We start from the raw sequence: 57,671 nt of genomic DNA on the forward strand, positions 1-57,671 counted from the left end.
CTCCAACGACGACCGAGCCGCTGCCTTGACGACCTGGCTCGACCACTACAACCTAGACAGGCACCACCTCGGCATCGGAGGCAAGACCCCCATCGACCGAATCAACAACGGTCGAGGTCAGTACAGCTAGGCGCTGCGGTTGATTGCTGCTTCGGCAAGTTGAGCGAGATCGTCGAGTGCGCTCTCAAGCAGGGGGGCGGACGCAAGCTCGTCCAAGGCGGCCGTCGCGTTTTCGCTGATCAGCGCTTCAACGCGGGCCAGTGCGCCTGACGTCGTCATCTCGTTCTGCATGTGACGGACCTCGTCTGTCGACAGGTCACGATCACCGAGGGCTTCGTCGAACCGATCCTTCGCGTCGGGGGAGAGCTGCTCACGCGTGTAGGCAACAAGCAGCGTACGCTTGCCTTCGCGAATGTCATCGCCCGCGGGCTTACCGGTCTGAGCTGTGTCGCCGAAAACGCCAAGCACGTCGTCGCGCAGCTGGAAGGCGATGCCGATGTGGTGACCAAAAGTGCGCAGGCTGGCACGCTGGGCGTCGGTGGCACCGGCCAGCGCCGCCCCGATAATAAGCGGCTGTTCGACGCTGTATCGCGCCGACTTCAGTGAGGCGATTTCCAACGCACGGTCGGCATGCTCACCATCGGGCTGCGTGACCCACGCCGACTCCTGGGCGACGTCAAGAAACTGGCCCAGCGTCACATCGCGACGCATCCGCGCGTATTCGGCACGGACGAGGCGTGCGTGGGGGTGAGTGACGATCGCCTCTTCGAGGAGATCGTCACTCCAAGCAACCAACAGGTCACCGAGCAGGATGGCGCCGGAGACGCCAAAGTCTGCGCTGTTGCCGCTCCAGCCTGCGTCGCGGTGTGCGGTCTCCAGACCGCGGTGAGCCGCCGGGCGCCCACGGCGGGTGTCGGAATGATCGATGAGGTCATCGTGCACGAGCGCTGCGGCTTGGAAAATCTCCAGCGACGTGGCAACCGCGATGGCTTCATCAGCAAGCGGAGCGCCGCCGGCAGCGACCCAGCCGGTGTGGCAGAACTGGGCGCGCAGGCGCTTTCCGCCGGTCAGCGTCATCGCGGCAGCGTCAAAAAGCTGGCGGGAAATCGGGCCGGTGCTGGCCGCAGCATCGCGTTGTTCGGCGACGAATCTACCGAGTCGCTGAGAAACTTGGCTTACAAGGTGCATCGGGTCACTCACGAGGCCTAGCCTAGTGTTGATCCTCCGGGATAAACTGGGGCGAACTCGATATCGAACAAGGGGGGCCGCATGCCACTCTCAGAACAAGAGCAGCGAATGCTCGATGAGATGGAGCGCAATCTTCTGCGCACTGACGCCGATGTGGTGAGTGCGACACCCACAGGTGCACCGCTCAACTACCGCAACCTCGTGCTTGGCGCCGTGTTCGTCATCGTTGGCCTCGGTGCCATGGTTGCGGGCGTTGCGATGTTCCAGAGCCTCGGTTCTTCGCAGTTCATCGGCATCATCGTGGGTCTCGTCGGCTTCGGGCTGATGTTCTTTGGCGTCGTTTATGCCGTACGCCCCTCCAAGAAGACAGAGATTCCGAGCCACCTCGAAGACTCGTTTGCCAGCTCCGCAAGCGCACCTCGTGGTTCCACGCAGCGCACGACGAACAAGCAGAGCGGTTTCATGGATCGCATCAACGACCGCTGGGATCGCCGCCAGAACCCCGAAGACTAAGCATTCTTAAAATGAACCCCGCATCAGGTGCGCCGATGCGGGGTTATTTTTGTGTCTGCGTTTGCTATGAGGACGAGCTTCCGAGCGTGTGTGCGGCCTGAAGGAGCAACCCGGCACCGAAACCGGAATGTCTCCGTCATGCCGTTCATGATGGCGCTCACCGCATGCCGGGAAAGACGTGGGTTCCGATGAGCGGTGAGCGAGGCGGAACCACGACTTCAGTGACGCCGCGGAGCGGCTCCAAAAGTGCATCCGCATCGAGGTCGACGGTGTATTGCTGATGGAGCTCGGTTGCTAGCCATGGCAAGTCCGGCGGCATGGGGGAGCCGGACCGATCGGGGAGAACGCGGCAGCCGATAAGCAACATGAGGGGGAGTAGCGCGGCGACCGCGCCGTTCACACTGATGAGCGCTGTCAGCACCGCGACTAGTAGCGAGATCAGCACGATCAGTGCTGTGTGTCTGCTCCCGGCTTGAGCGATCATTTTCTGCCCGGCCCACGCGGTGACACCGGTGGCGTCGAGCGATTCGCTGACCACGAAGAGTGACGCGATAAACAACACGGTCGGATCTCCGAAGCCGGCGAGGGCTTCGGGCAGGGACAGGACGCCCGTGAAGAACAATGCGAGGGCAACTCCCGTGGCGACCAGAGCGATAGGAATGCGATTGCTCAAAAAACCCAGCACGGCGAAACCGAGGATGCCAAGCGCCGCGGCAATCGGGTCAATGGGGTGCCCTTCTGTCATCAACCCGCGGTGACCATTCGGCTCTCAAACTAGCGTCACGCCCGTCGCGAGCACCAGGGGGTGTGGCTGCGATCGTGGATTCTCCATTTCCCTCCCCACCCAGCATTTGGCTCCATCTTTCCCCATGTTGGCCGCCAATTCTCCGGCTTCGGACGCGTTGATGCGTGTCTCATCGGCATTCCGGAGGGAGTGGGCGCCAATTCCCTCCACCGGCACCTGCCGCGTAATCACGCGGGACTTTCGCTACTCACCGGGAATATTGTGATGTTTTCGTAGACGAAGTGGGGAGAAGTGGAGTAAAGTGGGGCGCATACCGAACCGAGGCCGACGGGAAGGGGGGTGAGAGGCCGATGTTGCTGGGTACCCACTCACCGAAGCTCGACGACAAAGGTCGCGTCATCCTTCCCGCTAAGTTCCGTGAAGACCTCGCTGGGGGCGTCGTCATCACTCGCGGGCAAGAGCGTTGTCTCTACGTGTTTTCGAATGCTGAGTTCGAGTCGGTGCACGAGCGCATCCGCCAGGCCCCCCTGAGCAACAAGCAGGCTCGTGACTTTCTCCGCATGTTCCTCTCCGGAGCGAGCGCAGAAATGCCCGACAGCCAGAACCGCATCACTATTCCGCCGGCGCTTCGCCAGTACGCCGGACTGGAAAAGGAACTCATCGTTACCGGTGTCGGCGCCCACGCCGAAATCTGGAACGCGGAGGCCTGGAACAACTACCTGGCAGGCAACGAAGAATCCTACGCAGAGATGGAACAGGAGGTGATTCCCGGTCTGTTCTAGCCCTGCGCTGTGACTCCTTTCCGCGCGCCCTGACTTCACTTCCCCGATGGCAGGTCTCGCGGAGGGGCATCAGAGCACAGGGAGACCCGAAATCTCATGAACCCGAACGAAATCCACACACCCGTCATGCTCGAGCGCTGCATCGAGCTACTGGAGCCGGCAATCGCCCGCCCCGGCGCTGTCTTTGTCGACGCGACGCTCGGCATGGGAGGCCACTCCGAAGCGATCCTTGACCGCTTCGACAACCTGACGCTCATTGGTCTTGACCGCGACACCGACGCTCTGCGCATCGCGGGGGAGCGGCTCGCACGATTCGGCGACAGGTTCCGTCCGGTGCACACCGTCTATGACGGCATCGCTGACGCTGTCCACGGCGAAGGCTTCGACCACATTGACGGCGTGCTGTTCGACCTGGGTGTCTCCTCGCTCCAGCTCGACATGGCCGAGCGCGGCTTCGCCTACGCGAAGGATGCACCGCTGGACATGCGCATGGACCAGACCCAGGGCATCACCGCCGCTGACATTCTGGCAACGTACTCCGAGGGCCAGCTGCGCCGCATCTTCGAGGTCTACGGCGAAGAAAAGCTTGCCGGTCGCTACGCTCGCGCCATCCTGAGCGCGCGTGAGTCGGAGCCGATCGCAACGTCGACGCAGCTCGTGTCGATCCTGACGGATGCCACCCCCGGTGCACTGCTGAGCGCCGGCCACCCCGCCAAGCGCGTCTTCCAGGCGCTCCGCATCGAGGTCAACGCTGAGCTCGCGGCTGTCGAGGCCGCAATCCCGGCCGCGATGGACCTGCTGAACGTCGGTGGCCGCATTGTCGTGATGGCGTACCAGTCGCTGGAAGACCGCTTTGTGAAGCGCGCCTTCGCGGCGGCCAGCTCATCCACCGGCCCGAAGGGCCTCCCGGTGGAACTCGAGGAGTTTGCTCCGAGGTTCCGCCTCATTACCAAGGGTGCTGAACTCGCCGACGAGGCCGAACGTCAGCGCAACCCACGATCTATTCCGGTCCGTACCCGTGCGGCTGAGCGTGTGAGGGAGGCACGATGAGCCTGGCAGAGGCGATTACCGTCCCGATTCCCCGTCCCGAGCGTGAGGCCCCGGTCGCGCCGCAGCGCGAACGCCACCTGCGCCCGGTCGCCACGCCGGCGAAGGTACGCAAGCCTCGCGTCGCGTACGCGATGACCGCCCTCATAGGCGCCGTCCTGATCGGCGCCGCGCAGATGGGCCTGTCACTGGCGACGACGGCGACGACGTACGAAATCCGTGAGCTGCAGACGCAGCAACGCGACTTGACCGTGCAGTCACAGCTTCTCAGCGAAGAGCTTGCTGGGCTGTCGTCGCCCCAGTATTTGGCCGCCAACGCAGCGTCCGTTGGCATGGTCATCGGCGCATCGCCCACGTACCTGCGACTCAGCGACGGTGCCGTAATCGGTACCGGTGAGGTTGCCGGTAAGTCAACGGTCGATGTTCTTCGCACACCGGCTGTTTCAAACGCACTGATTGCCAACACGCCGCTCGCGACCGCACCCGGGAGCACAATCGGTGGTGCAATTCCAGTAGCGGCACCGTCTGAGACGGCAGATAACTTGTCCGCGACCGCTCCGGTTGTGGAGACTCCACAGTTGCCTCCGGTGATCTCAGACGGAATTCCCACACCAGAAACGCGCTAACGAATCGGAGCCTCGATGACCACGCGGGCCACACGCACGCCACGCCGGCGCACCTCGGTGGCTCTGCTGCTGATCTTTGGAGTCCTGATCGCTTTCACCGTCCGCCTGATCGATATTCAGGTCGTGAAGGCTGAGGAGTACACCGATGCATTCAAGGCTGCCCGCCTCGCTGATGGTGACGTTCTGTATGGCACGCGCGGCGAGATCGTCGACAAAGATGGCACCGTGCTCGCGTCGACCTCGGTCGAATACGCGTTGCAGCTCGACCCCGAGATTATCAAGGACTACGACGTCTATTACGACGGGTTCGACAAAGACCCGACGGTCGTGACGTGGGAAATGGCTCGCGCCAAGATCGCGGCCGCAACAGCCATGACTGAAGACGAGGTTCAGGCAGCTCTGGACAACGCGCCGAGCCCGCGCTGGGCTCCAGTGAAGAGTGGCCTCACGACGCAGCAGTACCTCGACCTCCGCGCGATCGGCGTGCCCTACATCGCGTCCACACCAACCGAGAAGCGCATCTACGAGAACGGTGCTGTCGCGGGAAACATCGTCGGTTTCACCGGATCGGACGGGGCACCGCTCGCCGGCATCGAGTTGATGGAAGACGCGTGCCTCTCGGCGACGAACGGTGCCACGACGTATGAAGTGGGCGGCAACGGCGAGATCATTCCGGGTTCGCAAGAGACAGAGCCCGCGGTCGATGGCGGCACCGTCACGCTCACGCTTGACGCTGATCTGCAGTGGTACATGCAGCAGATGATCACCGAAGAGGTCGGCATTCAGGGCGCAAAGTACGGCTCGGTGCTCGTCGTCGAGTCAAAGACGGGCAAGATTCGTGCGGCCGCAGAGTACGACACCGTCGATTCCAACTCGCCCGGTGGCTCGTCAGGTAGCTCGCGTCTGTTTGTGGACAGCTTCGAGCCCGGGTCGACGTTCAAGGCTATTACCGCGGCCATGATCATGCAGGAGCGCGTCGCAACCCCCATGACCTCGGTTTGGGCCAGCGGCTATGAGACCTTTGACAATGGCGCCGCGGTCGGCGACGCCTTTCGCCACGACAGCTACCATTACACGCTTGCCGGTGCCCTGATCGACTCTTCGAACGTGGCCCTGAGTAAGTTCGGAACCATGCTGCCGCCGCAGAAGCGATACGAATGGTTGCAGAAGTTTGGTGTTGGCGAGATCACCGATGTCGCATTCTCCGGCGAAGAAGATGGCGTGCTGCACCCGGTCGAAGACTGGGACTACCAAACCATCTATGCGTCGACATTCGGACAATCATTCCAGGTCACGGCCCCGCAGGTTGCCAGTGCCTACCAAGTCATCGCCAATGACGGCGTGAAGCAGCCGCTCCAGCTCATCGAATCGTGCACCAACGCGGACGGCACCGTCGATAAGCCGACTGTGGCTGAGCCGGAGCGCATTCTCGATGTCGACGTCGCGAGCGACCTTTCACTCATGATCGAGAATGTGGCCGAGCAGGGTGGTATCGCCGACATGATTCGTGTTCCGGGCTTCCGCATCGCTGCCAAGACCGGTACCGCACAGACCTACGACGACGCCACCGGCGGCTACAAGGCCAACGTTTATGACACCTCGATCGTCGGCTACGCCCCCGCAGACGACCCCGAGTACGTCGTCATGATCACCCTCAAAGAGCCGACTAGGGTAACCTCGTCTACGGCAACCGCACCCGCCTTTCAAAAGGCCATGACTCAAGTTTTGAAGAACTACCGCGTTATGCCATCCGAGACGCCCATCCCCGCACTTCTTCCGAAGTTCGCTGAATAACGGGCGCACCTGCACGGAGAATTTCACATGATTGCCCTCACTCTCGCCGAGGTTGAAACCATCGTCGGCGGAACCATCCACGCGCGTCGCGGAGACACCGCTGAGACCGTTGTTTCTGGCGTTGTCGACACCGACTCGCGCAACATGACTCCCGGTGGCATATTCGTCGCCAAGCCGGGGGAGACCACGGATGGTCACCGCTTCGTCGGCGCCGCCGTTGAAAACGGCGCCACCCTCGCGCTTGTCGAACACGTTGTTGACGAAGACATCACGCAGATCGTGGTTGCTGACGTCGTTCTCGCGATCGCAGACCTGGCCCGGGCCGTTGTCGCCCGCGTGCGCGCGCACGGTCACCTCAAGATCGTCGGCATCACCGGTTCCAACGGCAAGACCACCACGAAGAACATGCTCCTGCGCATTCTGCAGGAGGAGGGTGAGACCGTCGCTCCCATCGCTTCGTATAACAACGAAGTGGGCGCGCCTCTTACGATGCTGCGCGTCACCGACACCACCGAATATTTGGTCTCAGAGTTTGGTGCCTCCGGCCCCGGCGAGATCGCGCGCCTGGCGGGCCTCGTTACGCCCGACGTTAGCGTTGTGCTGATGGTCGGTATGGCACACGCGGGTGGCTTCGGTGGCATCGAATCCACTGTGAAGGCGAAGACCGAACTCGTACAGGCCCTCGCGCCCGGCGGAACCGCCGTGCTCAACGCCGATGACCCCCGTGTTGCCTCGATGGCACCGGTGGCCGAAACTCAGGGCAACGCCGTGGTGTGGTTCGGCCACGCCCCGACTGCTGATGTTCAGGCTGGCGAGATGGCCGTGTCGGCCGCCGGAACCACGTGCGACGTGCAGGTAGACGGCAAGACCCTGCCGATGAGCTTGAAGGTTCTCGGTGCCCACCACGTTATGAACGCCCTGGCCGCCATTACCGCCGCTCGGGTGCTGGGTGTCGCTCCGGAAACGTCTATCGCACGCCTCGAGACCGTGGATCTCGCCGAGCGCTGGCGTATGCAGGTGATGGGCAACGACAGCGTGCGCATCATTAACGACGCGTACAACGCGAGCCCCGACTCGATGGCTGCCGCTCTGCGTACGCTTGCTCAAATCACCGAACCGCACGAGCGCACCGTCGCCGTGCTCGGCGCCATGAGCGAACTGGGCGAGTTCGATGGCGAAGCGCACGACCGCATTGGTCTGCTCGCGGTGCGTCTGCGCATTCAGCGCATCGTCGTCGTTGGTGCCGCCGCGCGTCGACTGTTTATCTCCGCGATTGGCGAGGGCTCGTGGGATGGCGAACCCGTGTTCTTTGAAGACGCCGATGCCGCCTTCGACTACCTCAAGATAGAGTTGCGTGACGGCGACCGGGTGCTCGTGAAATCCTCGAACTCCGCGGGTCTGCGCTTTCTGGGCGATCGTCTGGGAGGATTGTTCTCGTGAGATCACTCCTTGCGGCTGCGGTCATTGCGTTTGCCTTTACGCTGTTCCTCACCCCGGTCTTTCTGAAGTTCTTCCGAAAGTGGGGCTGGGGGCAGGTCATTCGCACACCCGAAAGCGCGAACAACCCCAAGCACGGCGCGAAGCGCGGCACGCCCACGATGGGTGGCGTCATCTTCATCATCGCCACGCTTGTCGGCTACCTCATCGGTACCTACACCGGCAACAACCCGCCCACGATCTCGGGCTTGCTCGTGTTGTGGCTCATGGTCGGCTTCGGCGTCGTTGGCTTCATCGACGACTACATGAAGGTCAGCAGGCAGAACAGCCTCGGTCTCTCTGGCTGGCGCAAGATCATCGGCCAGCTCCTGGTGATGATTCCGTTCGGCATCGTTTCGCTCAACTTCCCGAACGAATACAACGTCACTCCCGCGAGTGACTCAATCTCGCTCTTCCGCGACATCGCCGTACTGAGCTTCATGCCGCTGGGCTTTGTGCTCGGGTGGCTGCTGTACCTCGCGTGGATCTCGCTCATGGGCGTGGCAACGTCCAACGCCACCAACCTGACCGATGGTCTTGACGGCCTTGCCGCTGGTTCCGGTGTCTTCGTCATCGGTACCTACAGCCTCATCGCCTTCTGGCAGTTCAACCAGCGTTGCGAAGTCGCGCCGGAAGAGCTCATCGCCGGGTGCTACGGCAACATCCGCGACCCCCTCGACCTCGCGATCGTGAGCGCTTCGTTCATCGGTGCCCTCGTGGGCTTCCTGTGGTGGAACGCACCGAAGGCCAAGGTCTTCATGGGCGACACCGGTTCGCTCGCCATCGGCGGCGTTCTCACCGCGATGGCGATCCTGACGCACACTGAGCTGCTGCTCATCGTCATCGGCTTCGTCTTCCTGATGGGCCCCGGCTCCGTCATCCTGCAGCGCTACTACTTCAAGCTGACGAAGGGTAAGCGTCTCTTCCTCAATAGCCCGTTCCACCACCACCTCGAAATGCGTGGCTGGCCAGAACCGACGATCGTCGTGCGCATGTGGATCATCGCCGGCGCGTGCGCGGTCACCGGTATGGGTCTCTTCTACGTTGAATGGCTTTCCCGCGTATGACGCTTGATCACCTCACCAGCTGGTACTCCGATTGGAAGGGCCTTCGCGTCGCTGTGCTCGGCCTCTCGTCAACGGGTTTCTCGGTTGCTGACACGCTTGCCGAACTGGGCTCAGACGTTCGCGTTTTCACCGAGTCTTCGTCGGAAGAGTACGCACGCCTGTTGCCCGTCATCGGCGTTGGTCTCGTTGAGAAGTCGCTGCAGGAGATTCCGGACGAGCTCGTGGAGTTTGCTCCCGAGGTCGTTATCGCGTCGCCCGGATTCGCGCCGCACCACCCGGTTATCCAGTGGGTGCAAGAGCAGGGCATCGCGCTGTGGGGCGATATTGAGCTTGCCTGGCGCGTGCGTGACAAGGTCACGCGTGCGGACGGCTCGCCTGCCGAGTGGATTCTGATCACCGGAACCAACGGCAAGACCACGACGACGCGGCTGACGGCATCGATGCTGGTTGCGGGTGGGCTCAAGGCCGCGCCCTGCGGCAACATCGGCGTGCCGATTCTTGACGCGGTGCGTGACCCTGAAGGCTTTGACGCGCTCGTTGTTGAACTCTCCAGCCACCAGCTTTGGTACTTGGGTCTGTCAACGCCCGCCGGTCAACCGGTTCCGGCCGCCAGCGTCTGCCTCAACCTCGCTGACGACCACCTGATCTGGCACGGCTCGTTTGAGGCCTATCGCGACGCGAAGGCGATTGTTTACCGCAACACGAAGTTCTCGTGCGTGTACAACAAGGCAGATCTCGCGACGCGCGACATGGTCGAAGATGCCGACGTTATCGAGGGTGCGCGTGCCATCGGGTTTGACCTCGGTGTGCCCGGGCCGAGCGATCTCGGTGTCGTCGACGGACTGCTCGTTGACCGTGCTTTCCTTGACGATCGCCGCAACGCCGCGCTCGAGATCATTGACGTTGACACGCTCGCGAACTTGAACCTCGCGGCCCCGCATATCGCGTCAAACATCTTGGCGGCAACGGCACTCAGCCGCACGCTCGGCATCACGACCGAAGACGTCAACGCGGCGCTTCAGACTTTCCGCCTCGACCCGCACCGCATCGAGCTTGTGGCTCGTGCTGCTGGCGTGACCTGGATCGACGACTCGAAGGCGACGAACCCGCACGCCGCGGCATCGTCACTGACCGCATTTCCTGGTGCGGTCTGGGTTGTCGGTGGCCAACTCAAGGGCGTCGACATTTCTGATCTGGTCGCCGCTCGTGGTGTGAAGGCCCGCGCTGCGATTGTGATTGGCGTCGAGCGCACCGCTGTTGTTGAAGCGTTCGCGCGACACGCGCCCAATGTGCCTCTTTTTGAGGCCGTCGCAACCGACACTGAAGAGATCATGGACGCGGTCGTGCGTATTGCGGCTGAGGTTGTGACAGACGGGGATGTGGTCTTGCTGGCGCCGGCAGCGGCGTCATTTGACCAGTTCACCGGTTACGACCAGCGCGGCGAGCTCTTCGCACAGGCAGTCCGCAAGTGGGCAGAGAAGGAGTCGGGCGATGACCAGCAACACGACATCGCCGACCCCGAGCACTGAAGACGACGGCGCGCGCGGTCAGGCCGCACGCGTTTTTCTGGGTCTGAAGATCAAGCCGGTTCCGGTTGAATTCATGCTCATCGCATCGGCGGCCCTGCTGCTGACGATCTTCGGACTCGTCATGGTGCTGTCGGCGACGAGCGCTTCGCCGACAGCACCGCTCGACACGTTCATGAAGCAGGGCGTTTTCGCGCTCATCGGTATTCCGCTGATGTTCGTGCTGAGCCGCTTTTCGATGTCGTTCTTCAAGAAGATGGCCTGGCCGATTCTGGGGCTTGCGCTCGTGTTGCAATCCTTGATTCTCACGCCCTTGGCTGTGCACGCCGATGGCAACACCGCCTGGGTCATGATCGCCGGGCAACAGTTTCAGCCGGCTGAGTTCTTGAAGGTGGCAACCGCGCTCTGGGTTGGTTATGTGCTGTACCGCAAGCAGGCCCTGCTGGGTCTGTGGCGGCACGTGTTCATTCCGTTGGTGCCGGTCTCGGCACTCATCCTGGGTTCTGTTCTTGTCGGTAAAGACCTCGGTACAGCCATGGTGCTGATGATGATCTTGCTGTCAGCGCTGTACTTCTCGGGGGTCAAGCTCCGCGTCTTCTTTCTGCCGCTCATCATCGGTGCCATCGGCGTCGCTGTACTGGCGCTCACAAACCTGAACCGCCTGGACCGCATCATGTCGGTCTTCAGCGACTGCACCGGCGACGCGTATGACAACGTTTGCTACCAACCGATGCACGGCATCTGGGGCCTCGCGAGCGGAGGCATTTTCGGCCTCGGCCTGGGTAACTCGAAGATGAAGTATGAGTGGCTACCCGCCGCGCAGAACGACTACATCTTTGCGATTGTCGGAGAAGAGCTGGGGCTGATCGGATGCCTCGTCGTGCTTGCGTTGTTTGCAACGTTTGCTGTCGGCGCATTCCGTATCGTGCGCCGCACACCCGACCCCTTCGTACGCATCGTTTCCGGTGCGATTGCCGTGTGGATCGTCGGCCAGGCACTCATCAACATCGGTGTCGTCCTGCGTCTGTTGCCACCGCTGGGTGTTCCGTTGCCGTTCATGTCGCAGGGCGGAACCTCGCTGCTGAGCGTGCTCATTGCGTGCGGCGTGCTGCTGTCGTTTACGCGCACCCTGCCCGAGATTCCGGCGTCTACGAACGTCGTGCCCATGGTTCCGCGCCGCCGCACCGCAGCCTCCTGAGAGCGCGCCCCAGCCACGTGTGGCAGGATTTCCAGGTGACAACGTACTTGCTTGCCGGTGGCGGAACCGCCGGCCACGTTAACCCTCTGCTCGCCGTCGCTGACGGACTCCGTGCGCGTGATGACTCCGCGAACGTGCTCGTTCTTGGCACCAAGGAGGGGCTCGAAGCTCGTCTTGTGCCGCAACGCGGCTACGAGCTCTTGATCGTTGACAAAGTGCCATTCCCGCGCCGACCCAACAAGGCGGCGCTGGCGTTTCCGACGCGCTTTCGCAAGGCGGTCGCGCAAGTGCGCGAGCACATTCGCGCGAACAATGTTGATGTTGTCATCGGCTTCGGTGGGTATGCGGCCGCTCCCGCCTACGTTGCCGCCCGCAAGGCCGGTGTTCCGTTCATCGTGCACGAAGCGAATGCGCGCCCGGGGCTGGCAAACGTGCTGGGTGCACGCCGCGCTGCGGGCGTTGGCGTCGCCTTCGCTGGCACGCCGCTCAAGGGTTCCGATGTCGTTGGCATGCCGCTGCGCCGCGAGGTCGTGGAACTCGACCGCGCCGCTCAGCGTGCTGAGGCCGCCGACTTCTTCGGGCTCGACCCGGCGAAGCCGACACTGCTCGTGTTCGGTGGCAGCCTCGGCGCTCAGCGTTTGAATGAGGCCCTTGAAGGTTCGTGGGAAGACATTCTCGATGCCGGCTGGCAGCTCATTCACATCACGGGGGAGAAGTCGGAGTACGTCGACCCCGAGGTCGAGGGTTACGTCGTGCGTCGCTATGTCGACCGCATGGATCTTGCCTTTGCCGTCGCTGACATGGTTGTTTCGCGCTCGGGGGCCGCGACCGTGAGTGAGATCAGTGCACTCGGACTCCCTGCGATCTACGTGCCGTATGCGGTTGGTAACGGCGAGCAGCGTCTCAATGCGGCGTCTGCCGTCGAGGCGGGTGCTGCGCTCATCATCGACAACGCTGACTTCACGGGCGATGCCGTGCGCGACGATGTCGTGCCGCTGCTGCGCGACGCCGAGCGCCGCCGCGGCATGGAACACGCCGCGGTTTCGGTTGGCATTCGCACCGGCACCGAAAACGTCATCACCATGATCGACGAGGCGCTTTCGGGTCGCTAACCTTTCGTTCCCGTTACATAACCGCTTTCTTGGGCGTGCGGAACCACGGGGCGCGGTCGCGCTCAGCGCTCGGGAATCGAGTGGAGGGCGCGGGTGATCAGCTCGAGGGCGACGTCATCTGAGACGTGAAGCGAGCGCACGACCTCAACAAACGCAGCGGCGGCGTGCTGCACGGCCTGCTCGGTGGCGTCGCCGTGTGCGGCGACGAACGTGCCATGGCGTCCGCGCGTGATGACCACCCCTGCTTCTTCCAACTCCCGATAGGCGCGAGCGATGGTTCCGGCAGCCGTTCCGAGGTCCGCGGCCAACGTACGCACCGGAGGCAATCGCGTGTCGACGGCTAGCGAGCCACTCGCGATGGCATCGATGATCTGCGAACGCAGCTGCTCGTACGGGGCCACCGCGCTGGACCGGTCAATCTGAAACATGGCGTCCTTTCACAACACTGTGGCGCCACCGTATCAGGGCAGGAGCCCCGGGCGTGCCGACGATCCCCTCGGCACGAAGCAACCTACACTTGAGAAGTCATGATTCGACCCGATTTAAGCCTCCCCATCCCTGAGACGATCGACGCTGCGCACTTTATCGGCATCGGTGGCTCGGGCATGAGCGGATTGGCGCGCATGTTCCTTGCCCGTGGCATCCGTGTCTCCGGATCAGACCGGGCCGACAGCCCGGGCCTGCGTGAGCTCGAAGCGCTCGGCGCGACCGTCTACGTCGGGCACGACGCCGCGAACCTCGCTGACGACGTTGACACCGTGATTCACACCGGTGCGATTTGGCCGGAGAACCCAGAGTTCGTGCTCGCGAAGGAGCGTCGCCTGCACGTGATCCACCGTTCGCAAGCCCTGCACTGGCTCATCGGTTCGCACCGCTTGGTGTCGGTCGCGGGCGCGCACGGCAAGACGACGTCGACCGGCATGATCGTCACGGGTCTCACGGCGATGGGGGAGAACCCCACGTTCGTCAACGGTGGCGTCATTGCCGCCCTCGGCGTCTCGAGCGCTCCCGGTAGCGACGACCTGTTCGTCATTGAGGCTGATGAGTCTGACGGCACGTTCTTGCTGTACGACACGTCGATCGCGCTCATCACGAACGTTGACCCCGATCACCTCGACCACTACGGCTCGCGCGATGCGTTCGACGCGGCCTTCGCGCAGTTCGCTAACGAGGCGCGCGAAGCGGTCGTCATCTCATCTGACGACCTCGGTGCCGTCGCCGTGCGCGAGCGCATCACGCATCCCAACGTCATCACGTTCGGCCAGGCTACTGACGCCAACGTGCGCCTGCACGATGTCGCGAGCAACGCCTCGGGCGTTTCGTTCACGATCACCGTCGGTGAGCAGAGTGTGAGCGCGCACATGCCGGTTGCCGGCGTGCACAATGCGCTGAACGCCGCCGGTGCAGCCGCGGTACTCGTTGCCCTCGGCCACGACCTTGAAGCGGCCGTGCGCTCACTTGAAGGCTTCGGCGGAACCGCCCGCCGCTTCGAACTGCACGACACCATCGGCGGCGTGAGCGTCTACGACGACTACGCCCACCACCCGACCGAGGTCGACGCCGCTCTGGCCGCTGCCCGTACCGTTGTTGGGTCGGGACGCATCATCGCGCTGCACCAGCCCCACACCTACTCGCGCACGCAGCTCATGCACCGCGAGTTCGCGGAGGTGCTCGAAAACCGCGCCGACCACACGATCGTGCTCGACGTTTACGGAGCGCGCGAAGACCCGGTTGAGGGTGTCACGGGCGAACTCGTCTCCAACGACTTTGCCGACCCCAGCAACGTGCACTTCGTTGCCGACTGGCAGGCCGCCGCCGATTACGCCGCGCAGGTTGCGCAAGACGGTGACTTTATCGTCACGCTCGGGTGCGGCAACGTGAACCTCATCATTCCGCAGGTGCTCGAAGCGCTGGCCGCTCGCGCGAAGTAATCTATGCGTCGCCCCGAACCTCTTCCACAGCGTCCTCGCGTTGAACCGGCCGTCGAGCCGGTCTTCGACGCGAGCGACGTCGTCGAGGAGTTCGAGGAGTTCGACGAGTGCGTCGACGAACCAGTGACGTTCGGCGACGATTCGTCGCGCGACACGGGTGACGTCACCGAGTGGAACCACGGGGCTGAGGCTGAAGAGCCGGTCACAGCAGATGACGAGGAGACGGCGGTCATCACACCGTTTCACCGCCCGGAAAAGCGCACGGCTGACGAAGCTGCGGATGCGGAACCAGGGTCTTCCGCTTTCGACACAGCCGTCGGTGACGACGCGCGCGACGCCACCGACGCTGATGACGCCACCGATTCATCCGAGGAAACCCCGCAACCCGCCGTCGGCTGGCGTGACGTATGGCGTGCCGCCCGCGCGAAGCGCAAGGCCCTGCGGCGTGAGGTGCGCCGCTTCACCGGCCGTGCGCGCCGTCGTCGCCTCATCTGGATCGTCTCGCTGAGTTCGCTCGCCGCCGTCATCGTCGGCTCCTTCGCGATTGCGTACTCGCCGCTGTTCGCGGTGCAGAAGATCACGGTGACCGGAACCACGTCTCTCGACCCGGCGGTTGTCACCGAATCGCTGTCGGGCCAGATGGGTACCCCGCTTGCCCTCGTCAGCGAGAGTGAGATCAAGGCCGCGCTCGTGACTTTCCCCGCCGTGGAGACTTACACGGTGCAAGCGCGCCCACCGCACGAACTCATCGTGACGATTGTTGAACGTACTCCGGTCGGAGTGGTCGAGACTGACGCCGGGTATTCGCTGGTTGATGCCGCCGGTGTCGTGCTGTCGACGACGCCCGATGCACCCGTTGGTTACCCGTTGTTCCAGGTTGCTGGTGGGCTGGGGGAGAGCACTTTCCGCTCCGCAGGAATGGTGATGCTCTCCATTCCTGACAGTATCCGTGGTTCCGTCTCTAAGGTCACGGCAACCACCCCGGCAGATGTGACGCTGACGCTCACCCCGACCGGCACGCAGATCATTTGGGGCAATGCTGACGATTCGCAGATCAAATCTCAGGTGCTTGAAAAGGCAATGCTGACGCGTCCGATTGACACGGTTTCGGTCTACGACGTCTCTTCGCCGACCGCAATTGTGATGCGTTGACCTATTTCTGACGTCCATGTCACGACACGCGCGCGTGTCGCCGCGATACAGGTCGATTCGGGCCGTACCTTCAATCAAGAGAAATGCATACCCGGCAATTCTTTAACCTTCTACTCGAAGGTGAAGGTTGAACCAGGTTCTAGACACGGAGGCCGGCATGAGCCAGAACCAAAACTACCTCGCCGTCATCAAGGTGGTCGGCGTCGGCGGTGGTGGCGTGAACGCTGTCAACCGCATGATCGAGCTCGGCCTTCGTGGCGTTGAGTTCATCGCGATCAACACGGATGCACAGGCACTGCTGATGAGCGACGCTGACGTCAAGCTTGACGTCGGGCGCGAACTCACCCGCGGCCTCGGTGCTGGCGCTGACCCTGAGGTCGGTCGCCGCGCGGCCGAAGACCACGCTGAAGAGATCGAAGAGGCCCTGCGCGGTGCTGACATGGTCTTCGTCACGGCTGGTGAAGGTGGCGGAACCGGTACCGGTGGTGCTCCGGTTGTCGCCAAGATCGCGAAGTCGATCGGTGCCCTCACCATCGGTGTGGTCACCAAGCCCTTCTCCTTCGAAGGTCGTCGCCGTCAGAGCCAGGCTGAGGCTGGTGTTGCGCGCCTGAAGGAAGAAGTCGACACACTCATCGTCGTGCCGAACGACCGTCTGCTGGAGATCAGCGACCGCGGCATCTCGATGATCGAAGCCTTCGCAACCGCCGACCAGGTTCTCCTCGCCGGTGTGCAGGGCATCACCGACCTGATCACGACCCCGGGTCTGATCAACCTCGACTTCGCCGACGTCAAGAGCGTTATGCAGGGCGCAGGCTCGGCTCTCATGGGTATCGGTTCTGCGCGCGGTGCTGACCGTGCTATCAAGGCTGCCGAGCTTGCCGTTGAGTCGCCGCTGCTTGAAGCATCGATCGAGGGCGCGCACGGCGTGCTGCTGTCGATCCAGGGTGGTTCCAACCTCGGTATCTTCGAGATCAACGACGCCGCTCAGCTCGTCAAGGAAGCCGCACACCCCGAGGCCAACATCATCTTCGGTACGGTCATCGACGACACCCTTGGCGACGAAGTGCGCGTCACGGTGATCGCTGCTGGCTTTGACGGTGGCGAGCCGCAGTCTCGTATTGAGCTGCCCGCTGTCGTCACGCGCCCGGCAGCCCCGGCTGTCGAGCCGGCTGTTGCGGCCGAGAAGGCAGAGGCGGCCGCTGAGGCTCCCGCCGAAGCGCCGGTCGCTGTTCCCGCGAACATGCTCCCGGACGTCGGTGGCTTTGACTCGGCATTCGATGAGGGCGACCTCGACATTCCGGACTTCCTCAAACAGTAATGAGCGAACTTCACACCCGCCTGGCGGAGGTCGATGAGAACATCGCCTCCGCCGCGCGGCGTTTTCACCGAGACCCTGCGGAGATCACCCGCATTGTCGTCACGAAGTTTCATCCCGCGCAGCTGATCACCGATCTGTCTGCGCTGGGTGTGCGCGACGTGGGGGAGAACCGACAACAGGAGCTCTCGCAGAAACGCGAAGAACTCGCGGGCCTCGAAGGCATGCGCTGGCACTTCATTGGGCAAGCGCAGTCGAACAAGGCGCGCCAGATTCGTGCCGCGGCCGACGTCGTGCACTCGGTTGATCGCGAAAAGATCGCCACGGCTCTCGAAGCGGCGGGCGAGCCGGGCGGCTCGATTCTTGACGTGCTTCTGCAGGTCAACCTCACGAATGACCTGGGTCGTGGTGGGGCGGAACCAGATGACATTGAGAAGCTCGCCACTGTCATTGCTGGCATGTCAACGCTGCGCCTGCGCGGTGTGATGGCTGTCGCGCCGCTTGACGAAGACCCGGCACCCGCATTCGAACGTCTCGCCGGATACTCCGGTCTCGTTCGCGGCGTCGTGGCCGGTGCCACGTGGATTTCGGCAGGCATGAGTCATGACTTTGCCGAAGCAATCGCGCACGGCGCGACACACCTACGAATTGGTTCCGCAATCACCGGAACACGCCCCGCCCGGGGATAACCTGCCTACAGACGAGCACACAACGGAGGACGCGATGTCGAACCCGCTCAAGAAGACCATGGTGTACCTCGGCCTGGCCGACGAAGAAGAAACGTACACCCAACCGGCCGCCGAGGTGCCGGCGAAGACGCGTGGCCGCGAAGCTCGTGAGGTCCGCGAGGTTGAGCAGGCTGAGCCTGCCACCGCGCCCGTGACCCCGCTGCGCCGCCCCGCTGTCGTTCGTCAGCCCGCTGCCGGGGCCGTCAACGAGATTTTGACGGTACACCCCAAGCAGTATCGCGATGCTCAGAACATTGCCGAGAGCTTCCGTGACGGCATCCCCGTCATCATGAACCTGTCGCAGATGTCCGACGCCGAAGCTCGTCGACTCATTGACTTCGCTAGCGGTCTCGCCAGCGGCCTATACGGCAAGATTGAGCGCGTCACGAGCAAGGTATTCCTGCTGTCGCCGGAGAACATTGCCGTTTCGGGTGACGGTGGCATTGCACACGCTGACGGCGACATCACGCCGTTCGCGCAGCCGTAATCCGTGGGCCTGCTCCAGGTCGCGATGGCGATCGTGAGCTACGCCATCATGTTGTACATGATGGCGCTGTTCGCGCGCTTCATCCTCGATCTCATTCCTATGTTCAGCCGCGATTGGCGGCCCAAAGGACTCGGTTTGGTATTTGCCGAGTTCATTTTTACGATCACAGACCCGCCGCTCAAGTTTGTGCGCAAACTGGTCAAGCCCATTCGGCTCGGTGCCGTACAGCTTGATCTGTCGTTCATGATCGTCATGATTGTTTGTTTATTTGCCTACAGGATCACGTTCAGTCTCGCGGCATAAGTATCGCGCGGCTATGCTGAAACAGGCAGGGGATTTTCCAGTGCTTGTTGGCCTGATCCCGAACCGAACGCAGTGAAGTAAGGAGCCACCATGGCATTGACCCCGGATGACGTTGTCACCAAGCAGTTCCAGCACGTCCGGTTCAAGGAAGGTTTTGACCCGGATGAGGTCGATGACTTCCTGGATGAAATCGTCGTTGAATGGCGTAAGACCATTGAAGAAAACGTCGAGCTGAAGGCGAAGCTGGCAGCATTCGAATCGGGTGAAGCCGCCGCTCCGGCACCGGACGCAGCAGCGCCTGTAACCGCTCCCGTTGTCGAAGAGCCCGTTGCACCAGCACCGGTCGTTGAGAACAACGTTCCGACGCAGAGCGCAAGCATCATTGAGCTGGCTCAGCGCCTGCACGACGAGCACGTTGCTGAGGGTAAGAGCCAGCGCGACAAGCTCATCGCCGAGGCCAAGGAACAGGCTTCGACCATCGTTTCTGAAGCCGAAGCAAGCAGTCGCGCCGAGAAGGAGCGCCTCGACAAGGAGCGCACCGTTCTCGAGGGTCGCATCTCGGAGCTTCGCGAGTTCGAGCGCGAGTACCGCGCTAACCTCCGCAAGTACATTGAGGGTCAGCTGACCGACCTCGACTCGGCAAGCTCGGCTTCCGGTTCGGCTCCGGTCTCAGCGATCGGCCTCTGAGTCACCTCTTGACCACTCGGCCCCAACTCTCACGGGCAGCGGCCGGTACCATCATCGCGATCTTCGCGATCCTGGTGCTGGCCGCTGACCAGTTCACCAAGTTTGTCGCCCTGAACAACCTCGAGATCGAGGTTCCCACTCCGGTGCTGGGCGACTTTCTGCAGTTCTATTTGACGTTCAACCCGGGCGCAGCATTCTCGCTGGGTGAGGGCGTCACCTGGATCTTCACGATCGTGCAGGCTGTCGCAGCACTCACCGTGGTTTTCCTCGGGTTGACGCGCATCCGCTCCCGTCGCTGGGCCTTCGTGCTCGGCGCACTGCTGGGCGGCGTGAGCGGCAACCTGACCGACCGGTTGTTTCGTGAACCCGGATTCGCGGTCGGACACGTCGTCGACTTCATCTACACGCCGTGGATGATGCCCGCGATTTACAACATTGCTGACATCTTCATCGTCTGCAGCATGATCGTGGTTGCCCTGCTGATCCTGCTGGGCATCAACTTCGATGGCGCGCGCGAGAAAGCGGAACCAGCGGCTGAGACCGTGGTTGGTGAAGTTTCCGAAGACGACCGGTATGAGTCTCGTCGGGAGCGCCGTGCGCGGGAGGACGCGGAGTCGGCTGACGCACCTGCGGCCGACGTATCTGCCGAGTCAGCAGACGAACCGGCCGACGAGAAGCCCGCAGCTTCGGCATGACCATGGAGTCGCAGAGCTTCACCATTTCTGAGGAGCTCGACGGGCGCCGTGTTGACGCGGCGCTCGCGAGCCTCCTCGATGTTTCGCGCACGTTTGCGGCCGAGATCACTGAGGCCGGCGGCGTCTTCGTTGACGGACGCATGGTGTCAAAGTCTGACAAGGTCCGCGCCGGTAGCCGTCTTGACGCTGCGTGGACGCCCAAGCAAGAACCCACCGTGATTCCGGTGCAGGTGCCTGAGCTCGGCATCATTTACGACGATGACCACATCGTGGTCGTTGACAAGCCGGTCGGCGTCGCTGCTCACCCGTCCATGGGGTGGGAAGGCCCGACTGTGCTCGGTGCTCTCGCCGGCGAGGGCTACCGCATTGCCACGACGGGCCCCGCCGAGCGTCAGGGCATCGTGCACCGCCTTGATGCGGGTACCAGCGGACTCATGGTTGTCGCTAAGTCTGAGCACGCATACTTCACGCTCAAGGCGGCGTTCAAGGAGCGCACGGTCGAGAAGATTTACCACGCCATCGTGCAGGGGTACATGGACCCGCTGAGCGGAACCATTGATGCGCCGATTGGGCGTCACCCGTCGCACTCGTGGAAGTTTGCCGTAACGCGCGATGGCAAAGACTCCGTGACGCAATACGAAACCCTCGAGGCTTTCGCGGGTGCCTCGCTCCTCGAAATTCATCTCGAAACGGGCCGTACCCACCAGATTCGCGTGCACATGTCTGCGATGCGCCACCCCTGCGTTGGCGACCCGCTCTATGGTTCCGACCCCACTCTCAACGAGAAACTGGGCCTGTCACGCCAGTGGCTACACGCTCACAAGCTCGCCTTCACGCACCCGGCAACGGGGGACTGGGTGCAGTTCGAGTCGCCGTACCCGGCTGATCTGCAACACGCCCTGGACGTTCTCGAAGCAAGCTAGCGACGCGAGTTCGAAAGTGCCGTGAACTCAACCTGCCCGAGTGCAGGATTACTAGTGTGAGGACAGATCTTGACATTATTCGGCAATCGCAGGCCCACCCGCCTGCCTTCGCCGAACTCTACGACAGGCACGCAGAGCGCCTGACCCGGTTCGCAGTGCAGCGCGTCGGCCGTGATGCCGCCGACGATGTGGTGATCGAGACCTTCTTAATCGCCCTGCCGGAAACGCGATCGTTTCAACGACGAATACGAAAATGCGACGGTGGCGTCACAAAAGTCGTTCGTTCAAGACCTTTTCGTCTCGAGCGCATACGACGAACGGATGTGGGCCGTTCGTGAGGACCACGGCAGCGTGGACTACTGGGGGGACGCTTCAGAACTGCAGGCACCATCGGCAGTCACGCTCAACGAGTATTCGGAGTTCTACGGGGTTTACGAGTTCAGCTATCTCGTCAACCCGGAGGAGTACGCAGCGATGCCGCGGGACCCCCAAGAACTCGCTGATTACCTCATCGCGCTCCACGGTAGGAGCGCAGCGCACGTCGCGTTCCCGACGCGTGTTACACCATCGAAAACATGGGCCTGGTCGACGAACTTCCGTAGCAGGCGCCGACCCTCGCGCCCCGTTGCAGCGCGAGGGTCGGTGGCCCCGGGTAGGCTCGAAGAGTGACATCCGATTCCTTCGTACACCTGCACGTCCACTCCGAATTTTCGATGCTGGACGGTGCTGCTCGACTGACCTCAATGGTCGAAGAGGCGGCGCGGCAGGAGATGCCGGCGATCGCCGTCACCGACCATGGCAACACGTTTGGTGCGTTCGAGTTCTACAAGACCGCGACCGCTGGCGGCATCAAACCGATCATCGGTATTGAGGCCTACGTCACGCCGGGCACGCACCGCACCGACAAGACGCGTATTCGCTGGGGCACGGCCGAGCAACAGGGCGATGATGTCTCGGGTTCGGGTGCGTACACGCACATGACGATGTGGGCCGAGAACAACACCGGTCTGCATAACCTCTTCCGCCTCTCGTCGAAGGCGAGCATCGAGGGCTACTACTTCAAGCCGCGTATGGACCGCGACCTACTCAACACGTACCACGAGGGCATCATCGCGACGACGGGTTGCCCGTCGGGCGAGGTCCAGACCCGCCTGCGCTTGGGCCAGTACAACGAGGCGCGCGCCGCGGCGGCTGAGTTTCAAGACCTGTTTGGCAAAGAAAACTACTTCGCCGAAATTATGGATCACGGTCTCGACATTGAGCGCCGCATCATGGGCGACCTGCTCAAGATCGCGAAAGACCTGAAGATTCCGCTCGTCGGCACGAACGACTCGCACTACACCCACCAGCATGACGCCGACGCGCACTCGGCGCTGCTGTGTGTGCAGTCGGGTTCGACGCTCGATGACCCGAAGCGCTTCAAGTTCGACGGCGACGGGTACTACCTCAAGACCGCCGATGAGATGCGTCACCTGTTCCGTGACAACCCCGAGGCCGTCACGAACACGCTCCTCATCGCTGAGCGCTGCAACGTCACGTTCGACACCGACACCAGCTACATGCCGCGCTTCCCGGTTCCGGAGGGGGAGACTGAAGAGAGCTGGTTCGCGAAAGAGGTCGAAAAGGGCCTGCACTACCGCTACCCGGGTGGCATCCCTGACGACGTGCGCAAGCAAGCCGACTATGAGGTCGGCATCATCCTGCAGATGAAGTTCCCGGGCTACTTCCTCGTCGTCGCCGACTTCATCAACTGGGCAAAAGACCACGGCATCCGCGTCGGCCCCGGTCGTGGTTCCGGTGCCGGCTCGATGGTCGCGTACGCCATGCGTATTACCGACCTCGACCCGCTGCCTCACGGCCTCATCTTCGAGCGCTTCCTGAACCCTGACCGTGTCTCGATGCCTGACTTCGACGTCGACTTTGACGACAGGCGCCGCGGCGAGGTCATCCAGTACGTGACCGAGAAGTACGGCGACGAGCGCGTGGCGCAGATCGTCACGTACGGAACCATTAAGGCCAAGCAGGCGCTGAAAGACGCCGGCCGTGTGCTTGGTTTCCCGTTCAGTATGGGGGAGAAGCTCACCAAGGCGATGCCGCCCGCGGTGATGGGTAAAGATATGCCGCTCACCGGCATGTTCGACAAAGACCACCCGCGCTACAAAGAGGCGAGCGAGTTCCGCGCGGTCGTTGAGAGCGACCCCGAAGCTCGAACTGTCTTTGACACCGCGCTCGGTATCGAAAACCTGAAGCGCCAGTGGGGTGTGCACGCCGCCGGTGTGATCATGTCGTCTGACCCACTGATCGACATCATCCCGATCATGAAGCGTGAGCAAGACGGGCAGATCGTCACGCAGTTCGACTACCCGTCGTGTGAGTCTCTTGGCCTCATCAAGATGGACTTCTTGGGGCTGCGAAACCTCACGATCATCTCTGACGCGCTCGATAACATCAAGGCGAACCGGGGTGAAGACCTCGATCTTGAAGGTCTTGCGCTTGACGATGCGGCGGCATACGAGTTGCTGTCTCGCGGTGACACGCTCGGCGTGTTCCAGCTTGATGGTGGCCCCATGCGTTCGCTACTGCGCCTCATGAAGCCCGACAACTTTGAAGACGTTTCGGCTGTTATTGCGCTGTATCGCCCGGGCCCGATGGGTGCGAACTCGCACACCAACTACGCGCTGCGTAAGAACGGCCTGCAACCGGTCACGCCGATTCACCCCGAGCTCGAAGAGCCGCTGAAAGACATCCTCGACATTAGCTACGGCCTGATCATCTATCAGGAGCAGGTTATGGCGATCGCCCAGCGCGTCGCTGGCTTCTCTCTTGGTCAAGCAGACATTCTGCGTCGCGCCATGGGTAAGAAGAAGAAGAGCGAGCTCGACAAGCAGTACGAGGGCTTTCACGACGGCATGATCGAGCGTGGTTTCGGCGAGGCCGCGATCAAGTCACTGTGGGACATTCTGCTTCCTTTCTCCGACTACGCCTTCAACAAGGCGCACTCCGCCGCGTACGGTTTGGTTTCGTACTGGACCGCCTACCTCAAGGCGCACTATCCCGCCGAGTACATGGCGGCCCTGCTGACCAGCGTCGGCGACTCCAAAGACAAGATGGCGCTTTACCTCAATGAGTGCCGCCGCATGGGCATCAAGGTGCTACCACCAGACGTCGGCCAGTCCATCAAGTACTTCGCCGCTGTCGGCGAAGACATTCGCTTTGGCCTGGGTGCCGTGCGCAACGTCGGATCCAACGTCGTTGACGGCATTGTGGAGTCGCGCCAAGAGGCAGCCTTCGAGTCGTTCCACGACTTCCTCAAGAAGGTTCCGGTTCACGTCGCGAACAAGCGCACCGTGGAGTCGCTCATCAAGGCTGGCGCGTTCGACTCGTTTGGCGACAGCCGCCGCGCGCTCCTGATGGCGCACGAAGACCTCATTGACGCGGCCGTCGACTCTAAGCGCAAGGCAGCCACGGGTGCCATCGGCTTCGACTTCGATAGCCTCTACGAAGACACCGACGATGTCGCGCCCGCACAGATTCCGTACTACCCGGAGTGGGCGAAGAAAGAAAAGCTGAGCTTCGAGCGTGAAATGCTCGGCCTCTATGTCTCCGACCACCCCCTTGCTGGCCTCGAGGTTCCGCTCGCCAAGCACGCGTCGCTGTCGATCAACACGCTGCTCGAGTCGGAGTCGATCGAAGACGGCGACCAGGTCGTGATCGCAGGTCTTGTCACCAGCGTGCAGCACCGTGTGGCCAAGGCCTCAGGAAACCCGTACGGCATGATCACCGTCGAAGACTTCGCCGGTGAAGTGACCGTCATGTTCATGGGCAAGACCTACACCGAGTTCTCGTCAACGCTCACGCAAGACGCGATTCTTGTCGTGCGTGGCCGCGTATCGAGACGCGACGACGGCCTCAACATTCACGCGCAGGCGGCGTTCTCGCCCGACGTCGGAACCTTTGATGACAACGGGCCGTTGACGCTCGTGCTTGCCGAGCAGCGTGCCACGGAGAGCGCGATGATGAGCCTGCGTGAAGTGCTCGAGCGGTACCCCGGTGAAACTGAAGTGTCGCTCACACTGCATCGCGGGCGGTCCGCCAAGGTCTTCGACGTGCCGTTGCCGGTCTCGATTACCGCTGAGCTCTACGGCGACTTGAAGGGTTTGCTGGGCCCACAGTGTCTCGGGTAACACGGAACCGTAGTCTGCGTTTGTGACGTGAGAAGCGTCATCCTGCGCGCGGTGACTGTTGCTCGGTGCATACTCACCGGTAGAGTTTCATCGCATCAACTGTCGCGTGTTCGCACCTGGCAGTCCAGAAGCGGCGCATAACGCCGCACCAACTTATGACTCGCGATCGCAGCGTGAACGTGGGGGGAGAATTCACATGTCAAATCCAGGTGACTTCGGTCAGAATCCGTCGGGTGCACCCCAGTGGGGCGCACCGCAGCAGGGGCACAACCCCAACCAGACGCAGGGCTTTGACCCTAACCAGACGCAGGGCTTCGGCCAGGGCTACCCGCAGTACGGCCAGCAGCCGCAGCAGCAGCCGTACGGCCAGCCGCAGCAGCAGTGGGGCGCGCAGCAGCCCGGTTTCGGTGCACCGGCACCGGTATCGAAGCCGCTGCCGTGGACGCTCCGTGAGCTGATTCTCGTCGGCGTCGGCGTTCTGCTCCTCGTCTTCTCGTTCTTCCCGTTCGTCGGTAGCTTCGATTTCGGCTTCACGCTGTGGAGCACCGGCGGATGGATTCTGCAGGTTGCCGGCCCCATCATCGCCGTCGTCCTCGTCGCATTGCGCCCCTTCGTTCCGGTCATCTCTCGCATTGGGTCGCTCAGTGTTGACCAGTTCGCTTCGGTGACGTTCTCGGTTGCGGCCATCTCGTGGCTCGCCACTCTGATGTCAGGTGGCGGCGGTGCGCTGGCATGGGCCGGATGGCTCATCCTGCTTCTCACGCTCGGTGGCGTGGTTCTCACGGTTGCCGCTCCGTTCATTCCGGGTCTGCGTGAAGAGTTTGATCAGCGCCCCGAAGAGGTCGCACCGCGTGCGGCACGCACGACGCGTGTTGTCCCCGAAGGCGCAAAGCAGTTCACCATCAACACGACCGCACCGGGTGCCTACCAGGCTCCGGCCGCCGCTCCCGCGGCCGCTCCGGTACAGGAAAACCCGTGGGCTGCGCAGCAGCAGGTTCCGGCACAGGAGAACCCCTGGGCAGCGCAGCAACAGGTTCCGGCTCCGGCGCAGGAGAATGCCTGGGCAACGCCGGTTGCTGACGTAGCGCCGGCCGCTGAGTCCGCACCCGTCGCTGAGGCGCCGGTTGAGGACTCAGCGGCCGAAGAGGCGCCCGTTGAGGCCGCTCCCGCAGCAGAAGCAGCCGTTGAGGCCGCTCCCGCAGCAGAAGTCGCAGCACCCACCGAAGCCGCGCCTGCCGCACAGCAGCCCTTCTGGGCACTTGTGCCGGAAGAGCGTCCCGTTGTTGATGGTTCCGGTGCGGAGATCTTCCGTGTCGGCCCCACCGCCTGGGCTCTGGTTGTCGAAGACAACGGCTCGTCGTTCGTGATCCGTCACGACGACGGCCGCACCGGAACCCTTACCGATGTATCAGGAGTAGTTCGCAACTAATGCGCGTCATCGATCTGCGTGGCCAGAACCTTTCCACAGCAGACCTGCTATCCGTAGTTCCCCGAGCCACTGCTGCCAAGCAGCATGCGCTCGAAACCGCAGCCGGGATTGTTGCGGATGTGCGGGAGCGCGGAGAGGCTGCTCTTCGCGAGCAGGCCACCCAGTTCGACGGCGCCACGGGGCACGCGATTCGCGTTCCCCAGCACCACATTGACGAAGCGATTGCCTCCCTCGAGCCTGCCGTTCGCGCGGCGCTCGAGGAGGCAATTCGCCGCGTTCGTCTCGCATCCGCAGCCCAGGTTCCGGCCCCGGCCGTCACTGAGCTTTCTTCGGGTGCCCGCGTCATTCAGCGGTGGCAACCCGTCACCCGCGTCGGCGTCTATGTTCCGGGCGGTAAGGCGGTTTACCCGTCAAGCGTCATCATGAACGTCGTGCCGGCCCAGATCGCTGGTGTGGCGGCGGTTGCCCTCGCATCGCCACCGCAACGTGCCTTCGACGGGCGCGTACACCCCACGATTCTTGCCGCTGCAGGTCTGCTCGGCGTCACCGAGATTTACGCCATGGGTGGTGCGGGCGCGATCGGCGCTCTCGCTCACGGCGTCGAGTCACTTGATCTCGCACCTGTCGATGTTGTCACCGGCCCCGGCAACAACTTCGTCGCCGCCGCAAAGCGCGCCGTCGCCGGCTTCGTCGGCATCGACGCTGAAGCGGGCGCAACCGAGATCTTGGTCGCCGCCGATGACACCGCGAACCCCGCGTATGTCGCCGCCGACCTCATCAGCCAGGCTGAGCACGACGAGCAGTCCGGTTCGGTGCTCGTGACGTGGTCCAGCGACCTCGCCGACGCTGTCGCCGCGCACGTCGCAGCCATGGTTCCGCAGACCAAGCACGCCGAGCGCGTCGCGATCGCCCTCGGCGGCGAACAGTCGGCCATCGTGCTCGTCGACAACCTCGAAACGGCAGCCGCGTTCAGCAACGCGTACGGCCCCGAGCACCTCGAGATTCAGACGGCGAACGCATCAGCTGATGCCGAGCTGTTCACCAACGCGGGCGCACTCTTCATCGGAGACTTCGCGCCGGTGAGCCTGGGGGATTACCTCGCCGGCTCCAACCACGTGCTGCCGACATCCGGTCAGGCGCGCTACGCCTCGGGCCTCGGCGCTTTTACGTTCTTGCGTCCGCAACAGGTTGTGGAATACACCCGCGCCGCGCTTGAAGAGGTTGCCGCCGACATTGTGTCGCTGTCGACCGCTGAAGACCTTCCCGCGCACGGCGAAGCTGTCACCGCACGCTTCGCATCACGCGACTAACCAGAGAGCTCTCGATGTACTGCCCCTTCTGCCGTAACCCTGATTCGCGTGTCATTGACTCGCGTACGAGCGACGACGGCCTGTCGATTCGCCGTCGCCGTCAGTGCCCCAAGTGCGGCGGCCGCTTCACCACGATGGAAACAGCATCGCTGACCGTGATCAAGCGTTCCGGCGTTGCCGAATCGTTCAGCCGCGACAAGGTGATTTCGGGTGTGCGCAAGGCGTGCCAGGGGCGTCCGGTGACCGACGCTGACCTCGCGGTCCTTGCGGAGCGCGTTGAAGAGGCCATTCGCCAGACCGGCCAGAGCCAGATCGACGCCAACGAAATCGGTCTCGCGATTCTCGGGCCGTTGCGCGACCTCGATGAGGTTGCCTACTTGCGCTTCGCGAGCGTCTACCAGGCCTTCGATTCGCTCGAAGATTTCGAAGCCGCCATTGGCGAATTGCGCGCATCCCACGTCGAGTCGGAACCAAGCAGCGTTACCGAGTAATCTGGCAGGGATGTATTCCCTCCTTTTTCGCACCGTCCTGACCCGCTTCGACCCGGAGACGGCTCACCACATGGCGGCGACCGTTATTCGCGCCTTCGGTGTGGGCCCGCTCCGCGCTGCCGCGCGCGCGTTCACCAAGCCTGACGCGTCGCTTAAGACGCAGGCGCTTGGCCTCACGTTTGACTCGCCGTTTGGTATCGCCGCCGGCTTCGACAAGAACGTCACGATGGTGCGCGGGCTGGAAGGTCTCGGCTTCGGACACATTGAAGTCGGCACTGTCACCGCGGTTCCGCAGCCCGGTAATCCGAAGCCGCGCCTGTTCCGTCTTGTTGCCGATCGCGCGCTCATCAACCGCATGGGCTTCAACAACGAGGGTGCGGCCGTTGCCGCGCAGCGTCTACAGAAGCTGCGCAAGCAGAACCCCGGCATTGTGATCGGCGCGAACATCGGTAAGAGCCGTATCGTCGAGGTCGACGACGCGATCGCCGACTATGTGACGAGCGCGAAGCTGGTCGCGCCGCACGCCGACTACTTGGCTGTCAACGTGTCGTCTCCCAACACTCCGGGTCTTCGCGGACTGCAGGCCGTTGAGACGCTGGCGCCGCTGCTGCAAGCGGTGAAGGATGCTGCCGGAACCACGCCGCTGCTGGTGAAGATTGCTCCCGATCTCGAAGATGCTGAGGTAGGAGACATCGCTCGCCTGGCCGTGCGCCTCGGTCTTGATGGCCTGATTGCCAACAACACCACGATTTCACGCGACGGCCTCGTAACCGATGCGGCCAAGGTCGCCGAGATCGGTGCTGGCGGGCTCTCCGGCGCACCGCTGAAGGAGCGCTCGCTCGAGGTTCTCGCGCTCGTGCGTGAGGCCGTGCCAGCCGAGTTCTGCGTTATCGCCGTCGGTGGCGTGCAGACCGCGGCAGACGTACAGCAGCGTCTCGATGCTGGTGCCACCCTCGTGCAGGGCTACTCCGAGTTCATCTACTCGGGGCCGCTGTGGGGCCGAGCTATCAACCGCGGCCTGGTGAAGGTCCGCTAGCGAACATACGAAAATGCCCCGGGAGCTTGCGCTCGCCGGGGCATTTTCGATTCGTCTTAGGCGGGGTATTCGCCGCGCTTGGCCTGCGGCTTCGGCAGGCGCATGAAACGCATCTGGAAGGAGCGCATGGCGGCGTACCAGCCGTGGCCCTTTTCAACGCGCGTGCCCCACTTAGCTGCGGTCTTCTTCTTGACGCGGTTGCTGAGCAGCACCATGTCACCGATGACCAGCAGGATGTAGGCCCACAGCACCAAGAACGAGTAAGTCTGTACGGCGTAGTTGGGCACGAACGTCAGCACGATCACGACGATCATGGCGGGCATCACGAACTCGCCGAGGTGCCAACCAGCGTCAACATAGTCACGCACCCAGCGGCGCTGCTCACCCTTGTCGCGCGGCGGCAGGTACTTCTCTTCGCCAGCGGCCATGCCCGCACGAGCCTTGTCGCGGTTCGCGTTCAGCGCGGCGCGCGCCTCCTTGCGCGCTTCCTTGGTGTTGGGTGCGAGCGGGCGGCGGTTCGCAGCCTCGCGCTCGGCGCGCGTCGGCGTCGGGCGACCCTTGCCGATGGTCGGCTCGTCGTTGTCGGATGAAGGAGTGGTGGGGTTCTGAACCACGTGAAAGCACCTCGCGTTTCGGGAGTCCTTCTAAGATTACCGGTATGAGCTATGAGCAGCATCCCAACGACGAGGCCGTCACCCACGCGGCCCAGGCCACGATCCCTGTCGCACTTGCCGATCTCGGCAACCTCGTGCGTATTCCGGGCATCGCTTGGCCTGCCTTCGACCAGAGCAACCTGCAGCGCAGCGCGGCAGCAGTTGCGGCATTGTTCGAAGAGACCGGCATGTTTGACAGCGTCGAGGTTAAGACCGCGGCTATCCCGGGTACCGATGAGCACGGCCAGCCAGCGATCCTCGCGACTCGTGCCGCGAAGAACGGCAAGCCCACGATCCTGCTGTACGCACACCACGACGTACAGCCGCAGGGTGACGAAGCCCTCTGGGAGACGCCTCCGTTCGAGCCGACCGTCCGCGACGGTCGCCTGTACGGCCGCGGTGCTGCCGACGATAAGGCTGGCATCATGGCGCACGTCGCGGCCGTCCGCACCATGAAAGAGGTTTACGGTGACGACCTCGACCTCGGCATCTCGATCTTCATCGAGGGGGAGGAGGAGTTTGGCTCCCGCTCCTTCGCACAGTTCTTGAGCGACAACATTGACGCCCTGCGTTCCGACGTCATCGTCGTAGCCGACTCCGGTAACTGGGACTCGGAAACGCCGGGCCTGACGGTTTCGCTTCGCGGCAACGCGCGCTTCACGCTGAAGGTACGCACTCTCGAGCACGCTTCGCACTCCGGCATGTTCGGTGGCGCGATTCCAGACGCCATGATGGCGACCGTCAAGCTGCTGTCGACGCTGTGGGCAGACGACGGTTCGGTCGCTGTTGCCGGCATGACGGAGCGTGACGCAGAAACCCCCGAATACACCGAGGCGACCCTGCGTGACGAAGCAGGCCTGCTGCCGGGCGTGAGCCCGATCGGTAACGGCACGATCCTCAGCCGTATTTGGAACAAGCCGTCCATCACCGTCACCGGCGTCGACTTCACGTCGGTTGCTGCGGCCTCCAACACGATCTCGCCCGAGGTCACCGTTGTGATCTCCGCACGTGTTGCACCGGGTCAGGAAGCGTCCGAGGCCTACGCCGCTATGGAGGCGCACTTGCGTGCCAACGCTCCGTTCGGTGCGGAGCTCACGTTCAGCGATGTCGACCTGGGCAACGGCTTCTTGGTTGACACTAGCGGCGACACCGTGTCGATGGCGCGCCAGGCTATGCACGACGCGTACGGCAAGGCTCCGGTCGACCTCGGCGTTGGCGGCTCGATCCCGTTCATCGCCGACCTCGTGCGCGAGATTCCCGGTGCCGACATCCTCGTCACCGGTGTCGAAGACCCGCACGCTCGTGCGCACAGCCCGAACGAATCGTTGCACTTGGCGACGTTCCAGAACGCGGTCGTCACCGAGGCGCTGTTGCTGTCGCGCCTCAACGCACAGACGAAGTAACGACACCCCGGGGGTGCGGATTTCTCGAAGACGCACCCCCGTGGTTCCGCTCGCCGTACAATAGATAGTGACCTGGTTGTCACGAACAGAGGAGAGTCATGACGGACACCATTGCAAACGCCCACGGTGTTTCGCTGACCGATGCGGCTGCCGCGAAGGTCAAGAGCCTGCTCGAGCAGGAGGGTCGCGATGACCTTCGCCTGCGCGTTGCCGTGCAGCCGGGTGGTTGCTCGGGCCTGATCTACCAGCTGTACTTCGACGAGCGCTACCTCGAAGGCGACGAGACCGTTGACTTCGACGGCGTTGAAGTCATCGTTGACAACATGTCGGTTCCGTACCTCGATGGTGCAGCGATCGACTTCAAAGACACGATCAGCGAGCAGGGTTTCACGATTGACAACCCGAATGCTGGCGGATCGTGCGCGTGTGGCGACAGCTTCCACTGAGACATTCGTCAGAACGGCGTCGACTTCGGTCGGCGCCGTTCTGCGTTTCCGAGGAGTGCAGACGAGTGGAACCAGGATTTGGTGCATAGTCCCGTTGATTTTGGGGGTGCGTGGGTGTGCGACATGCAGGCGACCCGAGGTCGTGTTGAACCAATGTGTTCCGGGAAATCGTGCGCCGATCTGGTAGAACTCGACGCCGCGTCGGAAAAACCTGCCGAAACTGTGGCTTTGGCCTGAAACGCGTGGGAGGTTGCTCTAGACTGAGAGCTGACTGATTAGCGATCGGAAAGGTGCATCGTGTCGTCCAAACGTCACCTCCGCTGGGCCGCAGTGCCTGTCGGTGCGGCCACAGCCGCTGTCCTTGCTGGCTGCACGCCGCAGGAACAGCACGGTTTCCTCCCGGGTTTTACCGAGGATGGAGTGCCCGCCACTAACCAAACCGACATGGTCGGAGCGCTCTGGGTTAACTCCTGGATTGTCCTGCTCATCGTGGGTGTCATCACCTGGGGCCTCATGCTCTGGGCCGGCATTGCCTACCGCCGCCGTAAGGGCCAGACCGGCCTTCCGGTGCAGATGCGGTACAACATGCCCATTGAGATCCTCTACACGATCATCCCGCTGATCCTCGTGGCTGGCTTCTTCACGCTGACGGCTCGCGACCAGACGGTTCTCGAGACGCAGTACGAAGACCCGGATGTCTCCATCATTGCCACCGGAAAGCAGTGGGCTTGGGACTTCGAGTACCTCGGCACCGAGACTGATGGTTCGGACAGCGTATGGACCATGGGTGTCCAGGTTCAGCCTGACGAAAATGGCAACCGTGTCGAGAGCGAGCTTCCGACGCTCGTGCTGCCCGTGAACAAGACGGTCAAGCTCCAGCTCGAGTCGCGCGACGTTATCCACTCGTTCTGGATCATTGACTTCTTGTACAAGAAGGACATGTACATCGGTCACGACAATTACTGGTCGTTCACGCCGACGCGTGAAGGCACGTACGCCGGTAAGTGCGCAGAGCTCTGTGGTGAATACCACTCGATGATGCTGTTCAACGTTGAGGTCGTCAGCGAAGCCGAGTACGAAGAGTACCTCGCATCGCTCGAGGCTCTTGGTCAGACCGGTCCGATCCAGGACGAGTATGACCGCCTGCAGAACCTGCCCGGTGTAGGTACACCTGCTGCTAAGGAAGAGGAATCCCACTAATGGCTACGTCGGTTCTGCCTCCGCGCCAGGCTGCTCTGCTGAGCTCCTCGCGCGTTGAACAAAAGGGCAACGTCCTGGTGAAGTGGATCACATCCACTGACCACAAGACGATCGGGTACATGTACCTCATCGCCTCCGTGCTGTTCTTCCTGCTCGGTGGTGTGATGGCTCTCATCATTCGTGCTGAGCTCTTCGCTCCCGGCATGCAGATCGTGCCGACGAAGGAACAGTACAACCAGCTGTTCACGATGCACGGCACGATCATGCTCCTCATGTTCGCGACCCCGCTGTTCGCCGGATTCGCTAACGCGATTCTGCCGCTGCAGCTGGGTGCGCCTGACGTGGCCTTCCCGCGTCTGAACGCCTTCGCACTGTGGCTGTTCCTTTTCGGCTCGCTCATCGCTATCGCCGGCTACCTCACCCCCTCGGGTGCGGCATCGTTCGGTTGGTTTGCATATCAACCGCTGGCGAACGCATCGTTCTCACCGGGCGCCGGAGGAAACCTCTGGATGGTCGGTCTGGGTATGAGTGGTTTCGGTACCATCCTGGGTGCCGTGAACTTCATCACGACGATCATCACGATGCGTGCTCCGGGTATGACGATGTGGCGCATGCCGATCTTCTCGTGGAACACACTGGTCACCAGCCTCCTGATCCTGATGGCCTTCCCGGTTCTGGCAGCGGCTATGTTCGCAGCAGCGTCCGACCGTATCCTCGGTTCGCACATCTACGATCCGGCTAACGGTGGCGTTCTGCTCTGGCAGCACCTGTTCTGGTTCTTCGGTCACCCCGAGGTGTACATCATCGCCCTGCCATTCTTCGGTATCGTCTCGGAGATCTTCCCGGTCTTCAGCCGCAAGCCGATCTTCGGTTACAAGACGCTGGTGTACGCGACGATCGCTATTGCTACGCTGTCGGTTGCGGTGTGGGCTCACCACATGTACGTCACCGGTGCCGTCCTGCTGCCGTTCTTCGCCCTGATGACGATGCTGATCGCCGTACCTACCGGTGTGAAGATCTTCAACTGGATCGGAACCATGTGGCGAGGCTCCGTCACCTTCGAAACCCCGATGGTCTTCGCTCTCGGCTTCTTGGTGTCGTTCGTCTTTGGTGGTCTGACCGGTGTCATCCTGGCTTCGCCGCCGCTTGACTTCGCCATCTCCGACTCGTACTTCGTTGTCGCTCACTTCCACTACGTCGTCTTCGGAACCGTTGTGTTCGCAATGTTCGCCGGCTTCTACTTCTGGTGGCCGAAGTGGACGGGCAAGATGCTCAACGAGCGTCTCGGCTACGTACACTTCTGGATGCTGTTCATCGGCTTCCACATGACGTTCCTCGTCCAGCACTGGCTGGGTGTTGACGGCATGCCGCGTCGTTACGCAGACTTCGCAGAGGCTGACGGATGGACCTGGGGTAACCAGCTCTCGACCGTGGGTGCGATCATCCTCGGTGCGTCGATGATTCCGTTCTTCCTGAACGTCTGGATCACGCAGCGCACCGCGCCGAAGGTCACGGTCAACGACCCGTGGGGTTACGGTGGGTCGCTCGAGTGGGCCACCAGCTGCCCGCCGCCGCGCCACAACTTCACGTCGATCCCGCGCATCCGTTCGGAGCGTCCGGCATTCGACCTGAACCACCCTGAGGCTGCGCCCGCTGGTGCTGTCCTTGCCGAGAAGCACGGAGAGGCCAAGTAACGTGAAGAGCAATGTTGTCCTTTGGTGGATCATCGCGGTCTTCTTCGCCCTCGTCGGCGTCATGTATACCGCGTGGAACATCCTGGCTCACCCGGGTCTGCCCCTCGTCGACCAGATTGAGTGGGTTGGCTCGACCGCGTTGTTCTTCACCGCCGCGATGGGCGCCATGGTCGGTATTTACCTGACCCGCGTTTACAAGAACCAGGGTGGCGAGCTGCCGGAAGACATCCTGACCAGCGACATCGACGACGGTGACCCCGAGATCGGTGAGTTTGCACCGTGGTCGTGGTGGCCGCTCGTGCTCGCTTCGTCGGCAGCGATCTTCCTTGTCGGTATGGCAGTCGGACACTTCCTCCTCCCGATCGGTATTGCGGTCTTCGCAATCGCCATCGTGGGTTGGGTGTACGAGTACTACCGCGGATACTTCGCACGCTGATCAATCAGTCACAAACGGGCCGTTCCTCCGGGAGCGGCCCGTTTTGCTTTGCTGGGATCTATGCTGATCCATCAGCATGGGGTCGGGTGCCGGGTATCACCTCGTGAGTACGGCCACGCGTGCGCTCCGTGATTCCGGGTTCACGAACGCGTTCCTCTGGGTGCTGGACGGCAACGATCGCGCAAATAGCTTTTACGAGCGCAATGGGTGGCACGACAGCGGCGCCACCAAACTCGATGACTTCGACGGCGACGAGCTTCGTGAGCGCCGCTTCGAGCGCGCGCTTTAACTCACCAGAGCGGGCCCCATGAGCAGCCGCCCGAAGCGCTACTGCGCGAGGGGCTCGATGAGGGCGGGGGAATTGTTGCGCACATTGCCGACGGCACGGTGGACGGCGTAGGCCTCAAGGAGCGTCTCCATGCCTTCGGCAGCGTCAGTCGCGGCGTCGAGAATATCCCGGGGGTAGTCGACTGTCGGGTCGAGCCAGGCGTCAGCGTAGTCGTCGTCGACGAACACCGGCATGCGGTCGTGAATGCTGGCAAGATTGCCGGTGGCGGAGCGCGTCAGGATCGAGAAGCTCAGCATCCACCGGTTCGGGTCGTCGTTCGCAGCTGCCGGGTTCTTCCACCATTCGTAGAGGCCAGCAAAGAAGAGAGGCGCGCCATCAGCCGGCCGGATGAAGTACGGCTGCTTACCCTCGGGTGCCGTGTGCCACTCGTAGTAGCCGGTGACCGGAACAATGGCACGCCGGTTTTCGAAGGCGCCCCGAAACATCGGTTTGTCTTCCAGCACTTCAGAGCGCGCATTGATGGCGCGCGGGCCCACGGAGGGATCTTTTGCCCAACTGGGCACCAGACCCCAGCGGGCTGGTTCCAATCGCCGTGTCGGTGGTTCCGTCTTCACCGAATCAAGCACAATAGCGACGCGGTCGGTGGGTGCCACGTTGTACGACGGGGCAGGTAGATCTTGAGCCTCGAGGTCGACGCGCAAGACGCCAACGAGCTCTGACCCGACATTCGCTACGACAAATCGCCCGCACATGCCGCCAGCCTACGCCGCACCGCCGACGTCGCCGGCGACGCGCACGTGTGGCGTCAGCGGATGATGCCCTCTTCGCGTAGCCGGTCGAGAAGCCCGGCACCATCAGGAGCGGTCACCCACGGGGTGTCAGAGTGGTCGTCTACGAGCGTGCGACCACCGGCGAGCACAGCCTCCGCGGGTGAGAGCCGACGGATCGCGACGGCCGCGACGCTCTGTGGGTGTTCCTTCGCGAACTCGGTATAGATCGAGTCATCGTGCTGGCCGTCGTCACCAATGAGGAGCCACTTGATGTGGGGAAATTCTCCGGCGAGACGTCGCAGGTTGCGCTCTTTGTGTTCGCGACCGGAACGGAAGAAACGGTCGTGCGTGGGGCCCCAGTCTGTCAGCAGCATCGCCCCACGAGGGAAGAGATGACGACGGAGGAATCGCGACAGCGTGGGGGCAATGTTCCACGCGCCGGTAGAGAGGTAAATCATCGGCGAGCCGGGGTTGTCACGCACCAGGCGCTCGAGCAACACCGCCATGCCCGGAACCGGCAGGCGTGCGTGCTCGTCGATGACGAAGGAGTTCCACGCCGCGACAAGGGGGCGGGGGAGAGCCGTGACCATGACGGTGTCATCGACATCGCTGAGGATGCCAAAACGCGCGTCGTTCGCGACGATCAGCACGTGAGCCTCGACCGGAGGCTGGCCCTCGACCGACATCGTGATCTTCTGCCAGCCGGCAGGCAGTTTCGCCTTCACGACGAAGTCAATGACGCCGCCGCTGTCAGCCGTGATTTCGAACGATTCGTCACCGACGGTGACGGTTACGAGCGAGAATCTGACCGGGATGCCCATGAAGCTACGCCAGCCGCGGACGCTCTCGAGCTCACCTTCGGGGGTGCGGCGGCGGGGGCGCACAATCAGTACGCGCCCGAGAACACGCACCCAGTCTTCGCTGCCGTACCCGGGAAACGGAACGATCGTCGGCGTCTTGCCGCGCTTGCGCGCACGACGCTCACGCCACGCGTGGTACCGGCGCTCGAGGCGGGCAAACCAGTTGATCTTCGGGTGATCGGGGGACTGAGAGAACATCGCCTCTAGTCTTTCACGTCTCTCGGATTGATGGCAGTTGCCGGGCTCTCGTCATCGAAGAGATCGACGTTGTTGATGCTCGGAAGCTGGTCATCGCTGTCACCAATGTGGCGGCTTTCGCGGCGCTGCAGAATCTTCTTCGCGACGAATACGGCGATGGCAAACACCGCAATGATGCCAACGAAGAGGTATCCCGCCCAGTGCAGGCTCGAGCTCAACTGTGCATAGGTCTGGGCAGCGCCGGCGGCCACGGTCACGTAGAGCCCCGCCCACAGCGTGCACGCGGGCAACGTCCACGCGATGAAGCGGCGGTACGAGAAGGTGCTCATGCCGACAGTGACCGGAACCAGGGAGTGCAGCACCGGAAGAAAGCGCGAAATGAAGATGGCGGGTCCGCCGCGGCGCTGCAAATAGCGTTCGGCGCGCACCCAGTTCTTCTCGCCAATCTTGCGGCCGAGCCACGTGGTGCGAATCTTTGGACCGAGCCAGCGCCCCAACCAGAAACCAATCGATTCGCCGATGACCGCGCCGACGATCACGACGACGGCAAGAATGACCCCGTCGAGTGGGCCCTGCACACCCATCGCCGCGGTGATGACGATCGTGTCACCCGGAACGACAAGGCCGATGAGCACGCTTGTTTCGAGCATGATCGCGAGGCCCGCGATCGTCGTGCGCAGGGCAGGATCGACAGACTGCACCAGATCGATGAGCACGCCGACAATGTCGTTCACAAAAGTGAGCCTAAAGCCTGTGGGCCGGCAATGCGTGGGGGAGATCCCCAGAATCCGTAGAGTTGTGGCATGTCGTCGAACCTCACCGCGGTGAAGTTGCGCGGGTGGGTGTCACCCGATGCGCTGTTTTACGCGTCTGAACGTCGCGCCGACGTCGCGTTTTATCTCGACGCTGGCGCCGAGGCGAGCGCGGGATGGAGCTACCTCGGGGTGGGTGCTCGCGTCGCCCTCGACGAGGCGCTGGACGTAGTCGTGCGCTCGTCTGACGGCGAGTGGCCTGCCGGCCCGTTCCGCGGGGGCTGGATTACGTGGCTCGGCTACGACGACGCAGCCGCCCGCGCTGGCGCGCCCGCAGTCGATGCTGAACGCGGCGTAGCGATCAGCGCCGAGTCGTTCCTCGCTTTCGATCTCGCGGCGCGCGTGGTGTGGGCTGTCGCGCCGGTCGCTGATGCCGAAGCTTTCGCCGCGGCAACGCAACAGCGCCTCGACGCTGAACCCGAAGTTCCGCTCGCGCTGGCTGCGCAACCCCACGAGGCCGTCGCGCGCCACACGGCGGCCGAGTATGCCGCTGATATCGAGGCGTGCCGTGAGGCGATCCGCCAGGGTGACGCGTATCAGCTCTGCATGACGACGCGGTTTACGGTTGCGGGCGCACACGACGCGGCCGATGTGTTTCTCCGCTTGCGGGCGGCGACGCCGTCGCACCACGCCGCGTACATTCGCGTCGGCGAGACAACGCTCGTGAGTGCGAGCCCGGAGCAGTTCGTGACCATTGAGGGCGCGCGCATCAGCACCAAGCCCATCAAGGGCACGCGGCCCCGGGGCGAGACGCCGCAAGAGGACGCGCGTCTCGCAGCGGAGCTGCTCGCGAGCGAGAAGGAGCGTGCCGAAAACGTCATGATCGTTGACCTGATGCGCAACGATCTGTCACGCATCTGCACCCCGGGTTCCGTTCGTGTCGACAAGCTGTGGCACGTCGAGTCTTACCGCGCGGTTCACCAGTTGGTGAGCACGGTGTCGGGTCAGGTGGCAGCCGGAACCACGGTGAGTGACGTGCTGGATGCCACCTTCCCAGCCGGGTCGATGACGGGAGCGCCGAAGCTCAGTGCGATGACAATTCTGCACGGGCTCGAGCGTGGCGGCCGGGGCGTGTATTCCGGTTGTTTCGGCTGGATCTCGCACGATGGTTCCGCTGATCTGGCGATGGTTATTCGTACGGTGATCGTCGGAACCACGGAAGCGTATGTGGGTGCCGGTGGCGGTATCACGTGGGGTTCGATTGCGGCGGATGAGGTCGCCGAGGTTGCGATTAAGGCGCGGGCGCCGCTCGCGGCGCTGGGGGCTCGCGTCGCGGCGGAGTGGGAACCGGTTCGGTAGGATAGAAGAACGCGTTTTTCGTTTTACTCTGCTGAGGAAGTACCCGTGTCACAAGCTGCCCCCATGGACTCTGCCGAAACTGGCGTCGACCTGCATGCGATCGAGGCCAAGTGGCAGCGACTTTGGGCCGACGAGCAGCCCTTCAACGCCGGTGGTGACGAAGACACCCGCCCGCGTAAGTACGTGCTGGCGATGTTCCCGTACCCCTCGGGTGACCTGCACATGGGGCACGCCGAGAACTACCTGTACTCCGACATCGTGGCGCGCTACTGGCGTCACCGCGGCTACAACGTTCTGAACCCGATCGGGTGGGACTCGTTTGGTCTGCCCGCGGAGAACGCGGCGATCAAGCGTGGTGCTGACCCGCGCGAGTGGACGTACGCGAACATCGAGCAGCAGAAGACGGGCTTCAAGCGCTACGGCGTCTCGTTCGACTGGACGCGCGAACTGCACACGTCTGACCCGGAGTATTACCACTGGAACCAGTGGCTGTTCCAGCTGATGTTCGACCGTGGCCTGGCATACCGCAAGGAGTCGCCAGTCAACTGGTGCCCGAACGACCAGACCGTGCTCGCAAACGAGCAGGTTGTTGATGGTCTGTGTGAGCGTTGTGGCGCCCAGGTCGTTAAGAAGAAGCTGACGCAGTGGTACTTCAAGATCACCGATTACGCTGACCGTCTGCTCGACGACCTGAACCAGCTGGAGGGCCGCTGGCCGAGCAAGGTGCTGCAGATGCAGCGCAACTGGATCGGCCGCTCGCAGGGCGCTGACATTGACTTTGAAATCGAGGGTCGCACCGAGAAGGTGACGGTCTTCTCGACCCGCCCCGACACGCTGCACGGCGCGACGTTCTTCGTGGTGGCTCCGGACTCTGATCTGGCTGCCGAATTGGCCGCAGGAGCTGACGCTGACGTGCGTATGCGTTTCCAGGCATATCTCGAAGAGGTGGGCCGTCACAGCGAAATTGAGCGCCAGTCGACGGACCGACCGAAGACCGGTGTGTTCCTCGGTCGCTACGCGATCAACCCGGTCAACGGGGAAAAGATGCCAATCTGGGCTGCCGATTACGTGCTCGCTGACTACGGTCACGGCGCCGTCATGGCTGTGCCCGCGCACGACCAGCGTGACCTCGACTTTGCCCGCGCTTTCGACCTGCCGATCAAGGTCGTTGTTGACACCACCGCGCCGATCACAGGCGCGATCACGGTTGTCGACCCCGAGGACCTCGACGCCGTTGCCGCGTCGATCGATGAGCTGCACCCGGGTAAAACCGGCGTCGCGCTGACCGGCGAAGGTCGCCTGATCAACTCGGGTTCACTCAACGGCCTGAGCAAGCGCACCGCGATCGAGCGCGTCATCGCTGAACTTGAGGCGAACGGTGGGGGCCGAGCGACCACGACGTTCCGTCTGCGCGACTGGCTGATTTCACGCCAGCGGTTCTGGGGAACCCCCATCCCGATGGTGCACACCACCGACGGTCGCCTGGAGAAGGTTCCGGCCGACCAGTTGCCGGTGCGCCTGCCGAGCGCTGCGGGCCTCGACCTGAAACCGAAGGGAACGTCACCGCTGGGCGGCGCCACCGAGTGGGTCAACACGGTCGACCCCGTGACGGGTGAAGCGGCACAGCGTGATCCCGACACGATGGACACGTTCGTTGACTCGTCGTGGTACTACTTGCGCTTCCTGAATGCGAACGACCCAACGCAGGCGTTCGACCCGGCGGAGGCCGCTAAGTGGGCGCCGGTTGACCACTACATCGGTGGCGTTGAGCACGCGATTCTGCACCTGCTGTACGCACGCTTCATCACGAAGGTGCTATTTGACCTCGGCTACGTCGACTTCACCGAGCCGTTCACCAGCCTGATCAACCAGGGCATGGTTATTCTCGATGGCACGAAGATGTCGAAGTCGAAGGGCAACCTGGTGTTGTTCAACGACGAGCTCGAGGCGCACGGTGCTGACGTGCTGCGCACGGCGCTCGCGTTCGCCGGCCCCGTTGAAGACGACAAAGACTGGAAGGACGTCTCGACGACGGGTGCCTTCAAGTTCCTCTCGCGTGCGATGCGTATTGCTCGCGAGGTCTCGTCGCCCGTTGACGCCCTGTTCGCTGACGGTGACGTGGCGCTGCGCCGCGTGACTCACAAGGTGTGGGCCGAGGTGCCGGCACTCGTCGAGCAGACCAAGTTCAACGTTGTCGTCGCCCGCCTCATGGAGCTCGTCAACGCAACCCGCAAGACGATCGATTCCGGTGCGGGCGCTGGTGACCCCGCGGTTCGCGAAGCTGCCGAGGCTATCGCACTCGTGCTCGACCTGATCGCGCCGCACTCGGCTGAAGAGATGTGGCACATTCTGGGCCACGACGGCTTCGCAGGTGTAGTGAACTGGCGTACCGCCGACCCGGCGCTGCTGGTCGAAGACACCGCAACGTGCGTTGTGCAGGTCAACGGCAAGGTCCGTTCGCAGCTCGAGGTGCCGACCAAGATCTCGGCCGAAGAGCTCGAGGCCCTGGCTCGCGCCGACGAGAAGACCATCCGCGCCATCGGTGACGCCCAGATCATGAAGGTGATCGTTCGCGCCCCGAAGATCGTGAACTTCGCCGTCAAGGCGTAAGTTTCGCTTCCCGAAGTCCCCGGAACCCTCATGGTTCCGGGGACTTCCGCGTTTCGTCACGGTACTTTCCTCCCCAGGCGGCGACTTTGGGGTTTCGGTACCCAAAGCTGGGGATGAGCGGAACCAGCGGTTTGTGGGTGCCTAGCGTGGCGGTATGTCGGACTCCGCACAGCCACGCGCGCAGCGGGCGTTGCGAATTGGGATCGGCGCGGCGCTCATCGTGATCGTCGGCGTGTTCGCGGTCGTCGTCGGCATGGGCGTCGTGCGGTCGGCGGGGGAGCAAGTGGTGTCGGTTCCGGCATCGGCCGCCACCGCCGCGCCGATCTATGTTGACGTGCAGGGCGCCGTGGTCACGCCGGGTGTCTATGTGCTCGACGCTGATGCGCGCGTGGTCGACGCGGTGACAGCGGCGGGTGGATTTCGCGACGATGCGAACGCGGCCGGCATCAACCTCGCACGACTTGTCATTGACGGTGAGCAACTCGTGGTGCCGACGCTTAGCGCAGATGGTGCCGCGCCTGAACAGTTCGACGATGGGCTGATTAACATCAACGCTGCGACCTCCGCCGAACTCGAAGAATTGCCGCGCATCGGCGAAGCACTCGCGTCACGCATCATCTCTTGGCGTGACGAGAACGGCCCGTTTCGCACCGTCGATGATCTCGGCAATGTGTCGGGAATCGGCGAGAAAATGCTCGAGGTGCTTCGGCCGTTGGTCAAGGTGGGGTGACGTGAAGCGGCGCGTCGACGTGCGGCTGTTGCCGATCGCGCTGGGTGCCTGGGCGGTTGGCATCATCGCTGTCATGGTGCCGGAGTTCGCGTGGGTATTCGCCGCTGTGTGCTTCAGCGTTGCCGCCCTCATGCTCGCCCGAGCGCTCCTGACAAACCGGGCCACGCTGTCGATCGTCATGATCGCGTTTGTGGCCGCCGGGGTGGTGGCGGGCCAAGTGGCGCTGGCCGCCCCGCAACGAACGGCAGCGGCCGCCGTCGAGCGACTCGACGAGGCGGTCGCCACGGTGACCTCGAAGGTCGAGCCCGCTACTGGCGGCGGGTGGCGGTTTGAGATCAGTACACCGCTCGCAGGGGCGAACACGCCCGTCGCCGTGTTTATGAGTGGCGAGCGTCCGGCGCATCTTGATCTTGGTTCCGTCATTCGAATATCTGGAAAGGCGGCGGAACCATTTGCTGGGCAACGGGTCGCGTCGCGCGTCATCGCGGCGGAGGCTCCCGTGGTGCTGGCACCGCCGGGTGGGTTGCTTCTCGTCGCCGCCGATCTCCGTCAGGATCTGTCCGCTCTGGCATCACTGTTTCCGGGGCGCGGAGCCGAGCTGATACCGGGGCTGGCCGTGGGCGACACAACGATCGTGAGCGATGAACTCGACGTGGAGATGACGCAATCGTCGCTGTCGCACTTAACAGCTGTCAGCGGCGCGAATTGCGCGATCGTGACGGGGGCAGCGTTCTGGCTGGCTGCCCTGTGCGGTGCGCGACGCGGTGTGCGCGTGGGCGTCGCGCTCACGGTACTAGCGGGGTTCATTCTGCTGGTGACGCCGGAGCCGAGCGTGATTCGCGCGGGTGCAATGGCTGCCGGGGCAATGCTTGCGCTCCTGCTGGGCCGGGCCCGAGCGGGCGTGCCGGTGCTCGCGCTGGCCGTGGCGGTGTTGCTCATCGCTGACCCGTGGCTCGCGACATCAATCGGCTTCGCCCTGTCAGTCGCCGCGACCGGAGCACTCCTGCTGTTGGCAGCCCCGCTCGCCAACAAGCTCGAGATCATGATGCCGGCCCCGCTTGCGCTGGCTGTTGCGGTGCCACTCGCCGCTCAACTCGTGTGCGCCCCGATCATCATTCTGATCGATCCACACATTTCCGCGATCGGAACCCTGGCCAACCTCATTGCCGCACCCGCGGCACCGATCGCCACGATCGTGGGCCTGCTCGCGTGCCTGCTGGGCATGGTTCCGGGAGTCGGCTTCGCGCTGACCGCCCTGGCATGGGCGCCAGCGACCTGGATCGCCGCCGTCGCCGAGGTCGCAGCACAGGTGCCGGGTGGCCGCATGGCGTGGCCCGACGGCGTTGTGGGTGCAGTCTTGCTCGCCATCGTGACGGCCGCCGCACTGGTGGCCCTGATGTCGCGCCAGGCGCGCTGGCGGCTGATCGCGGCCACAACGGTGGCAGCCACGATTGCGGTGGGTCTCGGGCTGGTCGCGGTGCGCACGCTCGTCGCGCCGCAGGCCGTGCCGACCGGGTGGGCCATCGCCGCGTGCGACGTTGGCCAGGGTGATGCAATGATCGCGCGTTCGGGGGAGGCGGTCGCCCTGATCGACACGGGCGTCGACCCTGCGCTGCTGTCCCAATGCCTCGAACTCTTGCAGATCTCGCACATCGACCTCCTCGTGCTGACGCACTTCGACCTCGACCATGTCGGCGGCACCGACGCCGTTGTTGGCAAAGTCGACACGGTGCTCCATGGCCCGGTACCCGATGCGCTGGCGCAACAACGACTCGACGATCTTCGTGACGGTGGCGCCCAGCTCATCCCAGCCGTGTCGGGGATGACCGGAACCATGGGTGCGGCGCGCTGGGAAGTGCTGTGGCCGACACAAACGCCGGCACCGGGCAATGACGCGAGCATCGTGTGGGAGGTGAGTGGGGGCGGTGTGCCGCGGTCGCTCTTTCTGGGTGATCTGTCGGCCGAAGCCCAACAGGGGGTGCTGGCCACTGGTTCCGTGCACGGGCCCTACGACGTGGTCAAGGTCGCACACCATGGGAGCGCCGACCAAGAACCGCGTCTGTACGACGAGGCATCCCCGGCGGTCGCGCTGATCGGGGTTGGGGAGAACGACTACGGGCATCCGCGGCAGGAGATCCTCGACACGCTGGCGGCGGGTGGCGCGGTCATTTTCCGCACCGATCTGGACAGCACGACGACAGTGAGCCTCCTCGATGACGGTCTCGGCGTCTGGCGCCAGCGCGAACGCACGACCGTTTCCGGGCGGCGGCGCGGGGCGCGGTGTCGGCGGTGGGCGGTAGGCTCGGAGTATGACTCCTGCACCGCGCCGGCCCGCTGCGAAAGCCCCCGCGTCTGCGATTCCGCAGGTGTCGTGGCGGCGTCCGCAGCCGGCACCCATTGTGCTGGTGTCTGGCCCAGAAGAGGTCTGTGCTGAGCGCGCCATCGCGGGCGTTCGTGCCTACCTGCGTGCCGAAGATCCGTCGCTCGAAGTCTCCGACGTTCGTGCTGATGACTACGAATCGGGCACGCTGTTCGCTGTGACGTCGCCGTCGCTGTTCGGTGAGCCGAGGCTGGTGCGGGTATCGGGTGTTGAAAAGTGCACCGACACATTTTTGACCGAGGCGCTGGCGTACCTCGAGAACCCGCAGGAGGGCGCGACGGTCATCCTCCGCCACACGAGTGCGAGTGTGCGCGGCAAGAAGCTCCTCGACGCGATTCGTGCGGGTTCTGGCCGTGGTATCGAGATTGCGTGCCCGGCGATCAAGAACGATGACGAGCGTGTTGACTTCGCCCGTGGTGAGTTTGCTGCGGCCGACAAACGTATCAACCCGAACGCGCTCCGCGTACTGATTAATGCGTTCACAGATGTCACTGAGCTCGCAGCCGCGTGCCAGCAGCTCATTGCTGATGTGCCCGGCGAAATCACCGAAGAGGTTGTTGAGAAGTACTACGGCGGCCGCGTCGAGGTGACGGCGTTTGCCGTGGCCGACTTTGCGATCGCGGGCAACCTGCCCCAGGCGCTCGCAACGTTGCGGCATGCGCTGTCGTCAGGCGTTGACCCGGTGCCGATGGTCGCGGCATTCGCGATGAAGCTCCGTGGCATCGCCCGTGTCGCGGGCGCGAACGAAAGCGACCAGGCTCTTGCCGCACGGTGGAACATGAAGGACTGGCAGGTACGCCGCGCCCGCAACGAGGCCCGCGGCTGGAACAACCTGTCGCTCGGCCTCGCGATTCAGGCGGCCGCGCGCGCCGATGCCGAGGTTAAGGGTGCCTCACGCGACCCGATCTTCGCCCTCGAACGCCTCGTCACGGTGATTGCCACGCGCGCACCGTTTGGCTGGGATCCACACTCCCGCCGCACCACGCTGTAACCAGGTACCCAGCCAGGACCTGGCCCACACCCGCGTCCTGTTGTGCACGATCGATCCTTCCAGCGGGTCAGAAAACTCGGCGTGCCGCCTGCATGTTTCGATTTCGTCGTGCAGAACAGGAAGAGCGGAACCACGTTGGCCGGGGGGAAGCAGAACGCCCGCCCCCAAAAGGGAGCGGGCGTTCTAAAAAAGCTGGGCTTAGAGTGCCGAGACCTTCTTAGCGATAGCCGACTTGCGGTTAGCGCCCTGGTTCTCGTGGATAACACCCTTGCTGACGGCCTTGTCGAGCTTCTTCGAAGCAAGCTTCAGGGCCGACTCGGCAGCTGCCTTGTCACCCGAAGCAACAGCCTCGTTGGTGCGGCGGATTGCCGTGCGAAGCTCAGACTTGACAGCCTTGTTGCGCTCGCGAGCCTTCTCGTTGGTCTTGTTGCGCTTGATCTGCGACTTGATGTTTGCCACGTGTGGTCAGACTTTCGTTCCAGTTGGACGGTTTGAAATGCCAAGTGGCAAGGAGAGGGCTGCCGCTCGGCGGACGTGAGGGAAAACCCACACGCAAGCCAATGACCAACTCTATCAGCAAACGGGCCGTTGCGCGATTCGAGGGCGGCCGTGTCAGAAAATCCTCAGGCGCTCGATTCGGCAGCCACGTCGGTAGCTGCCAGATCCCTCTCCAGCGTAGCGATCGCGAGCCGCAACGCCGCATTGAATGCCGCCGGTCTCATGGCAGACACGAGGTGGGTAGCGCGCGGAACCACGATGAGTTCAGAGCCCGGCACGAGCTTCACGAAAACCTTCTCCGAAACCCGCAGTTGGTCGTACTGCCCGTTAACGAACCAGGTCGGAACCATGATGCGGGTGAGGGCGGTGCGCAGGTCGAGAGCGGCGAGGCTTCGCAGTGCCGTATCTTGCGCAGCCAGCGCGTACCCGCCGGCACCAAAATCGGCACGGGTTTCGTCGGGCAAGGTGGCGGCGAGCATCTGCTTCGTCAACCACATGCCCTTATCGGGCAGCGAGTTAAAGGTTCCGGCGAGCGCACGATACGTCGCCAACGCCGCACCCCGTGGAAAGGCGGTGCATGAGGCAGCGACGAATCCGGCGACGGGCGGCGCTGTTTCACCGCCGACATAGGCCGTGCACAACAGCCCGCCCATGGAATGCCCGACGAGCAGCACCGGCCCGGTGGCATCACGCACCGCGGTGTCGATCGTCTCGAGCGCCCCACTCAACGTGAATGTCTCTGTCATCCGGGTGCCGTGGCCGGGCAGGTCAACCGCCGTCACTCGGTATCCGAGACCTTCGAGATATTCGACCTGCGCTCGCCACATCGTCGCCGACGTGCGGATGCCGTGCACCAGCACCACCTCGATCGCCGTCCCGCCGTTCATACGCCCACCCTAAAACCACGATTGCCCGTGCCGGGAGAGAAATTCTCCACCGCACGGGCAATCATCAGGCGCTTACCGCAGCACGAGCACCCACGTCGTGTCTTGCGACACCGTCACGCCCGAGCCAGCGGGGGTGAACACGGCGGTAATGCGCTGGAGTCCGCGGTGCAGGCGGTCAGACACCGTGAACTTCGCCGTGCCCTGTGCATTGACCGGAGCACTGCCTAGCAGACGGTCGCTAGCGTAGAACGACACGGTTCCGGCAGTGGAACCACCGGGTACGGTCACGCTTGCCGTCACCTTCGCGGGCAAGAACCGGTTGATCACCAGGAAGTTGCTGTCCAGCGACAGCGACGACGCGATCGGTGCTCGCTCCGTCACCGTCAGCGTGACACCGGCGGAAGTTGATGCGAGTGCGGTAGCGGAACCACCGAAGATCGCGACAACCGTGTGGTCGCCAACACCCAGCGTTGATGGCAACGCGAGTGAGGCAACACCATTCACTGTCGCCGCGCTGCCAACGACGACGTCGTCAACAACGAACTCCACGGTTCCGCTGCTGTCGCCATCCGTCGCCACGGTAGCCGTCGCTGTGACTGTCGAACCTGCAACAACCGATGAAGCACTCAGTGCGAGTGACGTGCTCGACGCCACCTGCCCAGCGTTCAACCCGACCAGCACAGGGTCGTGGTCGCTCGACCGGTAGGGGGAGGCCTCGTGGTAGAGCGCGCCGACGGAGTTATAGCGGCTGTACTCCAGCGCGAGGGCCTCGCCCGCGTTGATGTCCCACACCGTGGCACCCGTTGAGCGCTCCAGCGCCGAGGGGCTCAACAGTACGTGGTCGAGCGAGCCCGAGAGTCCCTGGAACACATAGGTCGAGTCCGTCACGCCGTAGTGGTGCTCGGCGTTGACGAAACCGGCCTGGTACAGAACCTGCAGCGGGTCTTCCTGTCCGTACGAGTTGAAGTCACCGACGAGAAGCACATCGCTCGAGCCACTGCCCGTCGGGTCGGTGGCAATCCAGTCACGCAGTGCCGTGGCCTGACGAACGCGCGATTCCACAGACGAGCCCTGGCCGTCACCGGTGTCAGCATCGCCCGGCCACGGGCCCGCCGAACCCTTCGACTTGAAGTGGTTCACGACGACCGTGAACGCCGTACCACCCGTTGCCGGCACAAACGTCTGCGCGATGGGCTCACGAGCGTTGCCGAAGGCTTCGCCATCGCCGCTCTGCTCGCCAAACGCGGAGGCTGCACCCACCGGGGTGACGAGAGCGGGCTGATAGATGATCGCGTTCGTGATGACGTCTTGCTCAGCCAGCGGCGGGAGGTTCGAGGCCGAAGCAACAGCCGCCCACTTGGGTGTCTCGAGCCCCGCGTTTAAAGCCTCAACCAGACTCAGCAAGGCTTCGTCCGTTGCCTCACCCAGAGCTGCCGAGTTCTCAATCTCCATGAGACCGACAACGGAAGCATCGAGGCCGTTGATGGCAGCCACGATCTTCTCCTGCTGACGATCGAAGTCAGCGCCGTCCCATGCGCCGCGCTGGTCACAACCGCCACGGACGGTCACGCCATCGCCGGCGCGGTCGGTGTAAGCCGTGCACGACGCGGTGTCGATGCCGAGCGTCGTGAAGTAGTTCAGCACGTTGAACGATGCGACCGACACGTCGCCACCCACCTCAGCGGGAGCCGCCGGGCGGATGTTCGCGAAGTCCACGGAGTCGGGAATGCCACCGGGCAGGGGAGAGGTCGGGTTGAGCTTGAAGACGTCGTTACGGAAGTCCACGATGTGTGGCGCCGTCAACGTCGCCGATGCGCCCACGGTTACCGGCTCGCTGAGAGACACGTAGGCCGGAACCAGGGAGGTGTTAGCAGAGTTCAGGTAGTTGGTCGACGCGCCGTCGTCGAGCGTCACCGCACGTGCCGCATTGTTAGCGGCAACCGCTGCCGCCTCAGCGGAACTAGGAACCGCCACATCCGTCGGCTGCTGCAGCGGGGTTCCGCCCCACGCCAACCCGACCTCACCGTACTGGTGCGTCGTGTAGGTGCTGCTCACGGTAAACGACTCCGTCGGCAGGTAGAGCATTGACTCGAGCGTCTCGCGCGTCGCGTTGTCGGCCGGCCACGCCGCGGTGATCGCAAGCGGTGCGCTCGCGGCAGGGAGTTGAGTGACGTTTCCAGCGGTCACCGTGATCTCCGTGAGGCCGAAGTGCTCGGAGACCACACCGGCGACCTCGACCGTGTCACCAATGGCGACGCTCGAGACGGTCGCGGGCGAGTAGATGAAGATCGCGTCCGACGCCAGGTGCGAACCGAGGTCGCTCACGCCACCGGTGCCCGGAGTCTGGATCGTGTAGCCATTGAAGCCCCCGGTCGCGTACGCGGCGGTGACGACGCCCTGCGTGCGCACCGTTGCGCCCACATACGGCGATGCGTCGCCGGTGCCCTGAATCTCGGCGATCGTGAGGGTTTCTTCCTCACCGGGATCGACCGGTCCACCGCCGTCACCCAATGCCTGCGGCGTCGGCGTCTGTGTCGCGAAGTCTGCCGCGTTGTTGATCGTGTTCACGGCGTCGCCATTACGCGAGATGCTCGTGCTGTTCGATGTTCCGGGCGCCGCGGCGCCGGCAAAGTCTGTTGCCGCACCCCATCCGACGTAGTCGATGACGCTCTCTGCCTGGGCGAGACCCGTGGAACCAGAAAGCGCGCTGGCAGAATTTACCAGCGCGACTTTGCCGCCGGTTCCGCTCATCGCAATCGTGCCGTTGACGTCAGGGTCAAAACCCGGCAGTGACGTGTTCGAACCGGTCGCCTGACCGACGAGGAGTGTCTTACCGGCGTCCAGGGTCATGCTGGTGAGGGGAGTGACCTGCCACGTGCCGCCCGTGGTGGAGGCATACTGCACGCTCCACGAACTGAGGTCGACGGTCGCGTCTGACACATTGATGAGCTCGATGAAGTCACGGTTGAACGCGGCACCGGAGTTACCGCCGCCACCGTAGACCTCACTGATGATGACCGGGGCGTCAACAGACACCGCCGCTGACGCGGGTAGGGCGGATATGCCCACAGACGCCAAGACGAGTCCGGCAACCGCGGCCGGAGCAAGCACGCGCCGAGAGCGCGTAGAGGAAGGGGACGACATGGTGCCTCCAAAGGGGTGGGAGAAGGAACAACAATGTGTCGAGCGTCTTCCCAGCGGGCACTCAGAATCAAGGGTTTGATGGTGAGGTTTCTCTCACCTTCGCGTGTCGAGAGACAACCTTCTTTCGTCGTTTGGCGGCCGTTCGCGTGATCGCCAACGAAAGTTCTCGCCCCCGCCGCTATCCCTCGCAACCGCTCACGTGGTCCCGCCCGCGCTCGCGGCAGGACTCGACCCGCCGCGGTGACACTCTCGAGGCGGCAGAAATGCTCGCGGGCAGATAGACTCTGTTAGATATGTCTCCCCGAGCCCTGAAGCCTCTCGAGCCCGCTGCGACGCCGCCCGAGCAGATCCGCAACTTCTGCATCATCGCGCACATTGACCACGGCAAATCGACGCTTGCTGACCGCATGCTGTCGATCACCGGTGTTGTCTCTGACCGTGAGATGCGTGCCCAGTACCTGGACCGCATGGATATCGAGCGCGAGCGCGGTATCACCATCAAGAGCCAGGCCGTTCGCTTGCCCTGGTCTGATGGCAACCAGGCGTACGCCCTGAACATGATCGACACCCCGGGTCACGTTGACTTCACATACGAGGTGTCGCGTTCGCTCGCCGCCTGTGAAGGCGCGATCCTGCTGGTCGACGCGGCTCAGGGTATCGAGGCGCAGACCCTCGCGAACCTGTACCTGGCGCTCGAGAATGACCTCACGATCATTCCGGTGCTGAACAAGATCGACCTGCCCGCGGCTGACCCCGAGAAGTACGCGCTTGAACTCGCGAACCTCATCGGCGGCAAGCCCGAAGACGTTCTTCGCGTCAGCGGCAAAACGGGCATGGGTGTTGAAGAGCTCCTCGACCGCATCGTCGAGCAGATTCCGGCTCCGAAGGGTGACGCTGACGCGCCCGCGCGCGCCATGATTTTCGACTCGGTCTACGACTCTTACCGTGGCGTTGTCACGTACGTGCGTATGATCGACGGCCGCCTGGAGCCGCGCGAGCGCATTCAGATGATGTCGACCCGTGCCACCCACGAGGTCCTCGAGATTGGTGTCTCGAGCCCCGAGCCGATTCCCACGAAGGGCCTGTCCGTCGGTGAAGTGGGTTACCTCATCACCGGTGTGAAGGACGTGCGTCTTTCTAAGGTCGGCGACACGGTCACCAACCACCGCCGGCCAGCAGAAGAGGCGCTTGCGGGCTACGTCGACCCGAAGCCGATGGTCTTCTCGGGCATCTACCCGATCGATGGTTCTGACTACCCCGATCTGCGTGAAGCCCTCGATAAGCTCAAGCTGTCGGACGCCTCGCTGCAGTACGAGCCGGAGACGTCTGTCGCCCTCGGATTCGGCTTCCGCTGTGGCTTCCTCGGTCTTCTCCACCTGGAGATCATCACCGAGCGCCTGTCGCGTGAGTTCGGCCTTGACCTCATCACGACCGCACCGAGCGTGACGTACGAGGTCACCACCGATAACAACCAGCACGTTTCGGTCACCAACCCGAGCGAGTACCCGGATGGTCGCGTTGCGACCGTGTCGGAGCCGATCGTCAAGGTGGGCATCCTGCTGCCGAAGGACTACGTCGGCACCGTGATGGAACTCTGCCAGTCGCGTCGTGGCACGCTGCTCGGCATGGAGTACCTCTCCGAAGATCGCGTTGAGCTGCGCTACACGATGCCGCTCGGTGAGATTGTGTTCGACTTCTTCGACCACTTGAAGAGCCGCACGCAGGGCTACGCCTCGCTCGACTACGAACCCGCCGGCTCGCAAGAGGCTGACCTCGTTAAGGTCGACATTCTGCTGCAGGGCGAGAAGGTTGACGCGTTCAGCTCGATCGTTCACCGTGAAAAGGCCTACGCCTACGGCACGCTGATGACCGAGCGCCTACGCAAGCTGATCCCGCGCCAGCAGTTCGAGGTTCCGATTCAGGCCGCCATTGGCGCCCGCATCATCGCTCGCGAAACCATTCGTGCCATCCGAAAAGACGTTCTTGCTAAGTGCTACGGCGGTGACATCAGCCGTAAGCGCAAGCTGCTCGAGAAGCAGAAGGAAGGTAAGAAGCGTATGAAGATGGTTGGTCGAGTCGAGGTGCCGCAAGAAGCGTTCATCGCGGCGCTGTCCGGCGACGTCGAGACCAAGGAAAAGTAGAAGAATCAGGGGAGACCCTGATATCTGCTCAACGAATCCCTGGCATTGGCGACACTGTGAGCAATTCTCCGGCATCGACCAGCAACGACAGTTAGGCTGTTTTTTATGCGGCGCGGGACGTTTAGAGACGAGACCGTCAATTACGCCGCCGTCGGAGCAACGCAGGCCCCGGATCTCATGCAGTATCCGCCCGAGCGCAGCATCCCGGCGGAGGAATCTTGGCGAATCGGTAGCGGTGCTGAGCGGTTTGCGACCGCCAGCGACGCGCTGCTGTCATGGACAACGCACAAGGCTTCGGGTCTTACCCTGAGCGATGTGCGTCCGGCGTCTGAGCCGAGCTACCTCGGCGTCAGCTTTGACGAAGAGGGTAATCCCGTTCGTCCGTCGAAGACTGAGCCGGAGCAACGTTTTGACGCTGACGGCACGCCTTACGTGAGCGCCGGAACCACGGTGCACGTGCGCGGACGCGTCGGCGGCCAGCGTGCCGACGCTGAGTTGCGCGTGATCTTCGTCATTGAAGAGCCCCGTCGCGTTGGCTTCGCCCTCGGAACCATGGACGATTCGGTCGTCAGCGGCGAAGAGAGCTTCATGCTCGAGTGGCTGCAGAATGATGAGGTGTGGTTCACCGTGCGTGCGTTTGATGCTCCCGAATCGGTGCTGTACAAAGTGCTGCCGGTGCTGACGCGTCGCCGCCGCAAAGAACTCTTCAGTGGTTACTTGCGCGCGATTTCGCCGCTGTTCGCCACCCCCACCGCGTAATGGGCGGCCCGCTTCCTGAGGGTGACGAGGTTCCGACCTCCGGCGCTCTCCCCGAAGGTACTGTCGCGCACAGCGACGTTGATTTTGGCGTATACCTGCATGTGCCGTTCTGCCGTGTGCGCTGCGGCTACTGCGACTTCAACACGTACACCGCCACCGAACTGCGCGGCGCCCGGCAAGACACGTACGCCGACACTCTGCTGCAAGAGGTGGAGCTGTCGCGTCACGTCCTGAGCGACATCGGCCCGTTGCGTCAAGCGCAGACCGTTTTCTTTGGCGGTGGCACGCCAACGTTGCTGCCCGCCGGAGACCTCGCCCGCATGCTCGGTGGCGTGCGCGACGCTTTTGGGCTCGCCACAGACGCCGAAGTGACCGTCGAGGCCAACCCTGACACCGTGACCCCCGCCGTCATGGCTGAGCTTGCCGCCGCCGGCGTCAACCGCGTCTCGATTGGCATGCAGTCGAGCGTTCCGCACGTGCTCGCAGCGCTCGACCGCACCCATAACCCGGAAAACGTCGCGACCGCTGTGGCAGCGGCACGTGAAGCCGGGCTCGACGTCAGCGTCGACCTCATCTACGGCGCACCGGGGGAGTCGCTCGACGACTGGGCAGCCTCCGTGCGCACCGCCATCGATCTCGAGCCTGACCACATTTCGGCATACGCCCTCATCATCGAAGACGGCACGAAACTGGCGCGCCAGATTCGCTCTGGCGTGGTTCCGGCGCCCGACGATGACCTGCAAGCAGATATGTACGAGCTCGTCGACGACCAGCTCGCCGCCGCCGGTTTCGATTGGTACGAGGTCAGCAACTTTTCCCGCGGCGAGAACCACCGCTCGCGCCACAACCTCGCGTACTGGCGCGGCGCCGACTGGTGGGGGTATGGCCCCGGCGCCCACTCACACCTCGACGGCACCCGCTGGTGGAACGTCAAGCACCCCGCTGCTTACGCGCAGCGCCTCGCCGCTTCGCACAGTCCTGCGTACGCGCGCGAAACCGTCGATGGTTCCGCCGCCATCCTCGAGCGGGTGCTGTTGCAGTCCCGCATTCGCGAGGGCCTGGCGATCGATCAGATTCCTGCATCGCGTCGCTCCGCCGTGGCCGGACTCATCGCCGACGAGCTCGTCGAGCCCGCCGCAGCGCTCCGAGGCCGCATCGTGTTGACACGACGTGGTCGACTGCTCGCGGACGCCGTGGTTCGCGCATTGACGGAGGATTGACATGGAAAACCCGGGCGCTGGTCTCAGCGAAGAAGTGGTCAACGGAACCTTTGCGCTGGCTCGCGAAGGTCGGGTCGCCGAGCTGACAGAAATGGTGCGCGCTGGCGTGCCGGTCGACACCCGCAATGCTCGCAGCGACACGATGCTCATCGTTGCCGCCTACGCGCAACAGCCGGAGGCGGTCGCCGCGCTCATCGAGCTCGGAGCAGACCTCAACGTCGAGAACACGATGGGGCAGACGGCTATCGCGTGCGCAGTTTTCCGTAACGATGAAAACATTCTGCAGATGCTGCTTGATGCCGGCGGAGACCCGGAACTCGGTTTTCACTCGGCGCTTGATATTGCCGACCAGTTTCAACTGACCCAAATGACTGCGGTCTTGCTGAAGCACGCGGCACGCTGAGGCGTTCGCCGTTCTCCCACCCGGAAGCGGTAGAATTGGCACTCGACCGTACTGAGTGCCAGCGAGAGGAGAGGTCGTGGTATCCGAACGAGGACTCCAGGTTCTCCGTGCGATCGTGCAGGACTACGTCGAAACCCGCGACCCAGTGGGCTCCAAGTCCATCGTCGATCGCCACGCGTTTGGTGTCTCAGCGGCCACGATCCGCAACGATATGGCGCTTCTCGAAGAAGAAGAGCTGATCGTCGCTCCGCACACGTCGAGCGGCCGCGTACCCACCGACAAGGGCTACCGCGTCTTCGTCGACCACCTCGCAGAGATTCGCCCACTGAGCACGGCGCAGCGCACCGCGATCTCCACTTTCCTTGACGAACCCGCCGACCTTGACGATCTGCTGTCGCGCACCGTGCGGTGTCTCACCCAGCTGACCGGTCAGGTCGCGCTCGTGCAGTACCCGTCGTTTGCGCGTGCCACCGTCACCCACATCGAACTCGTCCTGCTGGCTCCTGTGCGCATGCTCGTGATCGTGGTAACCGACACCGGTCGCGTGTCGCAGCGCATCGTGCACCTCCCGCAGGAGGTCACCGAGAACGATGCGCAGGCGCTCAAAGTGCAGCTGAATACGCTCGTCACCGGCAACGAAGTTCGCACCGCGAGTGCGCGACTGGACGCACACCGCGAAGATCCCGCCAACACCGATGCTGTATTCACGGCGCTCATCGATACGGTGGCCGAAGAGCTCGATGAGTTTCGCCAAGACAAGCTCGTCATGGCGGGCGCTGCGACCCTCGCGCGTCGCGAACTCGACTTCCGTGGTTCCATTCACCCGCTCCTCGAAGCCATCGAAGAGCAGGCGACCCTCGTGCGTCTGATGGAAGAAATGGTGGGTGACCGTGAGGGGCTTGCCGCCTCGATCGGTGCCGAAAACGCTGCGTTTGGCCTCTCCGAAGCCTCACTGGTTGCGAGTGACTATGACGCCCCTGGCTCCCGTGCGCGTATTGGGCTGATGGGTCCGACGCGCATGGACTATCCCAGCAACCTCGCTGCCGTGCGCGCTGTCGCGCGGTACCTGACCCGGTTGCTGGACGAAGATGACACACGTCGCTGACGTGATGAGGGGCATGCGCCCCGAGAAAGGCTGAAGTGGCAGACCACTACGAAGTTTTGGGTGTCTCGCGCGATGCGACGACCGAAGAAATCAAGAAGGCGTACCGCAAGCTTGCGCGTCAGCTTCACCCCGATGTGAGCCCGGGTGAAGAGGCCGAAGAGCAGTTCAAGCTCGTCACCCACGCGTACGACGTGCTTTCGAACCCCGAACAGCGTCAGCGTTACGACAACGGCGGTGACTCCGCATTCGGCGGCGGCGGCGGTTTCGGTGGCTTCGGTGACATTTTCGAGACGTTCTTCGGTGGCGGTCAGTCGCGTGGTCCGCGTCCGCGTTCGCGCCGCGAGCGCGGTCAGGATGCCCTCGTCAAGGTCACCGTCGAGCTCGCTGACGTGATCTTCGGTGTGCACCGTGACATCGAGGTTGACACCGCCGTGCTGTGCGAGACGTGCCAGGGGTCGTGCTGCCAGCCCGGAACCTCGGAGCAAACGTGCGACATTTGTGGTGGCACCGGACACATTCAGCAGCAGGTTCGGAGCCTGCTCGGCACGATGCTGACGAACGCTCCGTGCAACGTGTGCCGCGGATACGGAACCACGATTCCGTCGCCGTGCGTCACGTGCGCTGGCCAGGGTCGCGTACGTTCGCGTCGCACGGTATCGCTCGACATTCCCGCCGGCGTCGACGACGGTCTGCGTCTGCAGCTTCCCGGCTCGGGTGAAGTAGGACCCGCTGGCGGCCCGAACGGCGACCTGTACCTCGAGATCAAGGTTTCTCCCAACGCCGCATTCGCGCGCGAGGGTGATGACCTCGTCGCCCTGCTCGAAGTGGCGATGCCCGACGCCATTCTCGGCACGACCACGACGATCGACGGCCTCGATGGCGCCGTCGACCTGGAGATTCGCCCGGGCGTACAGTCTGGTGACGAACTCACGATCAAGGGCCGCGGTATTACGCCGCTGCGCGGTTCCAACCGCGGCGACCTTCGTGTCGGCATTCAC

Annotated in this window: 52 protein-coding genes and 1 pseudogene (1 of these 53 running past the window's edge); 43 read left to right on the forward strand and 10 right to left on the reverse strand. The window is 63.3% G+C overall.

Features of this window, described 5'->3' with window-relative positions; translation table 11 throughout:
- Positions 1 to 130: pseudogene (locus tag ACQUSY_RS00005) on the forward strand (IS481 family transposase); the annotation flags it as partial.
- Here ACQUSY_RS00005 and ACQUSY_RS00010 read toward each other — a convergent pair.
- Positions 127 to 1,188 (reverse strand): polyprenyl synthetase family protein, encoded by a 1,062-nt coding sequence (locus ACQUSY_RS00010; protein ID WP_428902726.1) that lies wholly within the window; start codon positions 1,186 to 1,188, stop codon positions 127 to 129. The pseudogene ACQUSY_RS00005 and the gene ACQUSY_RS00010 overlap by 4 nt on opposite strands.
- Positions 1,189 to 1,269: 81 nt before the next feature.
- Between ACQUSY_RS00010 and ACQUSY_RS00015 the strand changes: the two genes are divergently transcribed.
- A complete protein-coding gene (locus ACQUSY_RS00015; protein ID WP_428902484.1) occupies positions 1,270 to 1,701 on the forward strand; it encodes a DUF3040 domain-containing protein in 432 nt (143 codons plus the stop codon).
- A 157-nt stretch (positions 1,702 to 1,858) separates the two neighbouring features.
- Here ACQUSY_RS00015 and ACQUSY_RS00020 read toward each other — a convergent pair whose 3' ends face one another.
- Positions 1,859 to 2,446 (reverse strand): SLC13 family permease, encoded by a 588-nt coding sequence (locus ACQUSY_RS00020; protein ID WP_428902485.1) that lies wholly within the window; start codon positions 2,444 to 2,446, stop codon positions 1,859 to 1,861.
- 350 nt (positions 2,447 to 2,796) lie between these two features.
- Here ACQUSY_RS00020 and mraZ point away from each other — a divergent pair, with 350 nt between their 5' ends.
- The 9 genes from mraZ (at position 2,797) to murG (ending at position 13,074) form a co-directional block, all read left to right on the forward strand.
- The gene (mraZ, locus tag ACQUSY_RS00025; RefSeq protein WP_428902486.1) at positions 2,797 to 3,228 is read left to right on the forward strand and encodes a division/cell wall cluster transcriptional repressor MraZ; all 432 of its coding nucleotides are present in this window, start codon (positions 2,797 to 2,799) and stop codon (positions 3,226 to 3,228) included.
- Between the two features lie 96 nt (positions 3,229 to 3,324).
- Positions 3,325 to 4,278 (forward strand): 16S rRNA (cytosine(1402)-N(4))-methyltransferase RsmH, encoded by a 954-nt coding sequence (rsmH, locus tag ACQUSY_RS00030; protein ID WP_428902487.1) that lies wholly within the window; start codon positions 3,325 to 3,327, stop codon positions 4,276 to 4,278.
- On the forward strand, positions 4,275 to 4,901 hold the full coding sequence (ftsL, locus tag ACQUSY_RS00035) for a cell division protein FtsL (RefSeq protein ID WP_428902488.1): 627 nt from the start codon (positions 4,275 to 4,277) through the stop codon (positions 4,899 to 4,901). Before rsmH ends, ftsL begins: the two co-directional genes overlap by 4 nt.
- Positions 4,902 to 4,916: 15 nt before the next feature.
- Complete coding sequence (locus ACQUSY_RS00040) at positions 4,917 to 6,695, forward strand: peptidoglycan D,D-transpeptidase FtsI family protein (protein WP_428902489.1); 1,779 nt, start codon at positions 4,917 to 4,919, stop codon at positions 6,693 to 6,695.
- A 27-nt stretch (positions 6,696 to 6,722) separates the two neighbouring features.
- Positions 6,723 to 8,135 carry a UDP-N-acetylmuramoyl-tripeptide--D-alanyl-D-alanine ligase gene (locus ACQUSY_RS00045; RefSeq protein WP_428902490.1) on the forward strand — a complete coding sequence of 471 codons (1,413 nt, stop codon included), beginning with the start codon at positions 6,723 to 6,725 and terminating at the stop codon, positions 8,133 to 8,135.
- Complete coding sequence (mraY, locus tag ACQUSY_RS00050; protein ID WP_428902491.1) at positions 8,132 to 9,238, forward strand: phospho-N-acetylmuramoyl-pentapeptide-transferase; 1,107 nt, start codon at positions 8,132 to 8,134, stop codon at positions 9,236 to 9,238. Before ACQUSY_RS00045 ends, mraY begins: the two co-directional genes overlap by 4 nt.
- Positions 9,235 to 10,767, forward strand: a complete 1,533-nt coding sequence (gene murD / locus ACQUSY_RS00055; protein WP_428902492.1) for a UDP-N-acetylmuramoyl-L-alanine--D-glutamate ligase — start codon at positions 9,235 to 9,237, stop codon at positions 10,765 to 10,767. The genes mraY and murD overlap by 4 nt, the downstream gene beginning before the upstream one ends.
- Entirely contained in the window at positions 10,730 to 11,962 is a 1,233-nt protein-coding gene (locus tag ACQUSY_RS00060) for a peptidoglycan glycosyltransferase FtsW (RefSeq protein ID WP_428902493.1), read from the forward strand. Before murD ends, ACQUSY_RS00060 begins: the two co-directional genes overlap by 38 nt.
- 35 nt (positions 11,963 to 11,997) lie before the next feature.
- Entirely contained in the window at positions 11,998 to 13,074 is a 1,077-nt protein-coding gene (gene murG, locus ACQUSY_RS00065; protein ID WP_428902494.1) for an undecaprenyldiphospho-muramoylpentapeptide beta-N-acetylglucosaminyltransferase, read from the forward strand.
- A 62-nt stretch (positions 13,075 to 13,136) separates the two neighbouring features.
- Here murG and ACQUSY_RS00070 read toward each other — a convergent pair whose 3' ends face one another.
- Positions 13,137 to 13,502: a GntR family transcriptional regulator gene (locus ACQUSY_RS00070; RefSeq protein ID WP_428902495.1), complete on the reverse strand. Its 366-nt coding sequence runs from the start codon at positions 13,500 to 13,502 to the stop codon at positions 13,137 to 13,139.
- Between the two features lie 99 nt (positions 13,503 to 13,601).
- Between ACQUSY_RS00070 and murC the strand changes: the two genes are divergently transcribed.
- The 15 genes from murC to ACQUSY_RS00145 all read left to right on the forward strand — a co-directional run bounded on the left by murC (position 13,602) and on the right by ACQUSY_RS00145 (position 29,745).
- Entirely contained in the window at positions 13,602 to 15,005 is a 1,404-nt protein-coding gene (gene murC / locus ACQUSY_RS00075; RefSeq protein WP_428902496.1) for a UDP-N-acetylmuramate--L-alanine ligase, read from the forward strand.
- A 3-nt stretch (positions 15,006 to 15,008) separates the two neighbouring features.
- Positions 15,009 to 16,157, forward strand: coding sequence for a cell division protein FtsQ/DivIB (locus ACQUSY_RS00080; RefSeq protein ID WP_428902497.1), 1,149 nt, complete (start codon positions 15,009 to 15,011; stop codon positions 16,155 to 16,157).
- Positions 16,158 to 16,314: 157 nt separating this feature from the next.
- Positions 16,315 to 17,475, forward strand: coding sequence for a cell division protein FtsZ (ftsZ, locus tag ACQUSY_RS00085; RefSeq protein ID WP_428902498.1), 1,161 nt, complete (start codon positions 16,315 to 16,317; stop codon positions 17,473 to 17,475).
- Positions 17,475 to 18,161: a YggS family pyridoxal phosphate-dependent enzyme gene (locus tag ACQUSY_RS00090; protein ID WP_428902499.1), complete on the forward strand. Its 687-nt coding sequence runs from the start codon at positions 17,475 to 17,477 to the stop codon at positions 18,159 to 18,161. Before ftsZ ends, ACQUSY_RS00090 begins: the two co-directional genes overlap by 1 nt.
- 34 nt (positions 18,162 to 18,195) lie before the next feature.
- Positions 18,196 to 18,687 (forward strand): cell division protein SepF, encoded by a 492-nt coding sequence (locus ACQUSY_RS00095; RefSeq protein ID WP_428902500.1) that lies wholly within the window; start codon positions 18,196 to 18,198, stop codon positions 18,685 to 18,687.
- Between the two features lie 3 nt (positions 18,688 to 18,690).
- Positions 18,691 to 18,990 (forward strand): YggT family protein, encoded by a 300-nt coding sequence (locus tag ACQUSY_RS00100; protein WP_428902501.1) that lies wholly within the window; start codon positions 18,691 to 18,693, stop codon positions 18,988 to 18,990.
- Between the two features lie 90 nt (positions 18,991 to 19,080).
- Entirely contained in the window at positions 19,081 to 19,677 is a 597-nt protein-coding gene (locus ACQUSY_RS00105) for a DivIVA domain-containing protein (RefSeq protein ID WP_428902502.1), read from the forward strand.
- An 8-nt stretch (positions 19,678 to 19,685) separates the two neighbouring features.
- A complete protein-coding gene (locus tag ACQUSY_RS00110; RefSeq protein ID WP_428902503.1) occupies positions 19,686 to 20,372 on the forward strand; it encodes a signal peptidase II in 687 nt (228 codons plus the stop codon).
- 2 nt (positions 20,373 to 20,374) lie between these two features.
- The gene (locus ACQUSY_RS00115; protein WP_428902727.1) at positions 20,375 to 21,295 is read left to right on the forward strand and encodes an RluA family pseudouridine synthase; all 921 of its coding nucleotides are present in this window, start codon (positions 20,375 to 20,377) and stop codon (positions 21,293 to 21,295) included.
- 261 nt (positions 21,296 to 21,556) lie between these two features.
- A complete protein-coding gene (locus ACQUSY_RS00120) occupies positions 21,557 to 21,964 on the forward strand; it encodes a hypothetical protein (protein ID WP_428902504.1) in 408 nt (135 codons plus the stop codon).
- Positions 21,961 to 25,479 (forward strand): DNA polymerase III subunit alpha, encoded by a 3,519-nt coding sequence (gene dnaE / locus ACQUSY_RS00125; protein WP_428902505.1) that lies wholly within the window; start codon positions 21,961 to 21,963, stop codon positions 25,477 to 25,479. Before ACQUSY_RS00120 ends, dnaE begins: the two co-directional genes overlap by 4 nt.
- 196 nt (positions 25,480 to 25,675) lie before the next feature.
- Positions 25,676 to 26,908, forward strand: coding sequence for a hypothetical protein (locus ACQUSY_RS00130; RefSeq protein ID WP_428902506.1), 1,233 nt, complete (start codon positions 25,676 to 25,678; stop codon positions 26,906 to 26,908).
- Entirely contained in the window at positions 26,908 to 28,218 is a 1,311-nt protein-coding gene (gene hisD / locus ACQUSY_RS00135) for a histidinol dehydrogenase (protein ID WP_428902507.1), read from the forward strand. Before ACQUSY_RS00130 ends, hisD begins: the two co-directional genes overlap by 1 nt.
- A gap of 14 nt (positions 28,219 to 28,232) precedes the next feature.
- Positions 28,233 to 28,709 (forward strand): transcriptional regulator NrdR, encoded by a 477-nt coding sequence (gene nrdR, locus ACQUSY_RS00140; protein WP_428902508.1) that lies wholly within the window; start codon positions 28,233 to 28,235, stop codon positions 28,707 to 28,709.
- Between the two features lie 10 nt (positions 28,710 to 28,719).
- Positions 28,720 to 29,745, forward strand: coding sequence for a quinone-dependent dihydroorotate dehydrogenase (locus tag ACQUSY_RS00145; protein WP_428902509.1), 1,026 nt, complete (start codon positions 28,720 to 28,722; stop codon positions 29,743 to 29,745).
- Positions 29,746 to 29,801: 56 nt separating this feature from the next.
- Here ACQUSY_RS00145 and ACQUSY_RS00150 read toward each other — a convergent pair whose 3' ends face one another.
- On the reverse strand, positions 29,802 to 30,359 hold the full coding sequence (locus tag ACQUSY_RS00150; RefSeq protein ID WP_428902510.1) for a DUF3043 domain-containing protein: 558 nt from the start codon (positions 30,357 to 30,359) through the stop codon (positions 29,802 to 29,804).
- A 44-nt stretch (positions 30,360 to 30,403) separates the two neighbouring features.
- On the opposite strand from ACQUSY_RS00150, the gene ACQUSY_RS00155 reads away from it, so the two are divergent.
- From ACQUSY_RS00155 to ACQUSY_RS00180, 6 genes are all read left to right on the forward strand, one after another.
- Positions 30,404 to 31,801 (forward strand): dipeptidase, encoded by a 1,398-nt coding sequence (locus tag ACQUSY_RS00155; protein WP_428902511.1) that lies wholly within the window; start codon positions 30,404 to 30,406, stop codon positions 31,799 to 31,801.
- Positions 31,802 to 31,899: 98 nt separating this feature from the next.
- Positions 31,900 to 32,247: an iron-sulfur cluster insertion protein ErpA gene (gene erpA, locus ACQUSY_RS00160; protein ID WP_147825911.1), complete on the forward strand. Its 348-nt coding sequence runs from the start codon at positions 31,900 to 31,902 to the stop codon at positions 32,245 to 32,247.
- 297 nt (positions 32,248 to 32,544) lie between these two features.
- The gene (ctaC, locus tag ACQUSY_RS00165; protein ID WP_428902512.1) at positions 32,545 to 33,447 is read left to right on the forward strand and encodes an aa3-type cytochrome oxidase subunit II; all 903 of its coding nucleotides are present in this window, start codon (positions 32,545 to 32,547) and stop codon (positions 33,445 to 33,447) included.
- Complete coding sequence (gene ctaD / locus ACQUSY_RS00170; RefSeq protein ID WP_428902513.1) at positions 33,447 to 35,141, forward strand: aa3-type cytochrome oxidase subunit I; 1,695 nt, start codon at positions 33,447 to 33,449, stop codon at positions 35,139 to 35,141. The genes ctaC and ctaD overlap by 1 nt, the downstream gene beginning before the upstream one ends.
- A gap of 1 nt (position 35,142) precedes the next feature.
- Entirely contained in the window at positions 35,143 to 35,577 is a 435-nt protein-coding gene (locus ACQUSY_RS00175) for a cytochrome c oxidase subunit 4 (RefSeq protein WP_428902514.1), read from the forward strand.
- Between the two features lie 76 nt (positions 35,578 to 35,653).
- Entirely contained in the window at positions 35,654 to 35,866 is a 213-nt protein-coding gene (locus tag ACQUSY_RS00180; protein WP_428902515.1) for a GNAT family N-acetyltransferase, read from the forward strand.
- 38 nt (positions 35,867 to 35,904) lie between these two features.
- On the opposite strand, the gene ACQUSY_RS00185 is transcribed toward ACQUSY_RS00180, so the two are convergent.
- Genes ACQUSY_RS00185 through ACQUSY_RS00195 form a run of 3 tightly spaced genes read right to left on the reverse strand, consistent with a single transcriptional unit; the run spans position 35,905 to position 38,428 of the window.
- A complete protein-coding gene (locus ACQUSY_RS00185; RefSeq protein WP_428902516.1) occupies positions 35,905 to 36,618 on the reverse strand; it encodes an SOS response-associated peptidase in 714 nt (237 codons plus the stop codon).
- Positions 36,619 to 36,671: 53 nt separating this feature from the next.
- Positions 36,672 to 37,694: an App1 family protein phosphatidate phosphatase gene (locus ACQUSY_RS00190; protein WP_428902517.1), complete on the reverse strand. Its 1,023-nt coding sequence runs from the start codon at positions 37,692 to 37,694 to the stop codon at positions 36,672 to 36,674.
- Positions 37,695 to 37,699: 5 nt separating this feature from the next.
- Positions 37,700 to 38,428, reverse strand: a complete 729-nt coding sequence (locus ACQUSY_RS00195) for a DedA family protein (RefSeq protein WP_428902518.1) — start codon at positions 38,426 to 38,428, stop codon at positions 37,700 to 37,702.
- Between the two features lie 69 nt (positions 38,429 to 38,497).
- Between ACQUSY_RS00195 and pabB the strand changes: the two genes are divergently transcribed.
- The 5 genes from pabB to holA all read left to right on the forward strand — a co-directional run bounded on the left by pabB (position 38,498) and on the right by holA (position 46,516).
- Positions 38,498 to 39,805 carry an aminodeoxychorismate synthase component I gene (gene pabB / locus ACQUSY_RS00200; RefSeq protein WP_428902519.1) on the forward strand — a complete coding sequence of 436 codons (1,308 nt, stop codon included), beginning with the start codon at positions 38,498 to 38,500 and terminating at the stop codon, positions 39,803 to 39,805.
- Positions 39,806 to 39,850: 45 nt separating this feature from the next.
- Positions 39,851 to 42,415 carry a leucine--tRNA ligase gene (gene leuS / locus ACQUSY_RS00205; RefSeq protein ID WP_428902520.1) on the forward strand — a complete coding sequence of 855 codons (2,565 nt, stop codon included), beginning with the start codon at positions 39,851 to 39,853 and terminating at the stop codon, positions 42,413 to 42,415.
- Positions 42,416 to 42,569: 154 nt separating this feature from the next.
- Complete coding sequence (locus ACQUSY_RS00210) at positions 42,570 to 43,145, forward strand: helix-hairpin-helix domain-containing protein (protein ID WP_428902521.1); 576 nt, start codon at positions 42,570 to 42,572, stop codon at positions 43,143 to 43,145.
- Between the two features lies 1 nt (position 43,146).
- Positions 43,147 to 45,579, forward strand: a complete 2,433-nt coding sequence (locus tag ACQUSY_RS00215) for a ComEC/Rec2 family competence protein (RefSeq protein WP_428902522.1) — start codon at positions 43,147 to 43,149, stop codon at positions 45,577 to 45,579.
- On the forward strand, positions 45,512 to 46,516 hold the full coding sequence (gene holA, locus ACQUSY_RS00220) for a DNA polymerase III subunit delta (RefSeq protein ID WP_428902728.1): 1,005 nt from the start codon (positions 45,512 to 45,514) through the stop codon (positions 46,514 to 46,516). The genes ACQUSY_RS00215 and holA overlap by 68 nt, the downstream gene beginning before the upstream one ends.
- A gap of 198 nt (positions 46,517 to 46,714) precedes the next feature.
- Here holA and rpsT read toward each other — a convergent pair whose 3' ends face one another.
- The 3 genes from rpsT to ACQUSY_RS00235 all read right to left on the reverse strand — a co-directional run bounded on the left by rpsT (position 46,715) and on the right by ACQUSY_RS00235 (position 51,045).
- Positions 46,715 to 46,975 (reverse strand): 30S ribosomal protein S20, encoded by a 261-nt coding sequence (gene rpsT, locus ACQUSY_RS00225; RefSeq protein WP_428902523.1) that lies wholly within the window; start codon positions 46,973 to 46,975, stop codon positions 46,715 to 46,717.
- Between the two features lie 164 nt (positions 46,976 to 47,139).
- Positions 47,140 to 47,901 carry an alpha/beta fold hydrolase gene (locus ACQUSY_RS00230; RefSeq protein ID WP_428902524.1) on the reverse strand — a complete coding sequence of 254 codons (762 nt, stop codon included), beginning with the start codon at positions 47,899 to 47,901 and terminating at the stop codon, positions 47,140 to 47,142.
- Positions 47,902 to 47,973: 72 nt separating this feature from the next.
- Complete coding sequence (locus ACQUSY_RS00235) at positions 47,974 to 51,045, reverse strand: ExeM/NucH family extracellular endonuclease (RefSeq protein WP_428902525.1); 3,072 nt, start codon at positions 51,043 to 51,045, stop codon at positions 47,974 to 47,976.
- A 293-nt stretch (positions 51,046 to 51,338) separates the two neighbouring features.
- On the opposite strand from ACQUSY_RS00235, the gene lepA reads away from it, so the two are divergent.
- The 6 genes from lepA to dnaJ form a co-directional block, all read left to right on the forward strand.
- Complete coding sequence (gene lepA / locus ACQUSY_RS00240) at positions 51,339 to 53,186, forward strand: translation elongation factor 4 (protein WP_428902526.1); 1,848 nt, start codon at positions 51,339 to 51,341, stop codon at positions 53,184 to 53,186.
- A 105-nt stretch (positions 53,187 to 53,291) separates the two neighbouring features.
- Entirely contained in the window at positions 53,292 to 53,945 is a 654-nt protein-coding gene (locus ACQUSY_RS00245) for a DUF1990 domain-containing protein (protein WP_428902527.1), read from the forward strand.
- Positions 53,945 to 55,165, forward strand: a complete 1,221-nt coding sequence (gene hemW / locus ACQUSY_RS00250) for a radical SAM family heme chaperone HemW (RefSeq protein ID WP_428902528.1) — start codon at positions 53,945 to 53,947, stop codon at positions 55,163 to 55,165. The genes ACQUSY_RS00245 and hemW overlap by 1 nt, the downstream gene beginning before the upstream one ends.
- Position 55,166: 1 nt before the next feature.
- The gene (locus tag ACQUSY_RS00255; RefSeq protein ID WP_428902529.1) at positions 55,167 to 55,568 is read left to right on the forward strand and encodes an ankyrin repeat domain-containing protein; all 402 of its coding nucleotides are present in this window, start codon (positions 55,167 to 55,169) and stop codon (positions 55,566 to 55,568) included.
- Positions 55,569 to 55,644: 76 nt separating this feature from the next.
- Positions 55,645 to 56,673: a heat-inducible transcriptional repressor HrcA gene (gene hrcA, locus ACQUSY_RS00260; RefSeq protein WP_428902530.1), complete on the forward strand. Its 1,029-nt coding sequence runs from the start codon at positions 55,645 to 55,647 to the stop codon at positions 56,671 to 56,673.
- A 35-nt stretch (positions 56,674 to 56,708) separates the two neighbouring features.
- Positions 56,709 to 57,671: the 5' portion of a molecular chaperone DnaJ gene (gene dnaJ / locus ACQUSY_RS00265; protein WP_428902531.1), read on the forward strand. Its footprint extends 144 nt past the window's final position; 963 of the gene's 1,107 nt are visible here — the first part of the coding sequence; it begins with the start codon at positions 56,709 to 56,711; its stop codon lies off the right edge, out of view.

Source organism: Microbacterium daqui (assembly GCF_050408675.1).
In the GTDB taxonomy this organism is placed as follows: domain Bacteria; phylum Actinomycetota; class Actinomycetes; order Actinomycetales; family Microbacteriaceae; genus Microbacterium.

Excerpts from the sequence above, each read along its gene's own strand:
- ACQUSY_RS00180 (WP_428902515.1), top strand. The coding sequence starts at position 35,654 with ATGGGGTCGGGTGCCGGGTATCACCTCGTGAGTACGGCCACGCGTGCG.
- hisD (WP_428902507.1), top strand. The coding sequence starts at position 26,908 with ATGCGCGTCATCGATCTGCGTGGCCAGAACCTTTCCACAGCAGACCTG.
- ACQUSY_RS00185 (WP_428902516.1), bottom strand. The coding sequence starts at position 36,618 with ATGTGCGGGCGATTTGTCGTAGCGAATGTCGGGTCAGAGCTCGTTGGC.
- murC (WP_428902496.1), top strand. The coding sequence starts at position 13,602 with ATGATTCGACCCGATTTAAGCCTCCCCATCCCTGAGACGATCGACGCT.
- ACQUSY_RS00060 (WP_428902493.1), top strand. The coding sequence starts at position 10,730 with ATGACCAGCAACACGACATCGCCGACCCCGAGCACTGAAGACGACGGC.
- ACQUSY_RS00070 (WP_428902495.1), bottom strand. The coding sequence starts at position 13,502 with ATGTTTCAGATTGACCGGTCCAGCGCGGTGGCCCCGTACGAGCAGCTG.
- ACQUSY_RS00145 (WP_428902509.1), top strand. The coding sequence starts at position 28,720 with ATGTATTCCCTCCTTTTTCGCACCGTCCTGACCCGCTTCGACCCGGAG.
- hemW (WP_428902528.1), top strand. The coding sequence starts at position 53,945 with ATGGGCGGCCCGCTTCCTGAGGGTGACGAGGTTCCGACCTCCGGCGCT.
- ACQUSY_RS00210 (WP_428902521.1), top strand. The coding sequence starts at position 42,570 with ATGTCGGACTCCGCACAGCCACGCGCGCAGCGGGCGTTGCGAATTGGG.
- ACQUSY_RS00235 (WP_428902525.1), bottom strand. The coding sequence starts at position 51,045 with ATGTCGTCCCCTTCCTCTACGCGCTCTCGGCGCGTGCTTGCTCCGGCC.
- ACQUSY_RS00105 (WP_428902502.1), top strand. The coding sequence starts at position 19,081 with ATGGCATTGACCCCGGATGACGTTGTCACCAAGCAGTTCCAGCACGTC.
- ACQUSY_RS00190 (WP_428902517.1), bottom strand. The coding sequence starts at position 37,694 with ATGTTCTCTCAGTCCCCCGATCACCCGAAGATCAACTGGTTTGCCCGC.
- ftsZ (WP_428902498.1), top strand. The coding sequence starts at position 16,315 with ATGAGCCAGAACCAAAACTACCTCGCCGTCATCAAGGTGGTCGGCGTC.
- ACQUSY_RS00115 (WP_428902727.1), top strand. The coding sequence starts at position 20,375 with ATGGAGTCGCAGAGCTTCACCATTTCTGAGGAGCTCGACGGGCGCCGT.
- erpA (WP_147825911.1), top strand. The coding sequence starts at position 31,900 with ATGACGGACACCATTGCAAACGCCCACGGTGTTTCGCTGACCGATGCG.
- ACQUSY_RS00245 (WP_428902527.1), top strand. The coding sequence starts at position 53,292 with ATGCGGCGCGGGACGTTTAGAGACGAGACCGTCAATTACGCCGCCGTC.
- pabB (WP_428902519.1), top strand. The coding sequence starts at position 38,498 with ATGTCGTCGAACCTCACCGCGGTGAAGTTGCGCGGGTGGGTGTCACCC.
- ctaD (WP_428902513.1), top strand. The coding sequence starts at position 33,447 with ATGGCTACGTCGGTTCTGCCTCCGCGCCAGGCTGCTCTGCTGAGCTCC.
- ACQUSY_RS00020 (WP_428902485.1), bottom strand. The coding sequence starts at position 2,446 with ATGACAGAAGGGCACCCCATTGACCCGATTGCCGCGGCGCTTGGCATC.
- ACQUSY_RS00230 (WP_428902524.1), bottom strand. The coding sequence starts at position 47,901 with ATGAACGGCGGGACGGCGATCGAGGTGGTGCTGGTGCACGGCATCCGC.
- ACQUSY_RS00130 (WP_428902506.1), top strand. The coding sequence starts at position 25,676 with ATGTCAAATCCAGGTGACTTCGGTCAGAATCCGTCGGGTGCACCCCAG.
- ACQUSY_RS00080 (WP_428902497.1), top strand. The coding sequence starts at position 15,009 with ATGCGTCGCCCCGAACCTCTTCCACAGCGTCCTCGCGTTGAACCGGCC.
- ACQUSY_RS00095 (WP_428902500.1), top strand. The coding sequence starts at position 18,196 with ATGTCGAACCCGCTCAAGAAGACCATGGTGTACCTCGGCCTGGCCGAC.
- nrdR (WP_428902508.1), top strand. The coding sequence starts at position 28,233 with ATGTACTGCCCCTTCTGCCGTAACCCTGATTCGCGTGTCATTGACTCG.
- ACQUSY_RS00010 (WP_428902726.1), bottom strand. The coding sequence starts at position 1,188 with ATGCACCTTGTAAGCCAAGTTTCTCAGCGACTCGGTAGATTCGTCGCC.
- ftsL (WP_428902488.1), top strand. The coding sequence starts at position 4,275 with ATGAGCCTGGCAGAGGCGATTACCGTCCCGATTCCCCGTCCCGAGCGT.
- ACQUSY_RS00015 (WP_428902484.1), top strand. The coding sequence starts at position 1,270 with ATGCCACTCTCAGAACAAGAGCAGCGAATGCTCGATGAGATGGAGCGC.
- mraZ (WP_428902486.1), top strand. The coding sequence starts at position 2,797 with ATGTTGCTGGGTACCCACTCACCGAAGCTCGACGACAAAGGTCGCGTC.
- lepA (WP_428902526.1), top strand. The coding sequence starts at position 51,339 with ATGTCTCCCCGAGCCCTGAAGCCTCTCGAGCCCGCTGCGACGCCGCCC.
- ACQUSY_RS00090 (WP_428902499.1), top strand. The coding sequence starts at position 17,475 with ATGAGCGAACTTCACACCCGCCTGGCGGAGGTCGATGAGAACATCGCC.
- ACQUSY_RS00040 (WP_428902489.1), top strand. The coding sequence starts at position 4,917 with ATGACCACGCGGGCCACACGCACGCCACGCCGGCGCACCTCGGTGGCT.
- ACQUSY_RS00155 (WP_428902511.1), top strand. The coding sequence starts at position 30,404 with ATGAGCTATGAGCAGCATCCCAACGACGAGGCCGTCACCCACGCGGCC.
- murD (WP_428902492.1), top strand. The coding sequence starts at position 9,235 with ATGACGCTTGATCACCTCACCAGCTGGTACTCCGATTGGAAGGGCCTT.
- ACQUSY_RS00045 (WP_428902490.1), top strand. The coding sequence starts at position 6,723 with ATGATTGCCCTCACTCTCGCCGAGGTTGAAACCATCGTCGGCGGAACC.
- rsmH (WP_428902487.1), top strand. The coding sequence starts at position 3,325 with ATGAACCCGAACGAAATCCACACACCCGTCATGCTCGAGCGCTGCATC.
- ACQUSY_RS00255 (WP_428902529.1), top strand. The coding sequence starts at position 55,167 with ATGGAAAACCCGGGCGCTGGTCTCAGCGAAGAAGTGGTCAACGGAACC.